Below are 57,671 nucleotides of genomic sequence, written 5' to 3' on the forward strand. Positions count from 1 at the left end.
TCGAGCCAGACGCCCCCATATCGCGGTCGATCGACGGAAGCCCCATCATCGTGCGCTTGGGTGAACCCTCGGAGAGATTCTGGCCGCAGTTGTGACACACGCTTGCCGTGGGTTCGACCTGTGCGTTGCAAGATGGACACTTCATCTAGACATCTCCGTGGGTGGGCAACTCATGGACGACCACCGTCTCCAGCGCGCGAACCTAGTCGGTACGCCTTTAAAATTACTAGGAAAGCTAGGACTCTTCCCGACAGTGTGTCAACGACCGCGAAACATAAACCCAACTATTGGCACAACAACCGAAGTCCCTGTCAGTCGACCGCTGAGGCCGCACCGACCATGTTTTCAACCCGAGCGAGCTCCGAGCGCAATGACGTCGGAGCATCCTTGCCAAGTCGGGCGACTTTGGTTTCGTATAGTTCCAAGAGTCTGGCCATGCGCCCGGCGTCTTCGTACAGCTGAGCGAGGCTGTGAAACGCCACTTCGTGTTCGGGCAGCCGATCGAGGACACGCTCGTAATACTCCATCGCCAATCCTACTTCGCCCAAATCAGCGTGGTGACGCGCGGCGCGAACCGCCATCGGCTCGAAGATTTCGTCGGGCAACTGGCCCAGCTCGCCGCCGGCAAGCTGCTCCTCGAGAAACTCGACATAGCGCTGTTCGATCGCCGGCTGGCGACCAAGACGCTGTAATCCTTCGAACGCTTTCTCTTTGCCAGCCTGTGTTCCCTCTTCGAGATACGCAGCCACGAACCTATCGAAGGCGGGCGACAACCGCTTGAGTTTGAGTTCGTAGACCATCGCCAGCGTCAAGAAGACCTGCTGGCGCTCGACCGGATCGACAAAAAGCTCGATGCCCTCCTCGTACAAATCGGCCAGGTCTTCCCAGCGCTGCTCGGCCAAGTACTGCTCGCGAAGCCTGTTGAGCTCACCGATGCGAGAGTGCAGGTCGTCAGCCGAATCATCGGACACCTCGGCCTCATCAGCGCCGACGGAATCGACCGGCTCGTCCGGCGTCTGGCCGCGCTTTCGCGCAACCTCTTTGTCGTGGCTTCGTAGCCGGTCGAGCCGACTCTGCAGATCCTTGGTGCGCGTCGTGACCTCGGAGCTCTCACGGGTAAACGGGTTTCGCCCCGCGTTTTCATCCTCGGCGCCCGGCTCGGGCTCCTCGATCGGCTCGGGTTCGAAAGCTGGCTCAGACTCCTCGATCGGCTCGGGCTCGAAAGCCTCGGACTCCTCGATAAGCTCGGGTTCGAAAGCCTCGGACTCCTCGATCGGCTCGGGTTCGAAAGCCTCGGACTCCTCCTCGAGCACCATCTGCTGGGTCACCGCAGGATCGTCTGCCAATTCGACGGCCTCCGCCACGTCGACAGCTTCCTCGGGCGCGTCGTCGGCGTCAGAGTCGTCTGACACATCGACCGACTCATCGGTATCTTCCGGAACGGAGGCGTCGCTAAGATGCTCGACAAGCTCGATGAGTTGCACATAAAGCGCCCCGTCACCTCGAAGCGAAGTGAGGGCTTCGGCCCGCAGTTGACCAACCACCGAGGCGAGCGGCCCGAACGGATCGAGGCTCTGGGCGTAGTCGCGGATTTCGTCGACGAGCGCGTCGCAATGCACAGGCTCTTCGGCCACGAGCTTGCTGACCACGTCCCGATACTGACGGGCGCGCTCGGCGATATCTTGGAGCGTCAGCTCCGGAGCCACGGTCGTCCACGGATGACGTACGGGACGCACGGCTTCGAAATAACGGACCAGTAGATAGAGGTGCAGCGGGTGGAAGAGCTTTTCGCGCGTCTCGCTCACCTCGTGCGCACGCACCAGGTTCCGGCGAGTCAGCTGTGCGAGATCGGCCTCGGACAGCGTCAGCCCGGCTCGATTCGCCAGGGCGAGAAATTTGTCGGACGACAATAGTTGGTTTTGTTGGTCAGCCACGGCCATTCACTGATGCAATTCATGCTTCGACGAGATCGGCATGCTTGGTGATCTCCCGCAATAATACAGTGGCATAGGTGCCTGATGGAAGAAAAAAGCCAACCACCAGCACTTCTTGGCCATCGCGGGTCTCGATGCGCACGCTCGGCTCCCCCACGTCGACCAGCAGCGGACGGCGCGCGCCCGGGGCGAGCTTCTTGTGTCGCGCGAAGTCGCGGTCGTCGACCTCCGCACTGCTCAGCACTTCGTCTTCGAAGACCTTGCCGTCACGCTCGGGCGCGATCATACGCGGCCCTGGAAGCGGCCCGGTGGTCACAAGCTCGCCGCGGTCGAGGCGAGCCTGCGTCTCTTCGAACTCGTCGGTGGGCACCACAAAAACACCGCCAGTGTCCGTCTTCTTGACCACGTCGCCGTCGAAGAGTGTCCACAGCAACTCACGGTCGATGCGCGCGGCCAGCACGCGATTGAACAGCTCACTTTGAACGGCACTCACGGACAGGCGGCGCAGAAAGTGGTTGCGCTTGAGGCGACGTTTGGCGTCGGCGTCGCCTTTGAGGTAGCCGACTCCGAGTTCGAGGGTCGAGCCGCCGTTGCCAAAACGCTGCAGGCCGAAATAATTGGGCATTCCCTTGGCACCGAGCACCTCGAGCACTGCCTGCGCTCGTTCGAGCGCCTCGTCTGCGGGCACGTCGAAATTGCGCACGACGACCTGAAAGCGGTTCCCCTCCAAGTGTCCCGTTCGAAGCTTGTTGCGATGCAGACGGGCCTCGAGCACCTCGACGCCGTCGACCACCGGCCCCACGAGGTCGCTCGGCTCGTCCTGTTCGAGTTCGTGAAACGGCAGCGAAACCCACTGACGCGTGACTGCATGCTTGTCTTTGATACCGGCGGTGCCAATATCTCGTTTCTTGACGCCAAAGTGTGCGGCGAGCATCGAGACGAGCTTGCCCCCGGGCACGCCTCGTTTTTCGAGCCACACATAGGCGTGCTGCCCATCGCCGCCCGGCTCATATAGCGGAACCTCCTCGACTTCGAAGTCGTCGATCTCGCATTTGATTTCGCCGCCGATGCCAGGCAGTCCGGCCGTCAGATAAGGTCTGTCAGTGACTTTCATATTTGCTATGTTGGGTCGTGGTCTGTGAGTCGCAGCACGAGGATGCTTTAATAGAAGGAGTCGCGCTCCCGCAAGCTTGCACACCAAGACCCACGACCCAAGCCCCCACGACCCACGCCCGAGCCCATGACTCAAACGCCCCCAGCCGTAAGCGAAGCCATCGAGCGCCACCGCTCCGAGCGAGCCCGCCTCGCCCAAAAGGCCCTCGTCGGCGCCGACAGCCTGCAAATTGCCGCCGAACTGACCGAGCTGACCGACCGCTTCGTGCTCGAGGTGTGGCGAGAAGCTGCCGAGCCGCGCGTCCTCGAAAAGACGGCGGTGCTCGCGCTGGGCGGATATGGGCGGCGCGAGTTGGCATTCGGCAGTGACATCGACGTGATGTTCGAGCTGGGAGACTCCGCCCTGTTCGACAGCGAAGAACTGCACCATTCGGTCGAGCGCTTCCTGACGTGGTGCAGAGACGCTCGGCTCAAGCTCGGTCACGCGGTGCGCACGCCGGCACAGACCCGCGAGGAGTTCGAATCCGACCCGCGCACGCCGATCTCGGTACTCGACACGCGTGCGTTGGCCGGTCAACCCGAAGCGAGTTGGGAGACGGTGCGCGCCCCCGAAGCGGCCGACTTTCTGCGAGGTGACGACGACGGCGTGGGCTTTGTCGAGCTGCTCATGCGCGGCTACGAGGCGCGTTTGGAGCGCAACGGCAAAACGGTCTACCTTCTCGAACCCGACATCAAATCGGGTGAAGGGGGGCTCCGCGACCTCAACTGCATCCACTGGGCCGGCCGCGTACGCTGGCGCTTTGTGCCCGCCGAGCGTGCCTATCCCGACATCGGGTGGACCGCCGAGTTTCGACAAAAATACATCTCCGGCCTGCGCTGGCTGATGGGCCTTCGCCACCTGCTGCATATCAACCACGAACGCGAGCACGATCGACTGACGTTTCCCGACCAGGAGAAGATCGCGGCCATTTTGCTCGAGATGGGCGGCGACGAGACGAGCGACCCGAACTCGATGGCCGAAGAGTTGATGCGTCGCCACTACAAGGAGGCGCGCGATATCAGCATGCTCACCCAGCGCCTGCTTCGCCGCTGGCAGATCGTCGAGGGAGGCAAAGAGGTCGAGGTGGGCTCCATTTTCAGCCTGTCGAATGGTCAGCTCGCCCTGTCGGAGGATGCGCATCGAGAGAGGCTTGCCCCCGAGCATGTCATGGAGGCACTCGAGCAAGCCTCGGCGCACGACGCGCTGCTAGACCCGGTCCTCGAGATGGCGATCGCCGACAGCGTTGAGGCGTGGGGAGAAGCTGAGCGCGAAGACAAACAGCTCAATCGCAGGTTTCGCCAGTTGTTGACCGACGCGGACGCCTCGCCCAAGACCTCGGAGCGACTGCTCGAAAACGGAATTCTGACCAAGCTGCTGCCGGAGTTCGAGCCCATCGTGTGCCACGTGCAGCACGACGTCTACCACGTCTACACCACCGACGTGCACTCGCTGAAGTGTTTGGAGCGCGCGCGTTCTTTGGTGAGCGGCTCCCCCGATCCCGAGGCTCAGCGCTGGCGCTTGTTCACTGCGGTGGCCGACGAGGTCGAGCGAACCGAGATTCTTCTGCTGGCCGCACTCTTTCACGACATCGGCAAGAACCGCGGCGGCGACCACAGCCGACGCGGCGCCGAGATGATGAATGATATTGGACGTCGGCTCGACATGGAGACCTCCGACATCGACCAGCTCGCGTTCTTGGTGCGCGAGCACCTGACGGTGTCGGACACCGCGCGCCGCCGCGACCTTTCTGACCCGCGAGTGGTGCGCGAAATCGCCTCGCGTCTTCGCACCGTCGAGACGCTCAACGAGCTGACCGCGCTGACCTTCTGCGACATGTCGACCGTCGGCCCGAACGTGATGACCGACTGGAACGCCACGCTCATCGGCGAGCTGTATCGGCGCGCGCGCCAAGCGATCGAAGGTGGCCTGGAGAGTGTATGGCGAGGCCAACAGGCGCTCGTCGAGCAGAATCGTGACGCCCTGTGGAAGTTGTCGCAGGCCAAGATCGACGCGCAGCTCTCCTCGGGTGAACTGCGCAGCCAACTCGACGCGTTTATCCGCGACGTGCCCACCGACCACTTCGCCAAGACCGAGCCTTCTAGCCTGTTGCGCCAGTTCGACACGTACCGTCAGGCGCGCCAGGCCGAGCAGACCCGAGTGCGCTTTACGCCGATGCGCGAGCGCGGCGTCACCGAGCTCATCGTGTGCGCTCAAGACGTGCCCGGAACTCTGGCCAAGATCGCCGGGGTCATCTCGGCGTCGGGCCTCAACATCATGACGGCCGAAATCGTAACCACCGCCGGCGGACGCACCCTCGACATCTTCCAGGTCAGCCAGTCGCCGCCGCGTGCCTCGCTCGTCGCCCAACGCAGCACCCGCCCGCCCGACGACCCGCGCCGACTCGAGCGTCTCGAAGAAAAGCTGGTGGCAGTGTTGGACGGCGAGGTGTCGGTCGAGTCCCTGCTCAAGCAGCGCATCTCCGAGACTCGTCTGGCCCCTCGCCCCACCCCGTCGGTCAAAACGTCGGTCGAGGCGCGCCAAGATATCAGCGACGCGTTTACCGTCCTCGAAGTGCGCGCGCCCGACCGTCTGGGCTTGCTCTACGAGATCACGCGCACCCTCTGGGAGCACGACGTGAGCACCTATATCTCGAAAATCGACTCGCTCGGCACCCAGATCATCGACACCTTCTACGTTGAAGGCGTCGGAGGTGGTAAGCTGTCCGACGACAAGACCGGCGAAGTGCTCAATGCGTTGTACGAGACGCTGGAGAGTTCGCCGTACCTCGACGAGACTTGAACCACCACAGACTCGAGCCCCAAGGAAGGGATGGATCTCGATCAAGCTATCGACGCATTCGCGTTTCATTTGAAGGTAGAGCGCAACCTGTCCGAGAACACGATCGATGCGTACACCCGCGATCTGCGCCAGTTCGCCGAGCACTGCGCGGAGGATGACAAGATCACCGACGTGCGCCAGATCGACGCCATGCAGATCAGCGGTTTTATGGGCGCACTGCTCGACGAGGGCTTGAAGACACGCACCGTGGCGCGAAAGCTCTCGTCGGTGCGCGGGCTGTTCAAATTCCTGCGCATCGACGAGGTCATCGACAAGGATCCGTCGGCCAAGGTCGACATGCCCAAGTACGGCCGGCGCGTGCCCCGGGTGCTCTCGTTCGATGAGGTCGAGACGCTCCTGGCCACGCCCGACCGCACCGTGCCCGAGGGCCACCGCGACTGGGCCATGCTGCACGTGCTTTACGCCACGGGGCTTCGCGTGACCGAGCTGTGCGAGCTATTGCAGCGCGAGGTCGACCTTCGCGCCGGCTACGTGCGCGTGATCGGCAAGGGGAATAAGCAGCGCATCGTTCCCCTTGGTGAAGTGGCGCTCGATGCGGTAAGTGACTACCTGGAGCAGACGCGCGGACGACTCTTGGCGAATTGCGGCGGTCCCGGGTCGACGCCGTATCTTTTCGTGACCCGTCGAGGCAGCTCGATGACGCGTCAGGCGTTCTGGAAGAACATCAAAAAGTACGCGCGCCGCGCCGATATCGACAAGCCGATCAGCCCACACAAACTGCGCCATAGCTTCGCAACACACTTGCTAGAACGCGGCGCAGACCTCAGAATCGTGCAGACGCTCTTGGGCCACGCCAACATCGACACGACCCAGATTTACACGCACGTGGCCCAGGCGCGTCTCAAGAAGATGTACGACGAGCATCACCCCAGGGCGTAAGCCAATCAGAGTTCGAGCCAACCAGAGTTCGAGCCAACCAGAGTTCGAGCCAGAAAGAGAAGTAGGCAGTATGGCAACCCATCCGGCAGTCAAAGAGCCTCGAAAAAATGAGGTACCCGAGAACGTCCCGCGCGAACTCGCGGTGCGCTTGGACGCTTTCGAGGGGCCGATGGACCTGCTCCTCGAGCTCATCAAGAAGCACGAAGTCGACATCTTCGACATCCCCATTGCGATGCTCACCGAGGAGTACCTGCGCTACGTCGAGCATATGGAGGCGCTCGACCTGCACGTGGGCGGCGAGTGGCTCGAGATGGCAGCCAACCTCATCTACATCAAATCGAAGATGTTGCTGCCGGTCGAAGAGGACGACGACGAAGACGACGGCCCGGACCCGCGCGCCGAGCTGGTGCGCCGGCTCATCGAGCATCAAAAGTACCAGCTTATCGCCGCCAAGCTCGACGAGCGCCCCAAGCTCGACCACGACGTGTTCACCCACCGCCCGCAGGCACGCGAGTTCCGAAAAGAGGTCGGCCCGCCCAAGCTCAAAGAGGCGGGGCTCAACGACCTGGTCAGCGCCGTCAAGCGGCTGGTGGAGCAGAACAAAGACAACGCCGACTGGGTCGTCGAGCTCAGCCGCGAGACGCTGACCCTGCGAAGTGTGATGCTCGACGTGGCCACCCTGCTCCAAGACCAGCCGCGGGTGACCTTCGAGGAGCTATTCGCCCACCACGACTTTACCCGCTACCGCGTCGTCACCACCTTCTTGGCGCTTTTGGAGATGACCAAGCGCAAGATCGTCAAATTGATGCAATCGCGTATTGGTGAAGAGCAACTCTACATCGAGCGCTCGGTGATCAATATCCTCGAGGTCAGCCAGACACTCGATCTCCCCGAGGCGATCAGCTAAGCCTGCGAGACTCTGCCGATGTCCGACAAGAACGACACCACTAAGAACTCGACGCCGCCCACCCCGGAAGCCCATGGGCACCGTGAGGAGAAAGGTTCGGGCGAGCCCTCCCCCACGGCGGCCGACAAGCAGCAGCAACTTACGCTCGACGAGCAGCCCGACGAGCAACGACCGGAGGATGGCGACCCAGCCGAGCAACGTGGCCCGGCCGAGCAAGGCGACTTGCACGAGGTGCGCGCCATCATCGAGGCGATCCTGTTCGCCTCCGACGAACCGCTGACGCGAGAGACCATCGAGGCGAGTCTGCCCGACTACCCCGAGACCGTCATCAAGAGCGCCCTCGAGAACCTGCGTTTCGAGTATAGCGGGCAACACCGCGGCATCCACCTGGCCGAGGTCGCCGGAGGCTACCAGCTCCGGACGAACCCCGACTTCAAAGACCATATTCTGAAGATGTACGAGGCCCGGCCGCGAAAGCTGTCGCGCGCGGCCATGGAGACCCTGGCGATCATCGCCTACCAGCAGCCGCTGACGCGCGCCGACGTCGAGGAGATCCGCGGCGTCGACTCCTCGGGGGTCATCCGCACCCTCGAAGAACACGATCTGGTGCAGACCATCGGCCGGCTCGACGACCTGGGCCGCCCGCATATCTACGGCACCACCGAGCGCTTTCTGGAGTTCTTCAGCCTCGACAGCCTCGCCGACCTGCCTACCCTGGACGACACCGAGCTCGAGGCAATCGAGGAGATGTACGCCGAGGAACTCGCCGAAGCCGAGGCCGCCGACAAGGCCCAGCAGGCCGACGACGACGCGGAATAGCACGCTCTATCGGGCGGTTCGTCCGACACGAGGCTTGACACAACGTCATTCAGCCACGATGAATCATCGCCACGACGGCAATCCTGCCGTCGAGCGCCGAGAGGCGCCCTGACTCTCAGACGAGGAGAACCGAGATGGCCAACGAAATGCGCGTTCAAAAATTCTTATCCAAAGCCGGCGTGTGCAGCCGACGCAAGGGCGAAAAGCTCATGCAGGCAGGCCGTGTGCAGGTCAACGGCGACGTGTGCACCGAGCTAGGCTCGAAGGTCGTGCCGGGCAAGGACGAGGTGCGCGTCGACGGCGAAGTCGTCACGCTGCCTGACCAGTACATTTACGTGCTGCTCAACAAGCCAGAGAACTACATCACCACGCTCGACGACCCCAAAGATCGTCCGATCGTGACCGACCTACTGCCCGACAATATGCCGCGCATCTGGCCGGTAGGCCGCCTCGACTGGGATTCGTCGGGCGCGCTGCTTTTGACCAACGACGGCAAGCTGACCAACCTGCTGACCCACCCGAGCCACGACGTCACCAAGCAGTACGCCGTCAAGGTGCGCGGCCTGCTCAAAAACGACTCGCCGAAGCTGCAGAAGCTTCGCGACGGCATCCGCCTCGACGGCGTGATGACCAAACCGGCCCACATCGAGGTGGTCAAGGACAACGGCAACAACACCTGGCTCGAGTTCATCATCAGCGAGGGTAAGAACCGTCAGATCCGCCGGATGTGCGAGGCGATCGGGGCGCCGGTCATGAAGCTTCGCCGCTACGCCATCGGGCCGTTGACGCTCGACGGCGTCCCCTCGGGCGCCTATCGACCGCTGCTGCACGAAGAGGTCGAAAAGCTGTACGCCGAGGTCGAGGCCAATATGCCCGATCGCGCTCAGCCGAGTCGCAGCGCCGAGAAGCGCGAGCGCCAGCGCAGAAAGCGCCACGGCAAGTACGACGTGCGCACCCACGGACCGGGCAAAAAGCACCACTGAGCCCGCAAAATTGGGCCTTCCCAAAAACTTTCGGGAAGGCCCTTGACAGGGAAGCCCGCCCCCCTTAGTTTCCCCGTCCCGGTCGGAGAGAGCCTCGAGCCAATCCGACCTTGATGCGGGGTGGAGCAGCCAGGTAGCTCGTCGGGCTCATAACCCGAAGGCCGCAGGTTCGAATCCTGCCCCCGCTACTCCCGAGACCCTCTGATTTAACGGTCTCACCTTTGAAAACTCGTCATCTCGATGACGCATTCGGTCTGGTCGTTCAGACCTTGATGCGGGGTGGAGCAGCCAGGTAGCTCGTCGGGCTCATAACCCGAAGGCCGCAGGTTCGAATCCTGCCCCCGCTACTCCCGAGACCCTCTGATTGAGCGGTCTCATCTTTGAAAATTCGTCATACTCATGACGCATACGGTCTGGACTTTCAGACCTTGATGCGGGGTGGAGCAGCCAGGTAGCTCGTCGGGCTCATAACCCGAAGGCCGCAGGTTCGAATCCTGCCCCCGCTACTTCGAAGAACAAAGAATCCCTCTCGGACCACCCTTCCGAGAGGGATTTTTTTGTGCAAGGATGTGGTCTCCGTATCTCAAGCACTGTTTCTTCGGAGGGAGACCTCGATGTCGGACCATAATCCATACGCGCCGCCATCCTCGACCATCTCGGACGCCTCTCAACACTCCGCAGATCTCGACTTCGACATCATCGAAGACCAGATCCAGTCGACGAGCCCGCTGTGGCTTCCGACTGACTTGTGCGTCGGCTGTGGCGCCACCGGCACCGCCGGCAAGACCTACGACAAAAAGCTCTACTACGTGCCCTGGCCGGCTTACCTGACGATCTTTTTGAACATACTCATCATGCTCATCGTGATCTTGGTGGTGCGCAAAAAGCTCGAGGTCACCTACCACCTGTGTGAGCATTGCGTGGCGAAACGCAAAAAGCGCATGCTGATCGGTGTGGGTGTGTGCGTGGCGTTGCTCCTCGGCGCCGTCCTGAGCGTTTTCCTGAAGAGTGGTGCGCTCGCCCTCCTCTGCGGCTTTGGCCTGTTCATTGCGCTGTTGGCGCTCGCCGTCATCGGCAGTCCGCCGCTCAAGGCACGCGAACATCAGGGAGGCTTGTTCAAGGTCAAGGGGGCGTCACCCGAGTTCTACGACCAGGTCGCTCTTCGCCGCCCCAACGGCTCGCTCGGCCAGTACTGGTAGGTCACGGCTCACTTCTTCGGCTCGGCCACGCACACGTCGTCGGCGCTGCACTGCAGCCGGAAGCTGACCATGTCCAGAATATTCTCGTCGCACGCCTGCGAGACCGCGCGCTGCTTGCACTGGTCGAACTTGGCCTTGTCGATGCGCCCGTTGCTGCACTCGTCGGCCGGCCACAGATCGTTGTAGGTGCTCTCGAGCTCGGTGACGCAGTCGTCGTAGTCGGCAAACTCGGCGTCCTTGCCGAACGCGTCGCACTCGCGCATCTGCTGGCAGACCGACTGGGCGATATCGTCGCGGTAGTCGGCGCGGGTGGTCTCGCACGCTGAAAGGCTCACGACCAGCAGCGTCGCGCCGAGGGTGATCAGAAGAGAACGTTTCATGATGACTCCGTAAGTCGAAAAAGCGTCGCGCATGCCCCAATCTACTCCCGAATCTTCTTACCTGTAGACAGAAGCCACCACGCGATCGCCCCGAAGACGACGTTGAGAGTGATGACCACTGCGTATCCTTGCCAGAGGGGCACATCCGAAACCCCAGTCATCCCGTAGCGAATTCCGTTGACCATGTAGAGGATGGGGTTGAACCGCGAGACGAGGTCCCACGGCTCCGGAAGCATCTCGATGGAGTAAAAGACCCCGCCCAAAAAGGTGAGCGGGGTGATCAGGAAATTAGGCAACAGGTTAATGTGGTCGAAGTCCTCGGCCACAATGGCGATGTCGAGCCCGATAAAAGCGAACGACAGCGAGGTCAGCACCATGAACGACAGCGTGATGGCCAGGTGCAGCAAGCCATCGGGCCCGGTGATGGTGGTGATGATCTGGTCAGCCCCCATCGCCATAGCCACCGCCCAGATAATGGAGCCGATGAGTACCGCGCGCACGATCGAAGCGGCGGTGTAGCCGAACATCAACTGCGCGTGGGTGAGCGGGGTGACCAGAATGTCGACCAGGGTGCCGTGAATCTTGTTGATGAAAAACGAAAATGCCGAGTTGATAAAAGCGTTGTTGATCAGCGAGAGCATCACCAGGCCGGGCACCAGAAAATCAACGTACGGGATGCCGCGCACCTCTTGGAGTCGATCACCCAGCGAGTAGCCGAACACCAGAAAGTAGAGCATCGTGGTGACCACCGGGCTGACCACCGTCTGGCTGGCGATGCTCCAAAAGCGCTTGATCTCCTTTCGGAAGAGCATCCACGCGCCAAACCAGCCCTGTTTCTCGGCCTCTGCGGCGAGTTTCGGAATGCGCTCACGCGCGGCCTGCTCGGCTCGCGAAGGTGGAGCTCCGAGCGGGCGATTGTCCTGTGGCGGTGCGCTCACGCTCCCTCCTTGTCTGCACCCTTCGCATTGGCGCCGTTGGCCTTGTCGGCGTTGACCAGCTCGCGAAAGATCTGCTCGAGCGAGGTGCGACCGCCTTCGACGTAATCGATGGCCAAGCCGGCATCGAGCACCGCCCGAAGCAGCTCTTCGACCGGCGAAGCCCCCTCGCGGTGGACCTCGCGCTCCTCGACGATCATCGACAGGCAATTAGCGTCGCTCTGTTCGACGTCGAGCCCGTCGAGCGAAGCGACAAAGCCGCTGGGCACGTCGTCGGTCAGATAGACCTCGACTTTACGCGTGCCGAACTCGGCCATGAGTTCGTCGCGCGGAGCCACGCGCACCAGACGACCGTGGTTGATGATGCCGACGCGGTCGGCGAGCTCCTCGGCCTCTTCGATGTAGTGGGTGGTCAGTACAATCGTGGTGCCCCGGTCGCGCAGGTCACGCACGTAATCCCACAACTCTTCGCGCAGCTCGACGTCGACCCCGGCGGTCGGCTCGTCGAGGAACAAGAGCACCGGATCGTGCATCAGCGCCTTGCAGATCATCAGCCGGCGCTTCATGCCTCCCGACAGCCAGCGGGTGTTCTGGTCGACCTTGTCGGCCAGCGAGAACTGCTCGAGCAGCTCGTCGACGCGCTCCTTGTTGGGATAGTTGCCGAAATAGCCGCCTTGGAACTCGAGCACCTCGCGCACGTTGAAGAACGCGTCGTAGTTGAGCTCTTGGGGCACCAGGCCCACCAGCCGGCGGGTCACCCGGTAGTCGTCGCGCACGTCATAGCCGGCGACCGACACCGAACCCTCGAAGCGGGTGATCATGCCGGTGATGCACCCGATGAGCGTCGTCTTGCCCGCCCCGTTCGGGCCCAACAGCGCGAAAATCTCGCCGGGCACGATGTCGAGTGAGACGTCGTCGACGGCGACCAGATCCCCGTAGCGTTTCGTGACATGGCGGATGGACAACAGACTGTCTGCTTCAAAACGCCGGCTCACGACTCTTCCTCCGAGGCCGCCGCCAAGCCAATGCGCTTGCAGAACTCGCCCATCCGTTGCTGCTCGTCGTCCGACAGCACCCCGAACATCTCGACGATGAGCTCGACGTGATGCGGGAGCACCTCCTCGATGAGCGCAGTCCCCTCTTCGGTCAACGCCACCGAGACGAAGCGGCGATCGCTCTCGCGGCGCTTGCGACTCACCAGGCCCCGGTCCTCCAAGTTGTTGACGACCATGGTGATATTGCCGCCGCTCTTGAGCAGCTTCTCGCCGATCGCCTTCTGACACATCGGCCCCAGGTGGTAGAGCACCTCGAGCGTGCCGAACTGGCTCATGGTCAGGTTGTAGTCGGCGAGTCCATGCGCCAGCTTCGAGGTCACCGACTCCGACGCCCGCATGAATTTGATGAACGAATCGAGCGCGATGCGCTCTTTCTTACTGCCTTCATAATGAGTTGGCATGCGGTTGCGTCGTCTGCAGGGTTACGTTGGGCCAGTGATGCGTTGCCGACCAAACTAGCTTGCACGTCGCTGGCGTCAAGCGGGTCAGCTGCTCGCCGCCCGAGGCGTTCTCTAAGGGCCGACTCACCTGGCAGGTGCATTTGGGCCCAAACCCGACTCACTTCTCGGTCGAGCTTGCCAAGAGCCGCGCCGACGCGGACAATGTCGACGTTATGTTACGACTCGTACGCGAAATCCTGCCTCGCCTCGCCCAAAGCCGCGCCAGCCGCGCGGGCATCGCCCGGCCGCCGGCGCCAATCAACCTGACCTACTCGGTGACCAACAAGTGCAATTCGCGCTGCCGGTCGTGTGATATCTGGAAGATCTATCCGGCCGAGCGTGAACGTCTGGCCGACGAGCTGAGCCTCGACGAGGTCGAGCGCGTCTTTCGCACCGTTGGCCCGGTCTACTTCTTCAACATCTCGGGCGGCGAACCGTTTTTGCGAAAGGATCTGGTCGAGATCATCCTGCTTGCCTGCGAGCACCTCGACCCGAACGTGGTCCACATCCCCACCAACGCCCTGATGCCCCGCCGGGTGGTGCGCACCACCGAAGAGCTCTTGCGGCGCATGCGCGACGCCGGGTTCGGCCATATCAAGGTCACCCTCAAGCCGAGCATGGACGGCGTAGGCAACGACCACGACTGGGTGCGGGGGGTCAAGGGCAACTGGGAGAAGCTCATCGAGACGGTCTCCAAGTTGCAAGAGCTGCAGCAGGAGTGGCCGGTGCTGGGCGTGGGCGTCGGGACGGTGATCTCGACGATGAATATCCACAAGTTGCCCGAGACCATTCGGGCCGCCGAGTCGCTCGACGTCGACACCTACATCTCGGAGGTCGCCGAAGAGCGCCTCGAGATGCGCAACACCTCCACGGGTATCACCCCCGACCACAAGCGCTACCGCAAGGCGATCGCCCCGTTCCAGCGCTCGACGCGCAAGCGCATGCAGGGCCTGGGCGGCCTCGAGCTTCTGACCCAGGCGATGCGCCACGTCTACTACGACCTGACCGCCGATTGGCTCGAGCGCCGCGAACAGGTCATCCCCTGCTATGCCGGCATCACCAACGTGCACATCAACCCGTACGGGGAGGTCTGGCCGTGCGCAGTGCTCGCCGATAGCAACTCGATGGGCAACCTCAAGGACCACGACTACGACTTCTGGTCAGTCTGGCACTCCCCGCAAGCCAAAGAGGTGCGCGCGAGCATCAAGCGCGGCGAGTGCGACTGCCCGCTGGCTAACCAGGCGTACGCGAATATGCTGTTGTCGCCCGAAAAGATGCTGCAAACCTTCGGGCTGATGGTGCGCGCCAAGGTGTCCGCGCTGCTCGGCATCGGTGACGACGAGGCCGACATGGAGCGCGCCGAGCCCGCCGAGGTGACTCGCAACGAGCCGCACCCTTTCGACCGCGACCACCCCGACCTGGTGCGCATGGCCCGCGGCGAGGTCATCAACCTCTTCGGCATGCCCCTGCCCGGCCCCGAGCAGCCCGAGCGCCCCGTGGGCGAGTTGTGCGCGCCCACCGGTCCGCGCGCAGGGCAACCTGCCGAGCAGCCCGCCGAATCCCCCGCCGAATAAGTTATCCGTGGAGGAGTCTTGGACGTCGCCATTTTAGGCCCGAGCCATCCCTGGCGCGGGGGCATCGCCCACCACACCGCAAGTCTGTACCGTGCGCTGCAACGCGAGGGACACCGCCCGCAGGTGTTCAACTTCGCCCAGCTCTACCCGGAGCTCTTCTTTCCCGGAAAGACCCAGCGCGACGAGAGTGAGAGCGCGTTCGCTGTGCCGGCGCCCCAGATCTACCGTCCCCTCGACCCACTGAGTTGGGCACGCGTGGGCAAGCAGCTCGTCGAGACACGCCCCGACCGACTCGTCCTGCAGTGGTGGCACCCGTTTTTCGCCCCCGGCTACACCGCGGTGAGCGCGGCGGCGAAGCTCGCCGGCGCCGAAGTCGTGATGCTGTGCCACAATGTCGAGCCCCACGAGCAGACGCCGCTCGACCGCGCGCTCCTCCAAATCGCGTACGCCCTGCCTGACCGCTTCGTCGTCCAGTCCGAAGCCGAGCGCGACAAGCTCGCCGCTCGAATTGGGGAGCGGCGGCCGATCACGGTCGCGGCGCATCCACGCTACGAGGCGTTCTCGGAGCTCGACGCCGACCAGACGCCCGCGGAAGCCAAGCGCAGTTACGGCGTGAGCGCCGAGCACCTGATCCTATTTTTCGGACTCGTGCGTCCCTACAAAGGGCTCGACCTGCTCATCGACGCGGCCGCCAAACTCGACCCCGCGCTCGACTGGGAGGTGCTCATCGCCGGGGAGATCTACGGCTCGGAAGACGACTATCGCCGACAGATCGCCGCGCGTGGACTCGAAGAGCGCGTCCATCTGCAGAATCGGTATGTGGCCAACGAGGAGGTCCCGCGGTTGTTTCGGGCCGCCGACGTGTGCGTGCTCCCTTATCGGCACGCGACCGGCAGCGGCGTGGCCAACGTCGCGCTCGCCTGTGGGACCCCGGTGGTCATGAGCCGATTGCCCACGCTCGAGCAGGCCTTCAGTGACGCGCCCGTCGAGTGGTTCGAGCCGGGGGACGTCGAGGACCTTCGCCGAGCGATCGAGCAGGCGCTCGAACAGGACCCGTCAAATGAGAGCACGGAGTCGGGCAGCGGCTGGAAAGAGTTGGTCGACGCCCTGCTCTTTTCTCCGTAAGATGGCGCCGATCGCCGTAAGATGGCGTCTGACCACCCAAAGTCGAATTTCTGCGAACAAATCATCCCATGCAAAAGGACCACGCCTCGATGTCGCGAATCTTGGTAACCGGAGCGACTGGATTTGTGGGCGGCCACGTCGCCGCCACACTGCATGACGACGGCGTGCCGCTGCGTCTGTTGGTGCGCCCGTCGAGCGATCGGAGCAGGCTGCCCCGGACCATCCGGCGCGCGCTCGACGCCAGGTCGGACGCAGTCGAGCTATTCGAGGGCGACTTGACGAAGGCTGATAGCCTGGAAGATGTCTGCGAGGGCGTCGACGCGCTGATTCACTGCGCGTGCGCCGTCAAAGGCACTTTCGACGAATCGCAGGAATCGAGCCATATTTTCATGGAGGTCAACGTCGAGGGCACGCGCAACCTCGCCGAGCGCGCGGCCGACGCGGGCATCCGCATGGTCCACCTGTCGTCGACCGCCGCCATGGGTCCGGTCACCGACACTCGGGTCGACGAGACGACCGAATGCGTTCCGCAGGCGCCCTACCAGATCTCGAAGCGCCAGGCCGAGTTGGCCCTGCTCGAGCTGCACGAGCAACGCGACCTCGACGTGGTCATCCTACGCCCCTGCTTGATCTTGGGTCCCGGCAAAGACGGCGGTGAGCCCCTCAAGCTGTTCAATCTGGCGCGATTCGGGCTGTTTCCGAAGATCGGCGGCAAGATGACACAGACCAAGCCCCTGGTGGACGTGCGCGATGTGGTCGCCGCGTGTGCCGCGGCGCTCGAGCGGGGGCGCACCGGCGAAGTTTATCTGATTCACTCCGACGGCGGGCACACCCTCGAAGAAATTCTGGAAGTGACGCGGCGGTTGGTCGGGTCGCGCCGAAGCGGCATCCCGATTCCCACACTGCCGGTACGAGTCGCCTCGCACGGCTTCGAGGCGATGGCGGCAGCCATTCCGACCTTCAACCCGCCCATCACGCCGGGAAGGCTCGACTTGCTGCTCGCCGACCGCAACATCTCGGTCGCCAAAGCGCGCCGCGAGCTCGGGTTCGACCCCAAAGAACAAGATCTGTACGAGATGCTCGGACGCACTTACGTGGGGTATGTGCGCGACGGCCAGCTCAATCCTTGAGTCGACAAAGGGCCGCCAAAGTAGACACCGTCCCGCCCCTGTTCTAGTATCGAAGCGACCTCAAGCCGTACGTGTCCTCGATGAACGATAGCTCTACAGCCACCGACAGACTGGTGTCGGTCGTGGTCCCCTGTCTCAACGAAGTGGACAACGTGCCGATCATGGCCGCCAAGCTCGATGAAGTTTTGGTGGGGCTGTGCGGCTCGCGCGAGCATTTCGAGATCATCTTTGTCGACGACGGCTCGACCGACGGCACCAGCCAGGTGCTCGACGAGTTGGAGGACAACCACCCGGCGGTCGCGGTCGTGTCGTTCCGCCGAAACTTCGGCAAGGCCGCCGCGCTGCACGCCGGATTCGAACGCGCCCAAGGCGACCTGGTGGTCACGATCGACGGCGATCTGCAAGACGATCCGAAAGAAATCCCCAGCCTGCTGGCCAAGCTCGATGAGGGCTACGACGTCGTCAGCGGCTGGAAGCGTGACCGCAAAGATCCGTGGACGAAGAAACTTCCCTCGAAGGTCTTCAACCTTACTCTGCGCTCGTTCTCGGGCATCCCGTTGCACGACTACAACTGCGGGCTCAAAGCCTACCGACGTGAGGCGGTCGACGAGCTCAACCTCTACGGCGAATTGCACCGCTATATCCCGGTGCTCCTTCACTACGAGGGCTTTCGCGTCGCCGAGGTGCCCGTCAAGCACCACCCCCGGCGGTTCGGCCAGTCAAAATACGGGCTCGAGCGGTTCACCCGCGGTTTTCTAGACATGCTCACGGTCATCCTGCTGACCCGCTACGCCACACGGCCGCTGCACGCCTTTGGAGGCGTGGGGCTGATCGTGTCGGCCGCCGGCACGGGAGTCTTGATCTATTTAACGGTGCTCAAGCTCGCATACGGCATTGCACTGGGCGACCGACCATTGCTGTTGCTGGGCATCTTGATGGTGCTCGTGGGCATCCAACTCGTGAGCACTGGCCTTCTGGGCGAGATGCTCGCCCGCTCTCAGCATGCGCGCCGCGGCGCCTATCAAGTCGTCGAGCGCCGCCAAAGCCCCTCGGAGCGCGCCCTTCAAACTCTGCGCCTCGAGACGCCCGTCGCGCTCGACGAACCGAGCGATGTCGACCGAGTCGACGACGAGAAGCTCGACCCGGCCGTCACGTCGGCCTCCTCCTAACCCCAAATCTGCCGATGACTCGAGACACCACTGCCCCTGCACGCGAGCGTGAGCCCTACGGGATCACCTACGACCGCCTGCGCCTCGACTTGGTCTTCCAAGACCTTCTGTCGCGCTATCCTATCCAGAGCGTGCTCGAATACCCCGCCGAAGGTGCCAAGGCGATGCCCTCGATCTACAGTCTGGCGCTGGGCGCGCTCGGGTGTGACGTCACCCTGGTCAATCCGTCCGAGCAAGGACTCGACGTGTGGCGCGACCTCGGCCTCGAGGATCGCTTCTCGGTCGTCGAGGTCGACGACCTGACCGCGTCGGACCTCGACGCCGACCGGTACGACCTTGTCTGGAACTTTGTCAGTGTGGGGTTTCGCACAGACTTCGACCGGATTCTGGCAGAGATGAGCCGCGTGTCGCGCCGCTACGTAATGACGGTGCACTGCAACGCGTACAACCTGGGCTATCCTTGGCACCACTTTTTGCACTGGGCGCTGGGACTCGAGTGGACGCACGGCGAGACTGACTATTTCTGGCCGCACAAGGTACGGGGGGCCTACCGCGACGCCGGCGCCGAGCCGATCGACTTCGGACTCTTCGACATGCCAGGCTGGCCCGACCCGCCCGGGTTTCGCGACGTGCGCCTGCACCTAAACGGCGGCGACGACGTCGAAGTTTTCGAGTGGAGTGCGCCGATTGCCAAATATTATGGCAAGGGCAAATTGCCGCCGCTGATGAACATGCTCAGCTCCGTCGAGAGCAGCCGCGTGCCCCGGCCCATCCGCTATCTTTTCAGCCACCTCTTCTACGTGCTCGCGCGAGTATGAGACGACGGAGGGGCGCAATGTTCGCCGCCCCGAGCCCCCCGGTAAATTGACACGGTGGGGGGCGGATGTTACGCTCGCGAGCAGTAAAGGCTTCTGCCAACAACCTGAGTGTAGTCCGCCTCGTCGATAGGATGTCACTGCCATCGTATCGAGCCAGCGAGCACGGATCTGTGGTCTCAGCTTCATTCCAGCCAGCAAACGGCAGCAGATATATGTCGAACGACTCGAAGGACCGTCTCGGCGAACTTCTCTTGCGCGAAAAGGTGATCTCGCCCGAGCAGCTGCGCAAGGCTCAGCAACGCTCCAAGCGGGAGGGGAACCGGCTCGGCTACGAGCTGACGCGATTGGGCTATGTGGACGAAGGGGATCTGACTTCCTTTCTGAGCAAGCACTATGGCGTCCCCTCGGTGAGCCTGGCCGAGATCGACATCCCGGAGAATATCATCCAGTTGATCCCGCGCGAGGTGGCCGAGCGCCACCAGTGCATGCCAGTCAACCGCTCAGGGGCCACACTCGTGGTGGCGATGGCCGACCCGTCGAATATCTACGCCATCGACGACCTGAAGTTCATGACCGGCTACAATATCGAGGTCGTCGTTGCCAGCGAATCGGCCATCGAGGAGTCGATCAACCAGTACTATGGCGCCAAGAATGACATCGAGTACGACTACGATGAGATTCTTGGAGACCTCGACATCGACGAGGTCGACTACGTCGATGACGACGACGGCGCCGTCGACGTCAACGACCTGGCCTCGGCCTCCGAGGACGCCCCGGTCATCCGACTGGTCAACTTGATCCTGGTCGACGCCATCAAGCGCGGCGCCTCCGATATTCACATCGAGCCGTACGAGAAAGACTTCCGCGTGCGCTTTCGTGTCGACGGCGTGCTCGACGAGGTGATGCGCCCGCCCATCAAGCTCAAGAACGCGATCACCTCGCGTATCAAGATCATGAGCAACCTGGACATCGCCGAGCGGCGACTGCCCCAGGACGGTCGTATCAAGCTGCGTATGGGACGCAACCGCGAGATGGATTTCCGCGTCAGCGTCTTGCCGACGCTGTTCGGCGAGAAGATCGTCTTGCGTCTGCTCGACAAGTCGAACTTGCAGCTCGACATGACCAAGCTGGGTTTCGAGCCCGAGCCGTTGCGCTGGTTCAAGACTGCCATTCACCAGCCCTACGGCATGTGTCTGGTCACCGGGCCGACCGGTTCGGGTAAAACGACCACCCTGTACTCGGCGTTGAGTGAACTCAACCAGGTCACCGAGAATATCTCCACAGCCGAAGACCCGGTCGAATTTAACCTGCAGGGTATTAACCAGTGCCAGATGCAGGAGTCCATCGGGCTGAACTTCGCCGCCGCCCTGCGCTCCTTTTTGCGCCAGGACCCCGACATCGTCATGGTCGGTGAGATTCGTGACTTCGAAACGGCCGAGATTTCCATCAAGGCCGCGCTTACCGGCCACATGGTCTTGAGCACGCTGCACACAAACGATGCCCCGAGCACGATCAACCGTCTGCTCAACATGGGTATCGAGCCGTTCCTGGTGACCTCGGCGCTCAACGTCATCGTCGCTCAGCGTCTGGCGCGTCGCATCTGCCAAGACTGCAAAGAACCGTTCGACGTACCCAAAGAGACGCTCATCGATATGCAGGTGCCCGAGGACAAGCTCGACGCGACCATCTATCATGGGCGCGGTTGCCAGACCTGCGGCGACTCGGGTTACAAGGGCCGCGTGGCGTTCTACGAGATCTTGCGCTGCAACGACGAGCTCAAAGAGTATATCCTGCAGGGGTACTCGACCGCCGAACTCAAAGCCGAAGCGATTCGCATGGGTATGGACACCCTGCGAATGGCGGGCATCAAGAAGATGCTCCAAGGCATCACCACTCCTGAGGAAGTGGTGCGAAACACGGCCCCGGACGGCTGAGCCTGCGCGCGCCGCCGCGCTTCAAGCACTCGAAACCTGCAGGGGCCAGGGGTCCCTGCGCTGACCCTCATCACGGCAGAGCCTCATGGCGAACCTTCATCAGTTGCTCAAGATTATGGTCGACAAGGGATCCAGCGATCTCCACGTGACCGTTGGCTCCCCTCCTCAGTTGCGCATCGACGGTACGCTCGTTCCGCTGAAGACCAAAAAGCTTTCACCGCAGGAGACTCGCCAGCTCTGCTACAGCGTGCTGACCGACTCCCAGAAGCAGAAATTCGAGACGGACAGCGAACTCGATCTGTCGTTCGGCGTCAAAGGCTTGAGCCGTTTTCGCGGCAACATCTTTATGCAGCGCGGCGCCGTCGCCGGAGTGTTCCGTAAGATTCCGTTCGAGATCTTGAACTTCAAAGAGCTCGGCCTGCCGCCGGTCGTCGGCTCACTGGCAGACAAGCCACGCGGCTTGGTGTTGGTGACCGGTCCGACCGGTTCGGGCAAATCGACCACGCTGGCCTCGATGATCAACAAGATCAACGAGGAGAAACGGCTGCACATCCTGACGATCGAAGATCCGATCGAGTACCTGCACCCGCACAAAAACTGCCTGGTCAACCAGCGAGAGGTCGGCGCCGACACCAACGGCTTCCAGACCGCCTTGCGCTACGTGCTGCGTCAGGATCCGGACGTCGTCCTCATTGGTGAGATGCGCGATCTCGAGACGATCGAGGCGGCGTTGACGATCAGTGAGACCGGCCACTTGGCGTTTGCCACCCTGCACACCAACGGCTGTGTCCAGACGATCAACCGTATCATCGACGTCTTCCCGTCGCACCAGCAGGCGCAGGTGCGCGCCCAGCTTTCGTTCGTCCTCGAAGGCGTCATCAGCCAGCAGCTCATCCCGCACGCCTCGGGCAACGGCCGAGCGGTCGCCGTCGAGGTGATGATTCCGACGCCGGCGATTCGCAACCTGATCCGCGAGGACAAGGTCCACCAGATCTACAGTTCCATGCAGGTCGGCCAGTCGCGAAGCGCGATGCAGACGATGAACCAGTCGCTCTACAAGTTGCTTCGCGGCAACGAGATCACCATGCAGGACGCGCTGAGCCGCAGCACCGACCCCGACGAACTTCGCACGATGATCGACGAGGGGGGCGGCGCACCGAGCCGAGGCAAGAAGAAGAGCTCGCGCGGCGGCCGCAACTCCAAGATTCGTTACACCTGAGAAAGCCCTCGCTCAGAAAAAGCACGCTTTTTTTGACAGGTTGGCCGCCGCATGGTCAACTAGATCTGAATTGTACGCGAGATTGTCACTAGGATTGAGACATGCCCGTTTTCGTCTGGAAAGGAACCACTCCCTCGGGAGAACAGAAGTCCGGTGAGATGAAAGCCACCGACGCCGCAGAGGTCCAGGACCGTCTGCGCCGCCAGGACATCAATCCTTCCAAGGTCAAAAAGAAATCCACCTCCAAAGGCATCAGCCTGGGAGGAGGTCGCGTCCCGCTCAAGAGCTTGGTCGTCTTTACGCGCCAGTTCGCCACCATGATCGACGCGGGCCTGCCCTTGGTGCAGTGTCTCGAGTTGTTGGGCAACGCCGAACCCCACAAGGGCTTCAAGAAGATCATTGGGGACATCAAAGCCGATATCGAGTCAGGCTCGACGCTGGCCGACGCCATGCGCAAGCACCCCGGCGCCTTCGACAACCTGTATACCAGCCTCATCGAGGCCGGCGAGGTCGCCGGTATTCTCGATACGATCATGAACCGGCTGGCCAACCAGATGGAAAAGGCCGCCAAGCTTCGACGAAAGATCAAGTCGGCGTTCACCTACCCGATCGCTGTTTCCGGTATCGCCGTCATCGTCGTCTTGGTCATGCTCTACAAGGTCATCCCGACCTTCCAAGCAATGTTCGCCGACATGGGCGGCGGTGAGCTTCCGGCGCCGACGCAAATCGTCATCAACCTGTCGGAGTTCGTGCAGTCGAACTTCCTCATCATCATCGGCGTCATCTTTGGCGCCATCGCGCTCATCAGCTTTATTCTGAAGTACGAGCCCACGCGGGCCGTCTTTGATCGGCTGATACTCAAGGCACCGCTGTTCGGCCCCCTCGTGCGCAAGACCGCGGTTGCGCGTTTCACGCGTACCTTGGGCACGATGGTCTCCTCGGGTGTCCCCATCGTCGACAGCCTCGAGATCGTCGCCAACACCTCCGGCAACATGACCGTTCAAAAGGCCATCTTGTATGTGCGAGAGCGCATCAGTGAAGGTCAGAACATGGTCGATCCCTTGATGGAGACAGGCATCTTTCCGTCGATGGTCGTCCAGATGATCGGTGTCGGTGAGTCAACGGGTGCGCTCGACACCATGCTCACCAAGATCGCGGACTTCTACGAAGAAGAAGTCGACGTCGCCGTCGAAAACCTCACCTCGCTGATGGAGCCGTTGATGATGGTCTTCCTCGGCGGCATCGTCGGTGGCTTGCTGATCGCGATGTACCTGCCCATCTTCACGATGGCCGGCAATATCAAAGGATAGAGGCCGCAGTGCCGTCAGGGCCTGTCTCCTCTGTCGCGGCCGCATTTGAATGAACGCGAACCCGCGAAACCACACCGAAATCAGCTTGCGCGAGCGGCTCGAAGGGCTTTTGGCCTTTCGAGCCGTTATCGTGACGGTATTGCTGGGCAGCTCGCTGGCGGTTGACGTCACCGCCCTCTCGAGCCTGTCCAACCCCAAAAATCTCACGCTCCTATCGCTGATCGTCGGCACCTACCTGCTGACGATCCTTTACGCCGTGGGGCTCCGGTACGTGTCGAACCTGCGCCTGCTGGCGTACCTGCAGATCGCGGGCGACACCCTGATCACGGCGATCTTGGTCACCGCCACCGGCGGCCTCGATAGCCTGTTCGTCTTTCTATTCTACCTCAACATCATCAACGCCGCGGTGGTCACCGGGCGCAAGGCCGCCGCAGCCACGGCCACAGCGACCGCAGGCGCGTTTATTTTTCTGGCGCTCGCCGCCTGGGAAGTCATCGAACTCCCCGGCATGGAAGCGATGCGCACGGCCCGCTCGCTGGGCGATCTGATCTACGAGGTAGGCATTAACTCGGTCGCCGCCTACCTGGTCGCTGTTCTGGCGGGCTACCTCGCTCAACGCCTCGGCGAGGTGACCGGCGAACTCGAGCGCCAGCAGTCGAACGTTCAAGAGCTTCGAGCGCTCAACGCCAATATTCTGGCGAGCCTGAACAGCGGGCTGTTGACCGTCGACTCTGGCGGCGCGGTGATCTTCTTCAACCGCGCCGCCGAGACGATCACGGGCCGAAGCGCTGCTGAGGTTTATGGCAAGCGCCTCGACGATGTGTTCCCATCGCTCGCCGGCCGTCTGGCGCAAGCTGGAGGGGCACTCGAAAGCGATGCTCAGACATTCGCCTCGGAGTCGAAGATTGGGCACGAATCCCGCCTCGAAAGCATCTATGTGCGCCCCAACGGCGAACAGGTGTATCTGGGCTTTTCGGTATCGTTGTTGCGTGACTCTCAGGATCAGGTCGCTGGACGCATCGTTATTTTCCAAGACCTGAGTGAAGTCAAAAAGCTCGAGCGCGAGAAGAAGCGCTCCGAGCGCCTCGCCGCAGTCGGACAACTCGCCGCGGCCATTGCACACGAAATCCGCAACCCGCTCGCCTCCATCAGCGGTTCGGTCGAAATGCTCGAGTCGATCAGCGATCTCGACGAAGACGATGCCATGCTCATGCGTATCATCGTCCGTGAAGTCGATCGCCTCGACAAGCTCATCACCAGTTTTCTCGACTACAGTCGACCGCGCACCCTAGAGCGCACGCGGACTGATCTGATCGAGTTGATCCGTGACGTTCTCGGGCTTTTTCGAAATCGACCGGCATCCCAGATGGTGCCCGCCCACCTCGCTGCCGATGACGATCTGGAAGAAGCGCCCGCCCAAGTCGATCGTGAAGCCCTCCGCCAAGTGATGTGGAACCTGCTGAACAACGCACGCGAGGCCATGGAGGAAAACCAGGCAGGCGGACAGATTCGGGTCTCGGTCAGCCGACACGGTAACCGCTGGGTTGTGGTCGTCGAAGACGACGGCCCCGGGATCTCGGCAGAGCTGTCCGAACGGATTTTCGAGCCATTCTTTACCACCAAAGAGACCGGCACCGGACTAGGGCTGGCCACGATTCACCGGCTTATCGAACAACACGATGGCAAGATCCACGTCGGCCGCGCCCAACACCTGAGCGGTGCCCGGTTCGAAGTCGAGTTACCGGCCGACTTTGATGCCCCACCGCCAAATCAAGACTCGCTCAATCATCCAACTCCTACTATGATCGAGCCATGAGTGACGAGCTCTCCGATCCACAAGTAGTCCGTCCTATTCTCGTCGTCGACGACGAGCAGAGCATGCGTGAATTTCTCACGATCATGCTCAAGAAGAAGGGACACGACGTCACCGTCGCCAAACGCGGCGAAGAAGCCTTGAACCTGCTCGACGAGGGGCAGCGATTCAGCCTTGTGATCACGGATCTGAAGATGCCCGGTATTGGAGGCCTCGAGGTGCTCCGAGGTGTCAAAAAGATCGACCCGGCATGTCAGGTCGTGGTCATGACCGCGTATGCCACGCCCGAGACGGCGATTTCTGCGATCAAAGATGGCGCCTACGACTACATCACCAAGCCCTTCAAAGTCGACGAAGCCCGGGTGGTCGTCGATCGCGCTCTCGAGAAATTCGACCTGCTGAGCGAAAACCTCTACCTCAAAAAGACGATTGAGGAACGAGAGAGTTTTGGCGACATGATCGGCCACTCCAAGCCGATGCAGCAGGTCTTCGAGATGATTTCGCGGGTGGCCAATAGTCAGACGACCATCCTTATTGGTGGAGAGTCCGGCACAGGAAAGGAGTTGGTGGCGCGGGCCATCCATCAGCATAGCCAGCGCGCCGACAAACCCTTTTTGCCGATCAACTGCGGTGCCATCCCCGAGAATCTCATCGAGAGCGAACTCTTCGGCCACAAAAAGGGAGCCTTTACGGGAGCGACCACCGACAAAAAGGGACTATTCGAGGCGGCCGACGGCGGCACTGTGTTTCTCGACGAAATCGGGGAGCTTCCCCAAAACACCCAGGTCAAGCTTTTGCGTGTGCTCCAAGAGCGCACCATCAAGCCTGTGGGCGGCAACGCCGAGATCTCGGTCGACTGCCGTGTGGTCGCGGCCACGAACCGCGATTTGCGCGAGGAAATCGCCGAAGGTCGCTTTCGTGAAGACCTGTACTACCGCCTCAATGTCATCCCCATCGATCTCCCTCCGCTTCGCGCCCGCGGCTCGGACGTCAAGCTGCTCATCGAACATTTCGTCGACGTGTACGCCTCGCGCATGGGAGTGGAGATCGACGGGATCGACTCCGAGGCGATGCGTATCCTGTTGAATTACAACTATCCAGGCAACGTGCGCGAGCTCCAGAATATTGTCGAGCGCGCTGTCACGCTGACCCGAGGGTCGATGATTGGGGTGGATGTGCTCCCCCCACACCTTCAGGAGGACTCCTTCTCGCGTGTCGCCCGTGACCTGGAGGTGCCTGCCGAAGGTCTCGATCTCGAAGGCATGGTCGAAGAACTCGAGCGCTCGCTCATCTCCAAGGCCCTCGAGCGCACCTCGGGGGTCAAGAAGGACGCCGCCGAACTTCTCGGCATCTCCTTTCGCAGCCTGCGCTATCGTCTCAAGAAGTACGAGATGAGCGACGAATCCTAACTAATCGAGAAAACTGGCGTAGTTATTGCTCGCAAGATAGTATGCTCCTCGTGATCTATTCACTGAAACCACTGGTTTACTGACTGACTTTTCAAGGAGAAACCCATGCGTTTGATCCATCCAGCACTCAAGAACCGCCGAGGCTTGACCTTGGTCGAGCTGATGATCGTGGTCGCCGTCATCGGAATTCTGGCGAGCATCGCCGGGGTCTCCTACATCAAGTACGTCAAGAGCGCCAAGATCGGAAAGCTCAAGCAGTACGCCATGGAGGTGGCCAACGCCCAAGAGCAGTACAAGTCACAGAATAGCAGCTATATGGGTAACGGTGACGGTACAGCGATCACCTACGATGAAACGGCCTCGAGCCCCGATAAGTGGAAAGACCTGCTCGGATTCACCAAAGAAGGCCTCGCCGCACAGAACATCACCGTGCAGACCGCCAACGGCGGCAGCACCGATGGATGTGCTGCCATTTGTGAGGAAGCGAACCGCAGCTTTGGCGGAATGTGGTATGCGGTGCGCGTAACGCAGGACCTCGATCCCGACGATAGCGCCAATACCACCGTCGTGCTGCACTCCGAACTCGAACAACCGATCATCTTGAACGAAGGAAAGTGACAATTTTTGTCACCGCTGACATTGAGCGGCACTCAACTCGAGTACCGCGACGTCTGCGCCAAGTACCTATGACCGCCCCAAACTAGCTTCAGACGTAACGAAAGGCGGATTGAAAGAAAAAATTTGTTTTTTTGTAAGCTTGGCAACAGACTTGCAGAACTTGGAGACCGACAACGGTTTTCCGTGGTAGAGACAAACTGTCCCAGCAACGCTCAAAAGGAGCCATTCCAATGTTGAAGCATTTCCGTAAGAAAGAAGCAGGTTTCACCCTCGTCGAGCTGATGATTGTTGTCGCGATCATCGGTATCCTGGCCGCCATCGCCATCCCGGCGTTCATCAAGTACATCAAGCGCTCGAAGGCTTCGGAGGCCAACGGCATCGTCAAGAAGATGCAGGACGGCGCCAAGTCGTACTTCGAGAGCGACCAGGCGGGTTCGGCGGGAATCACCGGTGGTGACGCTGCCGAGCCATGGCACGACGGTTCTGAGGCCGGCCTGCCGATCCAGTTCGTCAACAAGGTATTCCCGGGCGGCGCTTCCGTGGCCGAACTCGAAACGCACGACGTAACCCCGGTCCAAGGCGCCAAAGCACGCCCCGGTCAGGTCGCCAACTGGACTGGAAACACCCTCGCAGCCGCCAACAAGCTCAACCTCGAGATGGTCGAGCCGACCTACTTCGGCTACGGTTATCGCCACTCCGGTCAGGGTGGCACGGCTGTCATGACCGCTTGGGGTTGCCACGACTTCACCGGCACCACCGGTGTCGACGTTCTGGGTGGTTGCCTGAGCGCCACCGACGCGCACACCTACCGCGCCGTCTGCAGCGTCGACAACGCTCAACAGGGCCCCGAGTGCCTCCCGGGCGTCGTGCTCAACGAATTCGAGTAAAGTTCAACTCGGATGACCACGTGGCATAATGCCGCGTGACCAGATTGCCGCCGTGGTGATCCCGCGGCGGCAGTCGTTTCTTGGCAGATCTACCACCCCGTCCCCACCTTGCTCGCACGCGGCTCGAACATATCCCACACTGGCCATCTGGTGATTGTCACCGGACTCATGGCGCTGACGATCCTTGTCATGTCTCCGGCGCTGGGAGGTGAGTGGCTCGGCGACGACCCGTTTCTGATCACCGAAACCGCGTGTAACCGGGGGCTGGAAGCAATTCCGTCTATCGTGAAGCAGCAAGCCCAACGCTGCAATTATCGACCGCTACGACACATTTCCTACGCGATTGACTACGCGGTGTGGGGCCTGCGGCCTTTCGGCTATCACCTGAGCAATTTGTTGTTACACTTGGGCGCGGTCGCCGCGACTTATCTCATCTATTTGCGCCTGGGACTCGTCCCTCTATTCGCCGCGATTGGGGCCGCAGTCGTCGCGATTCATCCGGTCCAAGTCGACGCCGTTGGCTACATCTCGGGACGCCGAGACGTGCTCATGGGGTTCTGTTACTTAATCGCGGTCATCGGCACCATTGAGGCGAGCCGCAGACGCCATGATAGCGGCGCCCAAGCAACCCCCGGAGGCTGGGCAGCATTGGCTGCTGTCGGTGCCATCGGCTCGGTGACAAGCAAAGAGATGGGGGTAACAATCGTCGCGATCATGGCCCTGTTTCTTGCCTTCGGAGGCCATGCGGCCTTTCGGCGCGACGCTAAGCTCGCTGAACCAATCTGGCAGCGGATACGACAGTTCCGCTGGCTCTTGGCACTGCTGGCGATCCCGGCGGGAGCCATGATTGTGTGGCGAGGTCTACTCCGGCCGGTGAGCACCGTCGCCGACTCGTGGTTTGGCGGGAGCCTGGTCAGCCACGCGGCTACCGTTCTGGCGGTGCATGCGCGCTATCTGGAGCTCGTTGTCTTTCCCTGGCGCCTCGCCGGGGACTATGCGCCGCCCGTGATCGAGGTCGCCGAGAGTTTGCTCGATCCGGCCGCCCTTATGGGAGCACTTTGGATCAGCGCGCTTATCACAGCCATGGTCTTCGCTTACCGGAAGGATTGGCTGAAGATGTCGTACGGATTGGCCTGGTATTTGGTGACCATGCTACCGGTCAGCCACATCATCCCGCATCACGAGCTTGCCGCCGAACACTACCTGTACATTCCCCTCGTCGGTCTGGCGTTGAGCGTAGCCGCGCTTGGACAACGAGCGTGGAACGCACGGGATGTTGAACACCCCCGATTGCTCCGCCGCACCGTGGTTCTTGTGGTCCTCGTCGGCTTGAGCCTTCTCGGCACGCGCACTTTTCTGCGCGCCTTCGACTATCGCAGCGAAATCGCCCACGCGACTCAGACGGTACGACACTTCCCGACCAGTGTTCGCGGGCGAGCGCGCCTTGGAATTGCCTTGCTCAATGATGATCAGTTCGACGCAGCCCGCCCCCACCTCGAGTACGTGTTAGGCACTTCGTTTCAGGGAAGCGCTCGGCTCGACGTGTTGAGAGAGTTGGGTCGGGCGTTCGTGATGCGCGGCGAACACGCCAAAGCGCAACGCCTGCTCAACGAATACCTGACGGTTCGCCCCGATGATCTCGAGGCACTGGCAAACCTTTCGAAGGTCTATTTCGAGACAGGTGAACTCGCTCAGGCCCATCGACTCAACCAGCGACTCGTCGAGGTGGCACCGACATCGGCCGAACATCGCTACAAACTAGCCCTCACATCGTGGATGCTCGGCGACAAACTCACCGCGCGAGCACATGCGAGCCGAGCGCTCCAGGTCGAGCCCGACCACATCGATGCACTGCTCTTGGCGGCCAACCTGTGGGTGACAGAAGACCCTCGTAAGGCCGGTCAACTGCTGCGGCGAGCGCAGGATGCTCTCCGGCAGTCGCCCGAGCCCAATCATGTCCAACGCAATCAACTCTTGCGCAAGTTGAGAGAAAGACTAGATTATGCTCAACATGAGCGCAGTGATTGACAAATCTCGTCGGTCCAAGATTGTCCGGAAAACGGCGTCATTCGCGATGCTGGTGCTCCTAGTCATTGGACTACTCCATCTCAAAGTCTCGCTCGAAGTCGAGCGCAACTACCGCCCCTACATCTTCGATGCACGATATGATCTTCCCGGGCCGAAGATCCTGCGCGCAGCATCTCTCAATTACCGCACGGCTGCAGCAAGTCTGGTCTGGGTGCGCGGGGTTCAGCACTTCGCGCAGACCTTCGTTGCGCGTCGAGCGAGTGACGACGTCACGCAATATGCCCAAACCCTGGTCGAGCTGGACCCATATTTCTATAAGGTCTACTCCTGGCACAGCGCCGCTCGGATGCTCGCCGCCGGTTACCCGACACCGGCGGATACCGAAGCGGCCAACGACCTATTGGAAGTCGGCATGGGCTACTTTCCTCGTGATTGGAGACTGCCGCACGAAGCCGCTGCCAACTATATCGGCTTTACTCGGGGAGTGGACCGCCCCACACGTCTTCGCCAACTGGAGCGCGGCATTGGGTTTGCGGAGGCCGCCGCAGCTCGCCCCCAGAGTCCCGATTCCATGATTTTTCTGGCGATTCGCTTTCGCGAAAAGCTCGCGCGTTTGCGCAATGAGTCCAACAGCGCCGCGTCCGCCGCGGTCGATCGCATCGATCCGGAGATGCTGGTGCGCCTCTACTTTCTCGCCCAGTCCCAGATGGCACGAGAATCGCTCTTCAATCGACTGCGCCGAGCCAATGCCACCGACCAGTTGACGAGCAGTCTCAGAGCCTACGCACTGCAGCAGTCGAAATGGTACGATACTTCCAGCAAGGCGTACCTGCCGTTTGCCACATTTACCACCCTGACCCCCGGACCCAGCCCTCGATTGGCCGAGGACGTTGCGACCTCCGCCAAGGAACAGCCATGAACAGCCCCGAAGTTTTGCGAGTTGATGACGTGGCAAAGACCTTTCGCACTGGCTTCTTTCGCAAGCGAGTTCGGGCGGTCAAATCCGTGAGCTTTACGATTCATCACGGTGAAATCTTCGGGTTAATCGGCCCCAACGGTGCAGGCAAGTCGACGACCATCAAAATGCTGCTCGGCTTGGTGCGCCCCGACCGCGGCTCCATCAGCATGTTTGGCCAGACGGCCGATGACGTCTCCTTGCGAGACCGCATCGGATACCTGCCAGAAAACCCGATGCTCTACGAGCACCTCACGGCCGTCGAATTACTCGACTTTTACGGCGGGTTGTTCGGCATGCCCAAACGCAAGCGGCGCGAACGCAGCGCCGAATTGCTGGAGCTGGTAGGGCTGTCTCACGCGCTCGACCGCCCTGTCGCCAAGTTTTCGAAGGGCATGAAGCAGCGTGCTGGCATCGCCCAGGCGCTCATCAACGACCCCGACCTGGTCATCCTCGACGAACCTCAGTCGGGGCTCGATCCGGTGGGACGGCACGAGATTCGCGATCTCGTCTTGCAGCTTCGCCGCTCGGGCAAGACAATTCTCTTTTGCAGCCATATCCTTCCCGATGTTCAAGACATCTGCGACCGAGTCGCTGTTATGCACCGCGGTGAACTCAAAGACGTCGGATTCCTCCACGAGCTCATCGGCACCGAAACCCTTTACTACGAGGTCTATGTGGGCGGGTGGCGCAATGCGCATCGTGAACTCCTCGAGGATGCGCTCATGGAGGTGGTGCCGGTCGGCGATCTGACGCGGCTCCAGCTGTCCGGAGACACGGAGCCCGAGCAAATTCTGCGCACATTCGCCGAGGTGGGCGTGCGTGTGGAGAGCTTACAGCCGCACAAAGAATCGCTCGAAGACGTATTCATGCGCGACACCGCGGATCCACCGAATTCCGACGTCGCCGTCTAAGTCTCCCAAATCCTTTTTGCAGTAAACCACCATGAGCCTGCCGAGTCTTGTCCGACAGTTTGGCGTCCTCACCAAGAACACGCTGCTCGAGTCGTTTCGCAACAAGCTTTTCTACGGCGTCCTTCTCTTTGCGCTGCTCGCCCTCGCTTCAACGGGGGTGTTCGGCGCGCTCAGTCTGCACCAGGAAGAGCGGGTCTTCAACGATTTGGTCTTGTTTAGCAGCGTGCTTTTTCTGGCGGGGATCACCATCTACCAAGGTGTGCGTACCATCCACCGCGAGATCGAAACTCACACCATCTTTACGGTGCTCGCAAAGCCGGTTTCGAGAGCCCAATTCGTAGTCGGCAAGTACCTTGGATCCCTGGTGGCCGTGAGCGTTGGGCTTCTGGTCATCCTCGGCCTCAAGGTCGGAACGGCCTACGCCGTTGGCTTCGAACTCACCCCCACATTGTTTGCGGCCTACTTCGGCGTGCTCCTGCAGCTTGCGCTGCTATTGGCCTTAACGATCTTCTTCAGCACGTTCTCCAGTCCGATTTTAAGTGCGCTGTTCACCGGAGGCGTGTTCATCGCCGGAAGTCTGACGCCCCAATTGCGTGAGGCCATCACTTACTTCGCCAAACAAGGCAATCCTGCGCGCTACGTGGCTGAGGCGGCCGTTTTCGTGCTTCCAGACTTCGAGAAGCTCAACCTATCGTACGAGTTGACCCACCAGATCGCGATTCCAGCCGCATATATGGTGCAGGCAAGCTTGTACGCGTTCACCTATGTCGCGCTGCTGCTGCTGTGCGCATGCATCGTCTTCGAGCGCAGGGACTTCTCCTGACCTCCCAACCGTCGGATCCGTGGTGTCAACGACAGCAAGCTCTTCCGCACATAGTGACTTCCTACGTACTGCTGCCTCCCACGGTAGCCTCCTGCTCTTAGCCTGGGGGATCTTTGGACAAGTCGTAGGCTTCGGGCTTATCGACACGTGGGACGACTACCACTTCTTCCTTAGCCGCCATGAGGTCCAAGCCTGGTTCGACGCCACTTGGACCCAGCGTCTGCTGACCCCGTCGGTCGGCTACCCTCTCCCCATTCCGACCTTTCTGTATTTTCTGGTCGGACAAGCTCCGACCGATTGGGTGCTCCCACTCGCCCACGGGCTCAATCTTGCGTTTCATTCGCTCAACATCTTGTTGATCTACGCGCTGGCCAAGCGCTGGCTCGCTCATCAGGGCGCCGCCTGGTGCGTGGCCGCGCTCTGGACGGCGCACCCGGTAATGGCGGAGGCTGTCGCGTGGGTCACCGATCTCAAGATTGTGCTCATGGGAACCTTTGCGCTGAGCGCTTTGTATGCGTGGGACCGCTATCTTGAAGGAGCTAGCCGGTGTTGGGGGTGGGTGACGGCGATCGCCGTCTTGGGCGCACTCGGAAACCATCCCCAAGCGCTGGCCCTCGCCCCGGTGCTCATCGTCCAAGCGCTGTCGAAACAAGACGTCAACTGGAGGAGTTTGCGCATCTGGGCTCCGCTTGGAGCCGCGCTTCTCTTCACGGCCGTGTACTATCCGGTGGCCAGCCTGGGGCACTACGAGTTGGTCCGCGACCAGACCGCACAGACGACGCTCGATCTCTCCTACGCGGAGCACATCCGTCGCATCGGTGCGGCATTTGCTATTCAACTGCGCAACATAGCCAACCCCACAGACCTACACCCGGTCTACGTGCCAAACAAGCCCGCGTTCGACACATTAAGTACTGCCGGATTTGTCGCCTTGGCCGTCGTCTTGGTGCTCACGCTGGTCCTGTGGCAACGGGACCGAAAGACCGGATGGGGCTTGATGTTGGCCGGAGGGTTTTACGTGCCGGTGTCGGGGTTGTCCTTGCTGCCGCGGCTGACCGCGGATACCTACACCTATATGCCCCTCTTTGGGCTCTTACTGGCGTTCGCCGCGCTCCTCGAACATCGAGTCGCACAGACCCCCAAACACGTACGCTTGACTCAGCTTTGCGTTGGCTTGGCAATTGTGACACTGGCGCCCATGACCTTTTTGCAAACGCGACGGTGGAGGGCAGCCGCCCCGCTGTTCGAACCTGCTCTCGAGGCCTATCCCGCGAGCACGGGCGCGATGCGGGTGCTGAGCTACGCCTACTACAAAGTCGACGAGAACGAGCGCGCACTTGAGATCTTAGAGGATGGATATGAGGCGCTGCGCAACAGACGTGCCATCCCTGTGACGATGATTGATCTCTACGAACGAGTGGGTAAACCCGCAAAGGCAGCCAAGACGGCCACCGCGATGATTCTCCATCAACAGCCTGCACATGATTACCCCTACCGCCGATTGCTTCATTTGGTGGTGAAGAATAACTTGCCGCTCGTCGCAGACGCGTCCGAGGAGGCTCGCACCGACGACGCGGTAGCGCTCGCGCTCGCGCGATTGGGCAGCCAACTCGACGCATCCTTCCTGCTAAGATTGACCGAGTATCTCGCCATCCAAGGCGCGCCCGAACTCGCAGGGCAATCCTTCGGAATGGCAACGTCGCGCTCTGGGCTCGACTGTCAGTGGTGGGAGCACGCTCTTAAACTGGGCAAACGCTATCAACTCCAGACGTCTCAAGCTCCTCCCGAGACATGCCGAAGTGATCGCGCTGGCGTCGAGTAATCCAGCTCATCATCTTTGCTGCGATTCTGAACGGGCGCTTGCACACGTGACTCGACCACGTACTGTTTCCTCCTATCCAAATCCCCCAACAGGTTGAGACTAAAAAGAAATGGCCGCCTTGCGGCGGCCTAAGTTCAACGGCACCAAGTCCTACGACATCACGGCGACTGGAAGTGGTCCGCTCGCACATCATCCAGATGCTGAATGATTTCCTGCACGCGCGCCGCGTCCGCCGCCGTCGAGTCTGCGTCGACGCAGCCGGAGATGTCGGTGGTCTTTTCGACGTGGGTTTCGCCGGCGTCGTCGAGCACGCGGGCTTCGAAGATCCAGCTGTCGCCGTCGGCGTCGGTGGTGGCGTCGCCGCAGTCCCAGCCGTCGAACATCTTGTTGCGGGTTTCCTCGGTGAGGATCTGCGCCTCGAGGTCGGCGATTTCTTGGTCGGTCATGTCCTCGGTGCGCGACATGCTGTTTTCGATCTTGCCGACGCGGCCGCTGATGATGTTGACCGACACGCCCGTGCCCTGGCTGGTGTTCAGGTAGGTGAAGTCGGGAACCCACAGCGGCTCGGTGTTGCCGCCGGTGTCCTCTTCTGTGGTGTCCTCGGCCACATCGGCGCCGGTGTCCTCGTCGGCGGCGTCCGCGCCGGTATCGGCTTCGGTCTGGGTGTCTTCGATGACGTCTTGGTCGACGTTGTTTGTGTTGAGGTTATTCGAGCCGTCGTCATCGGAGCAAGCGGCCATCGACAGGCCGAGGGCCAGCAGGAGAACGGAGAGCTTCTTCGTGTAATTCGACATACCTACACCATTGCACTGAGAGAATGCGAAACGATTGAGTTGTTTGTAATCCAAGGCGTTTTTCAAGTCAAAAGGCCGCGCCCGGTTGTCCGGGGGCGGCCTTTTGTCGGTGTCCGTTGCGCCCACCGAGGTGGGCGCGAGCGGTCTTAGCGCTGGATGCGACCCGCGTCGAAGACGTAGCGGATCATGTCGAGCTTGGCCACGATTTCCTCGAAGGCCTGCTCATAGCCGCGCTCTTCCTTCCACGCGTCCTCGTAAGCGTCGGTGCCCGGGGTCTCGTTCTCCAAGACCATCTGAGCGTCCATCCACTTGGTCTTGAGCTCGTTGCCACGCTCGATCAGGTCGTAGGCGATCGACTGGTTGTCGTTCGTCTGCGGGGCCCGATACATCTGGCCGGTGATCGGGTGGACCAACTCGGCGACGTCGACGCCGTTGGGGAACGGCTGGTCTTCGTCGTTGGTCACGATGACCTTCAGATAGTTGCTGAAGTTGACCGCGCGGTCTTCCCAGCTGCTGTTGAGGAGCATACCGAACGCCACCGTGTTGAACTCCTGGTTGAAGGAGACCGGCGTGTAGATGGTGTCCGAGCTCGACTGGGTGGGCGCCAGTCCGGTGCCGAAGGTGTTGATGTCGACGACGACCGGCGGCTCGTAGCGCGACTTCTGGCTGTCCCAGCGGCCGGCAAAGCCGGTGTAGTCGCCAAGGATGACGCCGCGCATGAAGCCGAGGAGCTCTTCTTCGAACAGCGTCCAGTACGAGATGTTGGTCGCACGGGCGTCGGTGAAGAAGCTGCTGTAGGCGTAGTTCGCGCTAATGTTGAACAGCGCCTGCGTGGCCAGCGACTTGTCGATGTAGGTACCCACGCGACGGATGCGGTACTCGTATTCGTCGGTGAAGTCGAACCCGTAGAACTGGCCCGGGCCGCGCGGGATATCGACGTACTCGGGGCAGTTGGTCTCGTCGGTGTGCCAGCTGTTGGGCACGAACTGACCGTCGAGGTCGTAGTACCAGTTCTGCAGCGGAATCTCGTTGGAGACCCGGCGCGAGTCGCCGTCCCACTTGCAGTAGCGGTTGGGCTGCGGGGTGGCCAGCACTTCCGCATAGAAGTTGAGGGCGTCGATCGAAGCCTTCTGCAGGTCATCGGTGTACGAGCCCAGGTCCCACCACTGGTAGATCGAGTAGTAGCGGAACGGACGCTCGGCCATCTGGAAGGTGCTCATCACCCGACGGATGTAGTTGTTGTAGAGGTTGAACAACCGGTCGTTCTTGTGGCCCTTGTAGCGCCAGAACGGCTGGAAGAACCGGTAGGTGTTGAACGCGTGGTTGACCACCTCGGTCTGGTTGGCACCCCAGTCGAACACGTCACAGCCAAGCTGCGAGTCGCGGAAATCGTCCGAGCAGAAGTTGAAGGGGACCGTCCGGTCGATGTACGGCTTGTTGTTGCGCGACAGTTCGCCGGCAGCCCAGTTCTGGCTGTTGGTCTTGATGCCTTCGCGCTGCTCGGCGATGGCGGCCTTGATGGGTACCCATTCGCGGCCTTCGAGCATCACGTCGATGCCCTGCGACTGCACGGCCGGGTCGGTGCTGCTGGGACGGTTGGCGTAGATGGAGGGAAGCTGAGTGTAATCGCGCGTCCACTCTTCATACCACAGCAGGTTGGGAAGCTCGATGTCGTCCTTCCAACGCTGCACGTGCTCGCCGTAGGTGAACACGATGGCGGCCTCGTCGTACTTGCCCAGGCCGGCAAAACGGCCGGTCAGGTCGCCGGTGTAGTCCATGATGCTGCCCAAGCGAAGCTCGGGGGTGCTCACGTACTTGGCGTCCGGGTCGCCGGTGAAGCGCTCGACCAACTCGGGGTTGGTGATGTGGACCGCGCCGTTGGCGCCGAGAGTCACACCCTCGGTGTTGCCGTCGAATTCGCCGTCGAGCAGCGCCTTCTTAATCTCCCAGTAGGCGTCGTGGTAGTTGAGCGCGTCCATGCTGGCGCTGAAGTTGTGGCGCAGACCCACGGTGTGTCCGACCTCGTGGAGCTGGGTGCCGATGAAGGCGTTCTCCATCAGGTAGCGGCGAATGTCTTCGCGGTCTTCACCTTTGAAGCCTTCAGCCACGCCCGAGTAAGTGACCAAGCTGCTCAGCGCACGCCCCATGTTCTCGGCGGCGAAGATGTTCTGCTCGGCCAGCATCTGGCTGAAGCGGTTCGAACGGCGCAGGATATCCTGCGGCACGCTCAGCTCCAGGTACGCCTGGTGCATCTCTTGCTCGTCGGGCTCGGGACCGAAGTAGTCGCGAGCCAGGGCTTTGACGGCCATCTGGAAGTCAGCGTCCTGCATCATCAGGTTCTTGACTTCCGGCAGGTCGTAAAACTCGATGAGGCGAGTGTCGGCCTTTTTGGCTTCGACGGCGGCCTCCGACAGGCGGTTGGCCTCCTTCATGATGCGGTCTTTGCCCCACTTCTTGATGAAGTCGTCCTGCTCGGCGAGCGTCGGCGGCTCATCGAAGTTGGTCGGGCTGACCTCGCTGGGGAGCTGGCCGGTGCGGCGAGCGAGCTCGCGCTGGGCCTCGGCGGGCAGATTCGGCTCGAGCGACTGCTCGCGCTGCTGGTTGCGCAGACGCTGCAGGTACTGGCGCACGTGCTCGCCGTAGCGCACATCGTTCTCCGACAGGTCGCCGTTGATGTACTGGATGATGTCGGTGTAGCTGGTGGCATAGCGACGCAGCGGGGTACCGGCGAAGTTGGCGTTACCCGAGATGATCTCACCAGTCAGCGGGTCTGCTGCCGACGGGCCATAACCACTCCAGTAGCCGTTGAATTCGTCGACCCAGTTGAAGAAGCTGTAGCGCAGGTCACCCACGCGCTCCCAGCTGAATCGGGCCTCTTCGCCACGGCGCTCGGTGGCCCACTCGAGGTGAGCGCACAGCTGGACACGGTCTTGCTTGGGAAGCGCCCACAGCTCGTCGACGAGCGCGTCGCCGTCGGTGGCGCTGACGTAGTCGCCGAAGATGGCGCTGATGCTTTTGCGGTCGGCGTCACGCGTGCCGCCGTACTCGGCGCGCCACTGAGCCAGCGGGCCGGGCATGCAGCTGTTCTCGACGATCTTGTACATGCGGTCGTCGCCGTACTCGGCGGTCAGCTCTTCTTTGACCTTGTCGACCGAGTCGTAACCCTTGGCGATACGCACCGTCTCGAGGAAGACGTTGTTCCACTGGTTCTCAACCTCTTTGGCCGCGCCAATCATGTCGCGCGGGTACTCGGCGTTGAGGTGGTAGACGATGGGCTGGGGAGTACGCTCGTTGAGCGGAATCCAGGTGCCATCGGCGTCGTAGGCCGTCTGCCAGATGTTCCAGCGGTTGGCGTAATAGAGGCGGTCGCTGTCCATGTCGGGGTACTCTTCGCTCCAGCGCAGTCGCTCGGTGCGGAAATACCCGAAGCGGCTGAACAGGTCGAAGGTCGCCGGCTGGCAGTTCTCGTCGGTCGAACCGTACTCGTTGCGCAGGAAGTCTTTGGTGTAATCGTCACACTCGACTTCCATGTAAAACTGGCTGGCCGGATCGTAGACCGTGGTGGTGTACATCGCACCTTTTTCCGGATCGCCGTCCTTCGAGATGCGGTGGTTGTCGGTCAACATGAACGGCTCATAGTCGTTCGTGTCGTCCCAGTCGGTCTTCTCGTCGTCCTTGATACGGATGAAGGAGTGACGCACGCGAACCTTGCCGGCTTCACAGTTCCAGATCGTGTCCAGCGCGCCGATATTGTACGCGCAGGCCATGATGTCAGGCTGGAAGGTGTACTGGGTGGTCACGTCGATGACGTCTTCGCTGATGCGCACGCGGTCGGGATCGACCTCGCGCGGATCTTCGGTCTCATAATGCGCCACGGGAGAGAACATCCCGAAGTTGTTCGCGAACATGCCGCGTCCGTCGACCAAGTTGGCCGACCAGTTCACGCGCATGTAGTCGCGGTCGTACCAGGCACGGTCGCTGGCGTTCTCGACGATGACGTTGGTCTGCTCACCAGTGGACGGATTGTACTGACGCTGCACGTCGAAGTGGCTGGTGACCGGGAACGCGGCGACCGCGCCCAGGCGACGATCCTCTTCGGAGGTGTAGTCGTCCTGCAGCCCCTCGGCCAGCGGCACCGTCGAGTAAGCATACAGCACGTCCTTCTCGACCTCGAACCGCACGCGCTTGAGCGGCGACTCGAGGGCCTCGAAGATCATCGAGCCCTGCATGTCCGTGTCGATGACGGTCTGGCGGTAATACCATTCGTCATCGGTCTGAAACATTTTCTTTTCGAGCTTGTCCGGCTGCGTGCGGTCAATATCGCCGACGTCTTGGGCACACCCTGCTCCCAGGGTTCCCACACACGCGGCGGCGACCAGGCTCGCAGCCATGGACCATCCACCAATTCGTCGCATCGAGTCCTCCTTCATCGGACTTTCTGAGCACTATGCTCTTCGTTGTGTGACATATCGTCGCAGCCAGAGCCGCGATCGGATTCTAACATCCGGATATAACTTCAAGATCCGTGCCACCGGCAAACAAGCCGGAGCTAATGGTTTTTTAAAGTCGCTACGTTCAACCGCATTAGGGGTTCAGTGTCAAGGGGCGTCTGCCTCTACACCCCTCCAGAGGGCGCTGAGCCGCCTCTCGCAGGGCCTGTGTGACATCTATGTGATCGTACTCCACCGCCGGCTTCTGCAGGCTGCGTTGCGAGCGCGTTAGATTTCGATCACCGCTGTACTGAGTACAACGAGATGGCCGAAAAATCGGATTTTACGTCATTGCATCGTTCTGCTATCGGGGTTGGCCCGGCAGCCTCTTGACTTAATTCAAGGGGTGTATTGGTTGAATGTATAGAAGATCGTGTGCTTTTTGCGCGCTGTTCCCGAGAAATTTCTACGGAGCGTTTGAATCCGGATAAGACTCGGGATAAATTGCCTGTGTTTGGTTTGCTTCCGAAGGTGAAGCCATGTCTGTTGTCAAATTGATGGTCTTGACTGCCATGTTCGCGCACTACCAAGCGGAAGGCAGCGTCGACATCCCGCAGGCCGAAGTCCCCCCTGTCCAGCAGGTGGGCCTGGCCTCGTGGTACGGTGCGGGCAATTGGCACGGTGAGATCACTGCCAACGGCGAAGATTTCGATCCGTCGAAGTTCACCTGTGCACATCGGTGGCTTCCCTTCAACACCGTCGTCCTCATCGAAAACCCGTCGAACGGTCGCCGCGTTTGGTGTCGCATCAACGATCGCGGCCCTTACGGCATCCGCACCCCCGAAGGGACGTGGACGTTCAAAGTGTCGAGTTCGCGCCACGAAAACTGGCGTGGGATTCTGGACATGTCCATCGCGACGGCCGAAGAGCTGGGCACCACCCAGGTCGGGCTGCAGAAGGTGCACTTGCGCTACTGGGCGCGCGAAGAGGACACCGGATTCGATCTCGCCGTACTCAATCCTTGAGCCAAGCGAAACGAATCGGCCAACCCCATGGATTCGAAACTTTTTTCTTGAGTTAATCCATCGATCCTCTATTACAGTAATGAGCCCGCGCGACATGAACGAGCGGGATGATTGCCCCACCTTTTCGATGTAAGCGACGTGATCGACGCAGTATCCGAAACGTCTCGCCTGCTCCTGGTCGTACTGCTCGCGGTCGGTTTGTCCGGCTGTCAGACTGTGCGCGGTATGCTCAAGCCCTACGTGTGCGATTGCTCCACAGGAGTGAGCAACACCACTGCACAAAATTGCCCGGCCCCCACCGACGCTGATGCCACGGGAGCAGCGAGCGCGCTGGCGATGTCGAAGGATACGGCAGCGACCGCGGTGGAGTTGGCACGAGCCGAAGCCCGTCTCGCAGCGGAGACGGAGAAGCCTTCCATTCGAACACTCGAGCGGCGAAAAAGGCAGGAACCCCAGCTCGACCCGCTCGAAACCATCAACCCCATCGTCTCCAAAGCATCGGTCGACACGACTGACGCCTCCCAAACCGATCGTCTCCAAGAGACCTTTGGGGTGGCGTTGCCGGAAGCTGATCAGGCTGTGGTCCTGACGGGAAACTTTTCGAAGCAGGAAGGCAACGAGCTGGTCGTGGTCCGTCCGGGCAAGCACTTGAGCGTCTACAGCGCCGAAGAGCGCATTGCTCGGCTCGACCTCGCCGGAGAGGCCGCCCCCAAAGAGTTCGGCGAGATGGGTATCGACACGACGTATGCCACGGCTCAGGCCGTACGCATGGTCGAGGACGGCACCCTCCAGGTGTTGATGCACTGGCGAGAGCAGAGCGAAGACGGAGAGATTTCTTATAAGGTCGGCCTCTACAAAGTAATCGGCCCGTTTGTCGGCCGCCTCTTCGAGCGCACGCTTGCCGTGGGCAAAGACGACGAGGACGAATTGGTGCGCCGAGGCGCCTACGAAGTGCTTCGAGGCGACTCACACCGTTTTCTTCGGTGGATCCCCGCCGACGACTCTGGACAACTGCTTACCGAGCAAGCGGTGGTTCTCAAGTGGAACCGCTGGGAAGGGGTCTACCGAAAACCCACCATCCCCCCGACCGCGCCCAAGCGCGACAAGTTGCAGTCGATGGCACCTGCCGGCACTGCGGCGGCGACGGTCGTTCAGCGCTGAGCTTGCCTAATCCAGGCGCTAGCCGTAGTCTTAATGCGTCAACGCGTAAGCTTGCCTGGAGGATACGTTGGTCTTCACAGTTCGTTGTTTCAAATGCGGTGAGAAGGATGTGCGATTGATCATGGGAGGCCGATCAATCATCCACGCCCGATGCCACGACTGCGGAGCGAACTTGCTCGCCGAAGTGATGGATTTTGAAGAAGAAGTCACCGGCGTGAACGCCAACCAACCGCCTCCTGACGATCCCCCTACCGCGCCGTCGCCCACGACCGCCGACCTCGAAGAGGCGTCTTCGACACTCGAAGAAGACACTCAAGCCGTCTCGCAGTCGTAAGTCGAGCTCCCCTGCCTGTCTGACTCTCAAAATAACTTATGCTTGGGGAGCTTCGTCGCGGCTGACGATCTCGACGGTATTGTGCTCGGCGTTCCAGCGCAGCCGCGGACAACTGCCGCCCTTCCCTTTGAGCAACGCCTCGGTGACCGGCGAGTAGAGGAAATCTGAGACGAGCTGCTCGATGCTGCGCGCGTCGGACATCTCCGCGGCACGTTCGATAAGCCGGTCGCGAAGAGAGGCGTCGAGCGCGATATCGAGCCGATATTCGCTGCGCATGGCATCCATGAACGAGTCGATGCGACGCTCGAGCAGCTCGATAGCCGGAGACTCACCGGCACCGCCCAATTCTCGGAAGGTCACTGCAGCGTCGATATAATCGCGCAGACGGCCCGCCAGCGCCTTGTCTAGCGCGTCGAAGGCCTTTTCGTTGTCGAGTGTCTTTGTACCGGCGTCGTTGTCGGCAAAACCAATCTTCTTGCCACCTCGGCCAGTCTCCGCGTTTACCGTCAGGATGAAGAGAGCGTTACGCACATCGGCGCGATGGCCTCGTGTGTCGACGATGTCGCCCTCTTCAACAAGCCGCAACATCCGTTCTTGGATACGCTCGTGGGCGCAGTCGAAGTCCTCGAGCAGAACCACGCTGCTCGGTCGACGGCGAAGCGGCGTCACGAAGAGATCTTCATCATCGTAGCCTACGTAGCCAGGCGGCGAGCCGATGAGCCGGCTCATGCTATGCGGCTCCTGGAAATCGGTCATGTCGAGACGCAACACGGCGGCCGAGTCGTTGAAAATCTCCTCGGCGAGCGCGCGCGCCAGGGTCGACTTGCCGACCCCGGGAGGTCCCACGAAGAGCAAAACAGCCATCGGGCGGTTGCGGTTGGCGTTGCGAAGCCGACTGCTGACGAGAGCGTGGGCGACCTGGGTGATCGCGAGATCTTGGCCTACGACCGACTCCCCCAGCCTCTCCTCGATGCCTACCCACCAGTTGATTTCGCCCCGTAGCAAGCGGTCCAGCGGAATCCCCGTCTTCAGGAAGACTTGGCGAGCGACGTCATCACGCGTGACCAGCTGAGAGGACTCGGCATCCTCTTCACCGTCTTCGGCACCGACCAAATCGTTGGCGCGAGCGATACACGCGTCCATCAGCAGCTTCTTCGATTTATCGGGCAGTCGCTGCTCGGGCAGGTATCGCACCGACAACTCGATGGCTGACTCGATAGCCGTTTCGTCGACGTCGACATCGTAATCGGCTTCCAAATCGGGGATGAGCGCCTCGAGGATCTTGGCGACGACCTCATGGGCCGGCTCCTTGATCTCGATACGCTCGAAGCGACGCTTGAGTGCCGGATCTTGCTCGATCCATCGGTGGTATTCAGCTTCGGTGGTCGCGCCGACCACGGCAATGTCGCCCGAGGCGAGCGCGCGCTTGAAGTGATTGGGCACTTCGGCGGGGGTATTGCTACCCGAGCGCGGAGCGAAGACCGCGTGAGCCTCATCGATGAACAAAATGACGTCTTTGCTCGCCTCCTCCAGCAAACTCTTGATGCGCGATTCGAGGTCGCCGCGGTAGCTCGTCCCGCTCATCAAACTCGCGCCGTTGAGCTCCACGACGCGGTAGCCCTGCAGCTTTCGAGGCACCTGTCCGGAGGCGATGCGCTGGGCGAGGCCGACGGCCAAGGCCGTCTTACCCACGCCGGCTTCACCGGTCAGCAACGGGTTTCGCTGCTCGCGACGAAGCAGCACATTGACCACGCGCTGCAGTTCTTTTTCGCGCCCGACGATTTCGGGCAACTTCCCCTCGAGCGCTTCTTCAGTCAGGTCGCGCCCGAGCATGTCGAGGGTCGGGGTGGGCTGGCGCTTGGCGGCAAATTCGATTGCAGCTTCGACCGGAAGCGAATGCTCGAGCACCTTCGGCTCGCCGAGCGCATTGCGGATCTCAGACTCCAGGCCCAGCGCCTGGATCAGCTCGAGGCTGGAGCCGCCGTCGTCCAGGAAGCCTTCGATCAGGTGCGTCTCGGTAATCGGGCCGTTGTTGGCCTGTTTGGCCGAGAACGACAGCATGCGGATCATGCGCGGGGTGAGCGTCTTGCGGCCCACCAAAAATTCGGGGATCGAGCTGGGCTTGCTGCCGATGAGGCGCAAGAGTTCTTCTCGAAGACGCCCCGGCTCCAGTCCACGTGCCTTGGCCGAGCGCCAGATCGTCGAATTTTTGACCGAGCAGAGCATCGCGATCAGGTGCGGGGTGCCCAAAAACGGCGTGCCGTGGGCGGCGGCGAGTTTCATCGCCCCTTGCAAAATCCGCCAGGTCGACTCGTGGAACATCGCCTCGCGCAGCAGGCCCTTTTCGTCAAAGAGTTGATCGCCTTTGCCCTCGCTCAGCCGGCGGATCGCCCAGCGCACCGACGCTGACTCGACCGCCTCGGCACGCCAGGTGACGCTGCGTACCAGATCGAGTTCGCGCACGAGATCGCCATTTCTGGCCTGAGCCTGATGCCACGCTTCCATCAGTATACGCGTGAAACCACGCGAGAACGACGTGCGCTCGAGCACCGGGCTCTTGTCGGAGGGGTCCTCGTCGATTTCGCGAGAAAGAAGCTGCAGGCGAGGCAGTACATCACTGTCGTCGACGACGCCGTCGGTCCCATCGGCTACCAGACCGGCCAACTCTTCATGGCCTCGCTCCAGCAGCACAATGAGCAAATCCAGCGGCAGGAACATGCGCCGGTCGACCTCGGCCAGCCACGCGCGAATCCCCTCGAGAACTTGCTGGGCCTCGGGAGAAAAGAGTTCTTGGCGCAGGCTACCCTGGTCGTCGAACAATGGATCGGTTCCGGCTGACTCCATAAGCGTGCGGTTCACAATCTGGCTGTGGAGCGAATAGGAAAGACTCTCGGGCGATGATAGCTCATTCGGCCCGAGTTGGGAAACTCTGCAGCACCGACCGCACGCTTAGCTGTGCTCCTTCTCGGCGATGACCACCAAGAAGCCGCCGAAATACTTGAGCAAGCTGTCACGCCCGACGAACTCGAGCTTTCGAAGCGCTCGGCCAACCAACGGTACTTTGTGAGCCGCGGCCGCAGGCGTGAAGATCCGAATGCCCGAGTAATCGAGCACCTTCAAATTCTCGGGCATGCGCCGACTCAGGTCGATGGCGTGGTCCCAACGCGTGTAGATGGCGCTCTCATCGGTCTTTTTCGAGATTTTGCCCGGCCCGGCAGCGCGCTTGGCCAGATAGCGCAGGCTGTAGGGGTTGTAGAACTCGAGCAGCAAATGGCCGCCGCGACGGGTCACCCGCGCCATCTCACGCAGGGCGCGATCGATATCTTTGATGTGGGCGAGCACCTTGAAGCTGTAGACGACGTCGAAACTCTCATCGGCGAACGGCAAGTCGGTCACCGAGCCCTGGGCTACGTCGAGCCCACGAGCCACGGCCTGGTGCAGCATGCCTTTGCTGATATCGATGCCCACGGCGCGCTTGGCCCGCTGAGCGACCCGATCGAGGATCAACCCGGTGCCGCAGCCGACCTCGAGCACATCTTTGCCGCCCACGTAATCGGCGAGCAGGTCGACTTCGAGGTCGTCGATCATAGCGTGGTAGCCGCGGTCTCGCCCACGCTCGTACCATTCGGCAAATTCGTCGTAATAATCGCGGTTGGCTTTCTTCATTATGTGGAAGTCTCGAGGTCTTGGAGTCTGAGGCATCGAAACGGCTGTCGGCACGTGCCTGTCGAATCGCCGTTCGAGATGATAACGTGAGCGGTTGTACCAGATACCTGACACTGCAGGCAATTTGCGCTAATCTACGCGTTGTCAGGCCATTTTGAGAACCAGTCAACCCATCAATTTTGGAGTCGAGTGCATTGGTCGCACAGAGCGCCTCGCCCAACCCGAAGATTTTGGCAAATATCAATTGGTCGCCCGGCTGGCCCACGGCCGCATGGGGGGACTTCTACAGGCCAAGGTGCAGGAGGTAGAGGGGCCCGAGTAGGTTGCCGCTGCGTCGCACTTTTGGGCGACCAAATCACGCAACGCTTGAAGGTGATTGCCGCTCCACACCACTTCGCCGATAAACTCGCCGGGGTTGTGGCCTTGGCGCTTCAAGTAGGCGCGCGGCAGGAAGTTACCGGTGGTCGAGTTGCGGTCTGTGAAACAAAAGGTTTTTGCCCTCCAGGTCGGCCAACGAGCTTGACTTGGGAGTCCATGCGGGTTAGCAAGAGGGCGTCGCTCGACGTCGAGCCGCCGAACTGGCGAATGGCGAGCAGGCGGATCTTGGGCTCCGCTTTCTTGGTCTGCACGTACAGCAGGGGAGGCAAGATGGCGATGTCGTAGTCGCCGTTACGCACCCCCTTGGACAACTCCTCATAGCTGCTCGTGACTTCCATCGGCACCGGACGCCCGAGCTCTTTCTCCATATACGCTTGGATGGGCTGAATCTCCTTTTCGAGCACATCGGGCGTCGCGATCGGAGCCCAGCCGACGCGGATGGGATCGCCGATGAGAATGGGAGACGCCTTTTCCTCACCGAGCAGCTTTTGGCCCAGCTCACTTCCCTTGATTTGAGGCCAGAAGAAGAAAGCTGCGGCGATGACGCTTGCCACGGTCACGCCGGCGATCAACGCCAGCGTCTTGCCGTTCGAGTCATCAGCGGCGCGACCGCCGATGTTCGGCGGCGGGGCTCCCATATCGATGCTCTGCTCATCCATCGTCGCGGTCGTCCGCAGATCGGACTGGGCGCTTGGATGAGAGCCGGACTGCGAGTGGGAGTCTCCTGCGTCGAACGCCCGCACCCCGGAGGGGAGGCTGCCGCTTCCCGACGGCGAGCGGCGCAACTCGGGGAATGAACCACTGTCAGCAGGACGATCGACGACCGTGGCGATATGATCTTGGCCCTGTCGCTGGGAGCCGCTGACTGCCGAGCGCGAGTCCGAGCCCGTCACGTGAATCAGGTTGCGCTTTTCGTTCGAGGTCAGGGAGCGCTCCAGGGCGTCGTGCATCGTCGCCTGACGCTCGGCCAACTCCTCGCCGGCGATCTTTTCGAGAAACTCCGCCAGAACGTCTTCGCCGAACGCAAGCCCGCTGGCACGTGCGGCTTGGATAAGCGCACGGCGCATCTGCTCGGCGGTCTGATAGCGTTGGTCGCGATCTTTGACCAAGGCCTTGAGCACCACGCGATCGACCACATCGGGCACCGCGGGATTGTAGGTGCTCGGAGGCTCGGGTTGCTCTTGGACGACCGCCCGCATCATGTCGAGATCTTTTTCGCGCTTGAAGAGGCGACGATCGGTCAGCGCCTCCCACAGCACGATGCCGAGTGCAAAGATGTCCGCTCGCCGGTCGAGCTTCAGCCCCTTGCACTGTTCGGGAGACATGTAGGCGAATTTGCCTTTGAGGTGACCGGAGTGAGTCGCCTCGACGCCCTGGGATGCCTTGGCCACGCCAAAGTCGAGTACTTTGACGAATCCTTCGGTGGTGCACATCAGGTTGTGCGGGGAGACGTCTCGGTGAATGAGCTCGAGGGGGCTGCCCTCCAAGTCACGAAGCTCGTGGGCAGCGTGCAGGCCTCGACAAGCTTGGTCGACGACTGACAGAGCCACCTGCACCGGCAGGGAGGTGCCGTCGCGCTCGGCGAGCACCTGCATTTCACGCACCGTGCTGCCGTGGATATACTCCATGGCAATATAGTAGTCGCCATTCTCTTCGCCGAGCTCGAAGATTTGGACGACATTGGGGTGGTTGAGTCTGGCGATGATCCTTGCTTCCCGAAGGAACATGTCGATAAAGGAAGGATCGTCGGCCAGATGAGGCAGGATGCGCTTGATGACGACGAGGCGCTCCAGGCCGGCAAGGCCACGCTCGCGGGCAAGAAACAGCTCGGCCATGCCCCCGGTGGCCAGTTTGGTCACCAGTTCGTACTTGCCAAGCATCACGGGAGCTGTATTCGTGTCAGACACGCACGCCTCGGTGTCGTTCGCGGCTCCAGAGCAGTCGAGTTGCAGAGAGTCTCATGGCCATCGTAGTCGGAATTGGCTCGTTCGCAAAGTATCCTCATGTTACAACGGAATCGCTATGAAAGGATTTCATCGATCGTGGTGTTGAGTCTCGCTGTGAGCCTGAGTCTGGGCGCACTTGCGGGGTGCAAAGCCGAAGAATGTCGCCAGATGTCTCGCTGTTGCGAGGCGATCAAAGATGAGGAAGGAGTCGGCAGCGCCTGCGGCGAGATTGCTCAAGGCGTCAAAGACCCGGATACCTGCCGCACCATCCTGCGTACGGTCGAGGCGATGTACGAAGATCGCGAAGAAGATCTGCCGAAGGCGTGCCAGTAGGTTGGGCGCACCTCTTTTGTCGTCTTGTTTTTTGTCGTCTTGGAAGTGAGTCAACGATGTCTCAGGACGCCCTCAAAGCCGTCGACGTGCTCCAAGAAGTGTTGGCCGCGCAGCCTTGGCAGCCAACCGAAGATCCCGCTGTCGAGGGGCGCGGGCTGCGTGTGCGCGTGCACCTCGACGATCAGCGATCAGCATTGCTGTACGTGTGGGACGAAGCACTGCTCGCCAAGCGGGCGGCGTGGGCTCATCGCCCCGAGCGTGCGGGGATGCTCTTTGCGGTGCCGGAGCTGATCGAATCCGGTCTAAAGTGGTGTCTCGTCGACGACGTCGACGGCATGCCGCTGACGACTTATCTCGAAAGGGAAGGGGTGGGTTCGGTGACCGAACTCGACGCGGAGCGAGCTCGGGGGTTGGCGCGTGAAGCTGGCGAGCTCGCGCGGAAGCTCCACGAGATCGAGGTTCCGCGCGAGTATGGCGACATGGTCGATCCCGATCGAGACGGCCATATTGGCCGCTGGAACACTTTCAACGGCTATATCGCTCACCGCCTCGAGCATTTCGCCGAGCAAATTCGCCATCGCGACCTCGACGAAGAGGTTCGGAGCCAGCTTCTGGCAACGATAGGAGACCTACGCGCGGAGCTTGCGGCATTTCACCCGCGCCACGCGCCCAGCCTCAACCACGGTGCCTTCGGCCCGCAGCACTTTTGGGTCGACGAGACAGGCCGTACGATCACCGCACTGACCGGATTCGACGGAGCGCGACTCCTCCCCCCCGAGGCCGATCTCGCCCGCCTGTTGTGGCTCGACGGCCTGGCTTGTGATGATGGATTGGTGCGCTCGTTCTACGCCGGATACGGTGCCGCCCGCACGATGGATCTGCAGCGCCGCGAGCGCTTCTACCGGCGCGTTGCCGCGCTCGAGGCGCTCGTCGAGTCGACGGGTCGGCGTAACTTGACGGACGCCGAGTTGGTGGCTCTCTCCTCGCCCTGATGCTCAATCGGAAAACTTACAGGTTCCTGGTCCACTTGCCTTCGTGATGCCATCGGCCGCGATGTGGAGGAGTACTTGCCCTCCCTTCGGGTGGTGGAGGCGAAGATGGTTGGTCCTCGGGTCATACGTCGCCGTTGCTGGTTCGTTGTAGTTGGTGTGCAACTCGAGCGCGCAGCGCGCGCGCCGTATCCTTCGGGGCACCTCGTCGTCAGCGTTCGAATAGAGCGTGGACGATGGTCGCTGGCCCGGGGGTGCTCGACCGAGTCACGGTAAACCAAGTGTTGGGTGTGTTCGCACGCGCGAAGACTACTGGATCGTTCTCATTGACGGGGCGCAGGCGCTGCAGCTTTCCGGGATCCGATGCATCCGCGACTGCCACTTGCTCATCGTGGAACGGGAGAGCGAAGACGAGTCCTTTTTCAAGGCCCACCACGGCGGTGCGTGCGTGGTAGGATCGAGGTGCCGGGCGAATCTCCTCCCTGTCGATGCACGCCAAGACCTCAACCTTGACGGGCCACGGTCTGCACCACGGTCTTTCCGGGCGCTCTCCCACGGATCTCCTCGAGGTGGGCCGAGTTGTCGCAGCCCTAAAAGATACGCATCTCGGTTGAGGGCGTGCATTGACTCGTTTCCGAGCAGCAAACCGTCCTACGGTGCCTCGGGCTCGGTAGTCGACGCCGCCGGATGGCGTGCTCGTATCGAAGAGGTGCAGATAGGTCTCGTCGGCGTCTGACGTGTAGGGATCGCTCGCCCAGGCCGCCAGCAGGGAGCTTCCCCACGACACTAGCTTCCAATTTCCTCCCAGAAATCCCTGCCTGGAGGTACTTCGCCCCGTGCGCAGGTCGATTGCATTCAGGATCAGCAGACTGGCATGTTTGACGCGGAGGGGCGCAGTGGATGGGCCGGGAAGGGCGATATCCTTGCAGCCGAGACGTTCGTGCTGCAGCTTGCCGCTACGTCGCGATTGGAGCACAGGAAGGGTCAACTGGCGATACTCATCGGCATTCTCACCCCAGTACGTGTCGAGCCACGCCTTGCGACGCTCGGCGCGCTGCTCGTAAGTCAGTCTCTTCTCTTTCTCGGTCGACAGCTTTCGTTTCTCATTGGCCGAGAGCTTTCGAAGTCGACCCTCAATCGGGGTGCTCGATGCGAACAGGAGGTGCCCGTCGCGCACATCGGCCCACGTTATGCGGCCCGGAGTCTCGACATGCGCGACCTGCCGAGCGTGGGTAGGAGACTCGAGTCGCAACAGATCGATACGGGAGCGAAAGGTCTGCCACCAGGGCCGCCCTGGCTTGTAGGACGTACGCTCGACATTCACGAGCACCAGGTAATGGTGATCGCGGGTGAACGAACCCAACCAAGAGCCGACGAGCGAGTACGGCGCCGTCCAGATGCTGACTTTGTCGGTTTGCTGCGCTCCCGTCTCTTCTGACTCGAGAACAATGCTCGAACCGTCAATGCCGTAGGGTCGGTCGGCGACGACAGTTTGGGATACACCTGCGAACGGCCACAGTGCGATGCTCGAGCTCTTCTCTGCGGATGTCGGCGGTTGCCAGGCGTCGTCCCGGCGGGGAGCGAGAAATGGGGCCGCCATCTGGGTGTCGGTGTGCCGGAGAATGAGGAGTTGCCCCCGACTCGGACGGTAGGGCCCGCTCAGCATTGTTAACGACCGAGCCGAGTGCACCGTCGACGACGATTGCCCCTCGGGGCCGTACGTGTGCGTCGATCAGGTGTGCAAGCGTGAAGGCTTCGACGCAGGCGACATCGGCAACGACTCCGGCGACCAAGATACTGGCGTGCCTGAGGACACCTTTGACGACGCCTCCGACGACGAGGGGCCCCCGAGCGTCGAGAGTGTCACGCCTGCAGCCGGCGCCACCGACGTCGCGACGGATACCACCATCGAGATCGTCTTCAGCGAGCCGATGGATCCCTTCACCATCAACTTCTACTCGATCGTGCTGCGCGACACGAATAACCGCGAAGTGGACATCACGGTCACCTACGACGCGGACGCACAAACCGCGACCGTGACGCCCCAGATCAATCTGCAGCCGGCTGCTTCCTATCGACTGCGGGTCGAGTCCCTCGCCCGAGACATGGCGGGCAACGGCCTGGACCCCGACTTCGAGGCGACCTTCTATACCGCCTACGACGAGCCGGCCGAGCATACGACCCTGGCGGAGACGTTCGCGCCGGTCATCTACCAGGGCATCGCCGATTCCCAGGACAGCGGACCCAACGGCGATATCCCGACGCTGCTCGACTTCGACGACAACCTGTCGGCGGCCGACAACGGCGCCAACTCGCGCCGAAGCGGCACCACGACCGAGGCCCACGTCTATTATCACGTGACCGAGTCGGCTCAGTACTACTTCCTGCACTACATCCTGTACTACCCGTCTCGACTCGACGTCGACGATCAGTCGCGCGCCGAGCACGATTTCGCCGGTGCGGTCTTCGTGGTCGACAAGTCCGACAACAGCCTGCTGTTGGTCGAAGGAGTCAGCTTGCTCGACTCCGGCGAGGTCACCTCGGCCTACAAGCCCGACGGCAGCCCCGTGTCGCTCCCCGGCGGCAATATCGGCAACATGACGCTGGCCAGCTTCGGCGCCGACAAGCTCGAAGACGGCACCCACTACCCGATGTACGTGCCCGGTGGCGTCCACGAGACGTGCAATTGGCATAAATCGGGCAGCAACTCGCGTTGTCTGCACAACCCGGGGCAGTTCCGCGGCACCGACGGCGGTGGCGTGGTGATGCGTCACGGCGACACCGCCCAGAGCTACGACGAGGCCACCGAAAACCAGGATTCGGGTCACCTGGAAATGACCTACAAGCTGGTTCCGCTGGCTTCGACCGTCTGGGCTTATCGCGGCAGCTACGGCAGCGGAGGGCTCTTCGAGATTCCGTTCATCTACGAGCCCACGGGCACCGATCGCCCCATCGGCTTCAATCCGCAGGACGCCCACGTGTTGCCGCGGCGACTGCAGAGCGGCGCCACCGAAAACTTCGGCCGCACGCCCTTTTTCTGGCTGCCGAGCCCCGGCGAAGACAATCACGGTCAGTGGCTCATGGACCCGGTGTACATCTTGCCCAACCGGTATAACTTCGGAGAGTCGGTCACGACCGAGTACTGCTACAACTTCTTTTTCGACATCGATAACCGCTCCAGCTCCATCGAGGGCTGCGGTGGCAACTAAGCTGAGCCAATTCATGTTCGATCGACGCCCCACAACGTTCGTCAGCGCGCTGTTCGCCGCGGCGCTCTTCGTGTTCGCCGGCTGCGCTTCGGAGCCGAAGCCCAAGCCCCAGAAGGTCGAAAAGGCACCGGCGCAAAAGAAGAAGGCCGTCCAAGTCAAAGAGCCCACGCCCGAGGAGTTGGCAAATAGCCCGTGCGGCAATCCTGACTGGGCCCAACTTCCTCCCGGCGCCGAGGACAAGGCGCCCTCGAAGGAAGCCCAACCGGCCGAAGAAGGCGCCGAGCCGGCAGATACGCCCCCGTCCGACGCGCAGCCTGCCGAAGAGGCTACCGGGGAAGGCGAACAGTCGAGCAAGGTCGAGCTGTACCCCAAAGATCAGCCCTGCACCTGACAACATGAAACGATTTATCACCGTCGAAGAGGCGCGCCAGCAGATCCTGGAGCGCCTTCCTCGTTTGTCCACCGAGCGCATTTTCCTCTCGCAGGCGCTCGGGCGCATCCTCGCCGAGTCCGTCGAGGCGCCGACCGACTCTCCACGCTTCGATAACTCGGCGCGCGATGGCTACGCGCTGCGCTTCGACGATCTCGAAGGAGACCGCCCTACTCTGTCGGTCATCGGCACCGCCGCAGCCGGCACGATCAGCGATCTGCACGTCGAGCCGGGTACGGCCGCGCGCATCATGACTGGCGCTGTGGTCCCCGAAGGCGCCGACACCATCGTGATGCAGGAGTATTGCGAGGTCGACGAGGACGCCGGCACCGTCACTGTGCTCGAGGTTCCCGAAAAGGGTCGGGGCGCATGGGTGCGCAAGGCCGGCGAGAATATGGCCGCAGGCGAAGCCGTGCTCGAGCCGGGCGCTCGCCTCGGCGCCCCCGAGGTGGGTCTGCTGGCGAGCTTCGGTCGCTCGGTCATCGAGGTCTCGCGCCGCCCCCGCGTCGCTATCGTGAGCACCGGCGATGAATTGGTCGAACTCGACCAAGAGCCTCAACCGGGCCAGATCATTAACAGCAACGCCTATATGCTCGAAGCCCTCGTTCACCAAGCAGGTGGTGAGGCGGTGGTCCTGCCACCGGCTGCCGACACTGAGGAGGCCGTGCGTGACACCTTCGAGCAAGCGTTGCAGTCGGCCGACATCGTGGTGAGCAGCGGCGGCGTGTCGGTCGGCGACTTCGACATCACCCGCGAAGTGGTCGACGAGCTGACCGGCGGCATGAACTTCTGGAAGATTCGCATGAAGCCGGGCAAGCCGCTCGCCTTCGGCACCGCCGACACCGACGGGCGAGATGTCCCGCTCATCGGCCTTCCGGGCAACCCGAACTCCTGCTTTGTCTGCTTCCACCAATTCGTGCGGCCGGCGCTGGCGGTCATGCAGGGCGTCGCCCGCGACGGCGTCGTCCCGAGGCGCCTCGACGCGATTCTAGCTGGCCCCGTGCAGACCACGCCCAAACGCCGTGTCTACCTGAGCGGCACATTGCGCGGCCGTGTGGGCGACAAACCGGAGTTTGTGCCCTTCGACAACCAAAACTCGGGCAACTTACGCCTCTTCTGTGGGGCGGAGGCGTTCGGCGTTTGCGAAGAAGGTGTGGCGAGGATGGAGGCCGGGGATGAGATCGCCGTCGAGTTGATTGAACTCTAGTCAGACGGAATTGGGATGATCGCTGGACGTCGAATGCCGAATCCGCTGCGTGACGTCGCTCTTTTCGTCGTGCTCGCGGCGCTTTCGACCGCTTGCGGCAATTCGCAGTCGTATCGTTCGTCCCCGCCCCTACCACCGATTGAAGTCTCGACACCATCGCTTTCGGCAGAGCAACGCGCAGCGTCGCAAGCCATGGCGCTGCGGCGAGCTCGGGGCTGCGACGATGTGGCCCGGGCACTCGCCAATATCGACGCCGAACAAATGCTGAGCGGGCCCTACCGTCCGAGTCGGGGGCAACTCCTCATTCTCCGGCACACCGACACCCAGATGGCGGCCCCATTTCTCGCTCCCCGCCGGGACGACGCCTGGCAACCGCCGACATCCGCAGAGAAGAGCTCGAGCATCGCACTGTGGCCGTTCGCAGGTGTATCCCAAACTGTCGTCGCCGACCGACCCTACGGCATTGACGGTTCGAGCATTGTTCTCGAGTCAGAAGAGACGGGAGCGCAGCAAACCGACAAAGTCAGCATCTGGACGGCGCCGTACTCGCTCGTCGGCTCTTGGTTGGGTTCGTTCACCCGCGATCACCATTACCTGGTGCTCGTGAATGTCGAGCGTACGTCCTACAAGCCAGGGCGGCCCTGGTGGCAGACCTTTCGCTCCCGTATCGATCTGTTGCGACTCGAGTCTCCTACCCACGCTCGGCAGGTCGCGCATGTCGAGACTCCGGGCCGCATAACGTGGGCCGATGTGCGCGACGGGCACCTCCTGTTCGCATCGAGCACCCCGATTGAGGGTCGACTTCGAAAGCTCTCGGCCAATGAGAAACGAAAGCTGTCGACCGAGAAAGAGAAGAGACTGACTTACGAGCAGCGCGCCGAGCGTCGCAAGGCGTGGCTCGACACGTACTGGGGTGAGAATGCCGATGAGTATCGCCAGTTGACCCTTCCTGTGCTCCAATCGCGACGTAGCGGCAAGCTGCAGCACGAACGTCTCGGCTGCAAGGATATCGCCCTTCCCGGCCCATCCACTGCGCCCCTCCGCGTCAAACATGCCAGTCTGCTGATCCTGAATGCAATCGACCTGCGCACGGGGCGAAGTACCTCCAGGCAGGGATTTCTGGGAGGAAATTGGAAGCTAGTGTCGTGGGGAAGCTCCCTGCTGGCGGCCTGGGCGAGCGATCCCTACACGTCAGACGCCGACGAGACCTATCTGCACCTCTTCGATACGAGCACGCCATCCGGCGGCGTCGACTACCGAGCCCGAGGCACCGTAGACGGTTTGCTGCTCGGAAACGAGTCAATGCACGCCCTCAACCGAGATGCGTATCTTTTAGGGCTGCGACAACTCGGCCCACCTCGAGGAGATCCGTGGAGAGCGCCCGGAAAGACCGTGGTGCAGACCGTGGCCCGTCAAGGTGAGGTCTTGGCGTGCATCGACAGGGAGGAGATTCGCCCGGCACCTCGATCCTACCACGCACGCACCGCCGTGGTGGGCCTTGAAAAAGGACTCGTCTTCGCTCTCCCGTTCCACGATGAGCAAGTGGCAGTCGCGGATGCATCGGATCCCGGAAAGCTGCAGCGCCTGCGCCCCGTCAATGAGAACGATCCAGTAGTCTTCGCGCGTGCGAACACACCCAACACTTGGTTTACCGTGACTCGGTCGAGCACCCCCGGGCCAGCGACCATCGTCACGCTCTATTCGAACGCTGACGACGAGGTGCCCCGAAGGATACGGCGCGCGCGCTGCGCGCTCGAGTTGCACACCAACTACAACGAACCAGCAACGGCGACGTATGACCCGAGGACCAACCATCTTCGCCTCCACCACCCGAAGGGAGGGCAAGTACTCCTCCACATCGCGGCCGATGGCATCACGAAGGCAAGTGGACCAGGAACCTGTAAGTTTTCCGATTGAGCATCAGGGCGAGGAGAGAGCCACCAACTCGGCGTCCGTCAAGTTACGCCGACCCGTCGACTCGACGAGCGCCTCGAGCGCGGCAACGCGCCGGTAGAAGCGCTCGCGGCGCTGCAGATCCATCGTGCGGGCGGCACCGTATCCGGCGTAGAACGAGCGCACCAATCCATCATCACAAGCCAGGCCGTCGAGCCACAACAGGCGGGCGAGATCGGCCTCGGGGGGGAGGAGTCGCGCTCCGTCGAATCCGGTCAGTGCGGTGATCGTACGGCCTGTCTCGTCGACCCAAAAGTGCTGCGGGCCGAAGGCACCGTGGTTGAGGCTGGGCGCGTGGCGCGGGTGAAATGCCGCAAGCTCCGCGCGTAGGTCTCCTATCGTTGCCAGAAGCTGGCTCCGAACCTCTTCGTCGAGGTCGCGATGGCGAATTTGCTCGGCGAAATGCTCGAGGCGGTGAGCGATATAGCCGTTGAAAGTGTTCCAGCGGCCAATATGGCCGTCTCGATCGGGATCGACCATGTCGCCATACTCGCGCGGAACCTCGATCTCGTGGAGCTTCCGCGCGAGCTCGCCAGCTTCACGCGCCAACCCCCGAGCTCGCTCCGCGTCGAGTTCGGTCACCGAACCCACCCCTTCCCTTTCGAGATAAGTCGTCAGCGGCATGCCGTCGACGTCGTCGACGAGACACCACTTTAGACCGGATTCGATCAGCTCCGGCACCGCAAAGAGCATCCCCGCACGCTCGGGGCGATGAGCCCACGCCG

47 protein-coding genes and 3 tRNA genes (2 of these 50 running past the window's edge) are annotated in these 57,671 nt (G+C 61.6%); 35 read left to right on the forward strand and 15 right to left on the reverse strand.

Features of this window, described 5'->3' with window-relative positions; all coding sequences use genetic code 11:
• From FIV42_RS03905 to truD, 3 genes are all read right to left on the reverse strand, one after another.
• Window positions 1–145, reverse strand: the 5' end (the start) of a protein-coding gene (locus tag FIV42_RS03905; RefSeq protein WP_168210387.1) for a zinc ribbon domain-containing protein. It extends 1,901 nt beyond the left edge of the window; only the first 145 of its 2,046 coding nucleotides appear in the window; its start codon is at window positions 143–145; its stop codon lies beyond the left edge, outside the window.
• 166 nt (window positions 146–311) lie between these two features.
• Complete coding sequence (locus FIV42_RS03910; RefSeq protein WP_141196414.1) at window positions 312–1,934, reverse strand: tetratricopeptide repeat protein; 1,623 nt, start codon at window positions 1,932–1,934, stop codon at window positions 312–314.
• 19 nt (window positions 1,935–1,953) lie between these two features.
• Window positions 1,954–3,048, reverse strand: a complete 1,095-nt coding sequence (gene truD, locus FIV42_RS03915) for a tRNA pseudouridine(13) synthase TruD (protein ID WP_141196415.1) — start codon at window positions 3,046–3,048, stop codon at window positions 1,954–1,956.
• A 126-nt stretch (window positions 3,049–3,174) separates the two neighbouring features.
• On the opposite strand from truD, the gene glnD reads away from it, so the two are divergent.
• From glnD to FIV42_RS03960, 9 genes are all read left to right on the forward strand, one after another.
• Window positions 3,175–5,886 carry a [protein-PII] uridylyltransferase gene (glnD, locus tag FIV42_RS03920; RefSeq protein ID WP_141196416.1) on the forward strand — a complete coding sequence of 904 codons (2,712 nt, stop codon included), beginning with the start codon at window positions 3,175–3,177 and terminating at the stop codon, window positions 5,884–5,886.
• A 30-nt stretch (window positions 5,887–5,916) separates the two neighbouring features.
• Entirely contained in the window at window positions 5,917–6,825 is a 909-nt protein-coding gene (xerD, locus tag FIV42_RS03925; protein ID WP_141196417.1) for a site-specific tyrosine recombinase XerD, read from the forward strand.
• 70 nt (window positions 6,826–6,895) lie between these two features.
• A complete protein-coding gene (locus tag FIV42_RS03930) occupies window positions 6,896–7,732 on the forward strand; it encodes a segregation and condensation protein A (RefSeq protein ID WP_141196418.1) in 837 nt (278 codons plus the stop codon).
• An 18-nt stretch (window positions 7,733–7,750) separates the two neighbouring features.
• Window positions 7,751–8,551, forward strand: a complete 801-nt coding sequence (gene scpB / locus FIV42_RS03935; protein ID WP_141196419.1) for an SMC-Scp complex subunit ScpB — start codon at window positions 7,751–7,753, stop codon at window positions 8,549–8,551.
• Between the two features lie 134 nt (window positions 8,552–8,685).
• A complete protein-coding gene (locus tag FIV42_RS03940) occupies window positions 8,686–9,534 on the forward strand; it encodes a pseudouridine synthase (protein WP_141196420.1) in 849 nt (282 codons plus the stop codon).
• A 114-nt stretch (window positions 9,535–9,648) separates the two neighbouring features.
• Window positions 9,649–9,722 (forward strand) — tRNA-Met (locus tag FIV42_RS03945).
• An 85-nt stretch (window positions 9,723–9,807) separates the two neighbouring features.
• Window positions 9,808–9,881, forward strand: a tRNA-Met gene (locus FIV42_RS03950).
• Between the two features lie 85 nt (window positions 9,882–9,966).
• Window positions 9,967–10,040 (forward strand) — tRNA-Met (locus FIV42_RS03955).
• A gap of 108 nt (window positions 10,041–10,148) precedes the next feature.
• Window positions 10,149–10,733: a hypothetical protein gene (locus FIV42_RS03960; RefSeq protein WP_141196421.1), complete on the forward strand. Its 585-nt coding sequence runs from the start codon at window positions 10,149–10,151 to the stop codon at window positions 10,731–10,733.
• Window positions 10,734–10,741: 8 nt separating this feature from the next.
• Here the strand turns inward: FIV42_RS03960 and FIV42_RS03965 are convergent, their stop codons facing one another.
• From FIV42_RS03965 to FIV42_RS03980, 4 genes are read right to left on the reverse strand one after another with little or no spacing between them, the layout of a single operon-like run.
• Entirely contained in the window at window positions 10,742–11,113 is a 372-nt protein-coding gene (locus FIV42_RS03965) for a DUF6184 family natural product biosynthesis lipoprotein (protein ID WP_141196422.1), read from the reverse strand.
• 41 nt (window positions 11,114–11,154) lie between these two features.
• Window positions 11,155–12,051, reverse strand: coding sequence for an ABC transporter permease (locus FIV42_RS03970; RefSeq protein ID WP_222615370.1), 897 nt, complete (start codon window positions 12,049–12,051; stop codon window positions 11,155–11,157).
• Window positions 12,048–13,043, reverse strand: coding sequence for an ABC transporter ATP-binding protein (locus FIV42_RS03975; protein ID WP_141196423.1), 996 nt, complete (start codon window positions 13,041–13,043; stop codon window positions 12,048–12,050). Before FIV42_RS03975 ends, FIV42_RS03970 begins: the two co-directional genes overlap by 4 nt.
• Entirely contained in the window at window positions 13,040–13,504 is a 465-nt protein-coding gene (locus tag FIV42_RS03980) for a MarR family winged helix-turn-helix transcriptional regulator (protein WP_141196424.1), read from the reverse strand. Before FIV42_RS03980 ends, FIV42_RS03975 begins: the two co-directional genes overlap by 4 nt.
• Before the next feature lie 212 nt (window positions 13,505–13,716).
• Here FIV42_RS03980 and FIV42_RS03985 point away from each other — a divergent pair, with 212 nt between their 5' ends.
• The 17 genes from FIV42_RS03985 to FIV42_RS04065 all read left to right on the forward strand — a co-directional run bounded on the left by FIV42_RS03985 (window position 13,717) and on the right by FIV42_RS04065 (window position 35,091).
• Window positions 13,717–15,117, forward strand: a complete 1,401-nt coding sequence (locus tag FIV42_RS03985) for a radical SAM protein (protein WP_141196425.1) — start codon at window positions 13,717–13,719, stop codon at window positions 15,115–15,117.
• An 18-nt stretch (window positions 15,118–15,135) separates the two neighbouring features.
• Window positions 15,136–16,242, forward strand: coding sequence for a glycosyltransferase (locus tag FIV42_RS03990; RefSeq protein WP_141196426.1), 1,107 nt, complete (start codon window positions 15,136–15,138; stop codon window positions 16,240–16,242).
• Between the two features lie 89 nt (window positions 16,243–16,331).
• Window positions 16,332–17,372, forward strand: a complete 1,041-nt coding sequence (locus FIV42_RS03995) for an NAD-dependent epimerase/dehydratase family protein (RefSeq protein ID WP_168210388.1) — start codon at window positions 16,332–16,334, stop codon at window positions 17,370–17,372.
• A gap of 80 nt (window positions 17,373–17,452) precedes the next feature.
• Window positions 17,453–18,541, forward strand: coding sequence for a glycosyltransferase family 2 protein (locus FIV42_RS04000; RefSeq protein ID WP_141196428.1), 1,089 nt, complete (start codon window positions 17,453–17,455; stop codon window positions 18,539–18,541).
• 14 nt (window positions 18,542–18,555) lie between these two features.
• Entirely contained in the window at window positions 18,556–19,359 is an 804-nt protein-coding gene (locus FIV42_RS29975; protein WP_168210389.1) for a class I SAM-dependent methyltransferase, read from the forward strand.
• Between the two features lie 212 nt (window positions 19,360–19,571).
• Window positions 19,572–21,293 (forward strand): type IV-A pilus assembly ATPase PilB, encoded by a 1,722-nt coding sequence (gene pilB / locus FIV42_RS04010; protein WP_141196429.1) that lies wholly within the window; start codon window positions 19,572–19,574, stop codon window positions 21,291–21,293.
• Window positions 21,294–21,378: 85 nt separating this feature from the next.
• Window positions 21,379–22,512, forward strand: coding sequence for a type IV pilus twitching motility protein PilT (locus tag FIV42_RS04015; protein ID WP_141196430.1), 1,134 nt, complete (start codon window positions 21,379–21,381; stop codon window positions 22,510–22,512).
• A gap of 101 nt (window positions 22,513–22,613) precedes the next feature.
• Window positions 22,614–23,822, forward strand: a complete 1,209-nt coding sequence (locus FIV42_RS04020) for a type II secretion system F family protein (protein WP_141196431.1) — start codon at window positions 22,614–22,616, stop codon at window positions 23,820–23,822.
• Window positions 23,823–23,871: 49 nt separating this feature from the next.
• On the forward strand, window positions 23,872–25,638 hold the full coding sequence (locus FIV42_RS04025) for a two-component system sensor histidine kinase NtrB (protein ID WP_141196432.1): 1,767 nt from the start codon (window positions 23,872–23,874) through the stop codon (window positions 25,636–25,638).
• On the forward strand, window positions 25,635–27,044 hold the full coding sequence (locus FIV42_RS04030) for a sigma-54-dependent transcriptional regulator (RefSeq protein ID WP_141196433.1): 1,410 nt from the start codon (window positions 25,635–25,637) through the stop codon (window positions 27,042–27,044). The genes FIV42_RS04025 and FIV42_RS04030 overlap by 4 nt, the downstream gene beginning before the upstream one ends.
• A 105-nt stretch (window positions 27,045–27,149) precedes the next feature.
• Window positions 27,150–27,662, forward strand: coding sequence for a type IV pilin protein (locus tag FIV42_RS04035; RefSeq protein ID WP_141196434.1), 513 nt, complete (start codon window positions 27,150–27,152; stop codon window positions 27,660–27,662).
• A 230-nt stretch (window positions 27,663–27,892) separates the two neighbouring features.
• The gene (locus FIV42_RS31050; RefSeq protein ID WP_222615372.1) at window positions 27,893–28,549 is read left to right on the forward strand and encodes a prepilin-type N-terminal cleavage/methylation domain-containing protein; all 657 of its coding nucleotides are present in this window, start codon (window positions 27,893–27,895) and stop codon (window positions 28,547–28,549) included.
• Between the two features lie 168 nt (window positions 28,550–28,717).
• Window positions 28,718–30,577, forward strand: a complete 1,860-nt coding sequence (locus FIV42_RS04045; RefSeq protein ID WP_141196435.1) for a tetratricopeptide repeat protein — start codon at window positions 28,718–28,720, stop codon at window positions 30,575–30,577.
• Window positions 30,552–31,496: a hypothetical protein gene (locus FIV42_RS04050; protein WP_141196436.1), complete on the forward strand. Its 945-nt coding sequence runs from the start codon at window positions 30,552–30,554 to the stop codon at window positions 31,494–31,496. Before FIV42_RS04045 ends, FIV42_RS04050 begins: the two co-directional genes overlap by 26 nt.
• 29 nt (window positions 31,497–31,525) lie before the next feature.
• A complete protein-coding gene (locus FIV42_RS04055; RefSeq protein WP_168210391.1) occupies window positions 31,526–32,446 on the forward strand; it encodes an ABC transporter ATP-binding protein in 921 nt (306 codons plus the stop codon).
• A 31-nt stretch (window positions 32,447–32,477) separates the two neighbouring features.
• Window positions 32,478–33,269 (forward strand): ABC transporter permease, encoded by a 792-nt coding sequence (locus tag FIV42_RS04060; protein WP_141196438.1) that lies wholly within the window; start codon window positions 32,478–32,480, stop codon window positions 33,267–33,269.
• 22 nt (window positions 33,270–33,291) lie between these two features.
• On the forward strand, window positions 33,292–35,091 hold the full coding sequence (locus FIV42_RS04065) for a hypothetical protein (protein WP_141196439.1): 1,800 nt from the start codon (window positions 33,292–33,294) through the stop codon (window positions 35,089–35,091).
• 158 nt (window positions 35,092–35,249) lie between these two features.
• On the opposite strand, the gene FIV42_RS04070 is transcribed toward FIV42_RS04065, so the two are convergent.
• Both FIV42_RS04070 and FIV42_RS04075 read right to left on the reverse strand, forming a co-directional pair.
• Window positions 35,250–35,885 carry a hypothetical protein gene (locus FIV42_RS04070; RefSeq protein ID WP_141196440.1) on the reverse strand — a complete coding sequence of 212 codons (636 nt, stop codon included), beginning with the start codon at window positions 35,883–35,885 and terminating at the stop codon, window positions 35,250–35,252.
• Window positions 35,886–36,031: 146 nt separating this feature from the next.
• A complete protein-coding gene (locus FIV42_RS04075) occupies window positions 36,032–40,300 on the reverse strand; it encodes a zinc-dependent metalloprotease (protein WP_141196441.1) in 4,269 nt (1,422 codons plus the stop codon).
• A gap of 554 nt (window positions 40,301–40,854) precedes the next feature.
• Here FIV42_RS04075 and FIV42_RS04080 point away from each other — a divergent pair.
• From FIV42_RS04080 to FIV42_RS04090, 3 genes are all read left to right on the forward strand, one after another.
• Window positions 40,855–41,340 (forward strand): septal ring lytic transglycosylase RlpA family protein, encoded by a 486-nt coding sequence (locus FIV42_RS04080; protein WP_141196442.1) that lies wholly within the window; start codon window positions 40,855–40,857, stop codon window positions 41,338–41,340.
• 138 nt (window positions 41,341–41,478) lie between these two features.
• Window positions 41,479–42,501, forward strand: a complete 1,023-nt coding sequence (locus FIV42_RS04085) for a hypothetical protein (RefSeq protein WP_141196443.1) — start codon at window positions 41,479–41,481, stop codon at window positions 42,499–42,501.
• 121 nt (window positions 42,502–42,622) lie between these two features.
• Window positions 42,623–42,835, forward strand: a complete 213-nt coding sequence (locus tag FIV42_RS04090) for a hypothetical protein (RefSeq protein ID WP_141196444.1) — start codon at window positions 42,623–42,625, stop codon at window positions 42,833–42,835.
• Between the two features lie 36 nt (window positions 42,836–42,871).
• Here FIV42_RS04090 and FIV42_RS04095 read toward each other — a convergent pair whose 3' ends face one another.
• The 4 genes from FIV42_RS04095 to FIV42_RS04110 form a co-directional block, all read right to left on the reverse strand.
• Window positions 42,872–45,679, reverse strand: coding sequence for an AAA family ATPase (locus FIV42_RS04095; protein ID WP_141196445.1), 2,808 nt, complete (start codon window positions 45,677–45,679; stop codon window positions 42,872–42,874).
• Between the two features lie 105 nt (window positions 45,680–45,784).
• Window positions 45,785–46,501, reverse strand: coding sequence for a class I SAM-dependent methyltransferase (locus tag FIV42_RS04100; RefSeq protein WP_141196446.1), 717 nt, complete (start codon window positions 46,499–46,501; stop codon window positions 45,785–45,787).
• A 240-nt stretch (window positions 46,502–46,741) separates the two neighbouring features.
• Window positions 46,742–46,951 (reverse strand): hypothetical protein, encoded by a 210-nt coding sequence (locus tag FIV42_RS31375; RefSeq protein WP_390619647.1) that lies wholly within the window; start codon window positions 46,949–46,951, stop codon window positions 46,742–46,744.
• Window positions 46,933–48,786 carry a serine/threonine-protein kinase gene (locus FIV42_RS04110; RefSeq protein ID WP_141196447.1) on the reverse strand — a complete coding sequence of 618 codons (1,854 nt, stop codon included), beginning with the start codon at window positions 48,784–48,786 and terminating at the stop codon, window positions 46,933–46,935. Before FIV42_RS04110 ends, FIV42_RS31375 begins: the two co-directional genes overlap by 19 nt.
• 207 nt (window positions 48,787–48,993) lie before the next feature.
• Between FIV42_RS04110 and FIV42_RS29980 the strand changes: the two genes are divergently transcribed.
• Window positions 48,994–49,158: a hypothetical protein gene (locus FIV42_RS29980; RefSeq protein ID WP_168210392.1), complete on the forward strand. Its 165-nt coding sequence runs from the start codon at window positions 48,994–48,996 to the stop codon at window positions 49,156–49,158.
• Window positions 49,159–49,214: 56 nt separating this feature from the next.
• Entirely contained in the window at window positions 49,215–50,150 is a 936-nt protein-coding gene (locus tag FIV42_RS04115) for a phosphotransferase family protein (RefSeq protein ID WP_141196448.1), read from the forward strand.
• 208 nt (window positions 50,151–50,358) lie between these two features.
• Here FIV42_RS04115 and FIV42_RS04120 read toward each other — a convergent pair whose 3' ends face one another.
• Window positions 50,359–51,747 (reverse strand): hypothetical protein, encoded by a 1,389-nt coding sequence (locus tag FIV42_RS04120; RefSeq protein WP_141196449.1) that lies wholly within the window; start codon window positions 51,745–51,747, stop codon window positions 50,359–50,361.
• Window positions 51,748–51,868: 121 nt separating this feature from the next.
• Between FIV42_RS04120 and FIV42_RS04125 the strand changes: the two genes are divergently transcribed.
• From FIV42_RS04125 to FIV42_RS04140, 4 genes are read left to right on the forward strand one after another with little or no spacing between them, the layout of a single operon-like run.
• Complete coding sequence (locus FIV42_RS04125; protein WP_168210393.1) at window positions 51,869–53,356, forward strand: Ig-like domain-containing protein; 1,488 nt, start codon at window positions 51,869–51,871, stop codon at window positions 53,354–53,356.
• A gap of 13 nt (window positions 53,357–53,369) precedes the next feature.
• Window positions 53,370–53,747 carry a hypothetical protein gene (locus FIV42_RS04130; RefSeq protein ID WP_141196451.1) on the forward strand — a complete coding sequence of 126 codons (378 nt, stop codon included), beginning with the start codon at window positions 53,370–53,372 and terminating at the stop codon, window positions 53,745–53,747.
• Window positions 53,748–53,751: 4 nt separating this feature from the next.
• Window positions 53,752–54,993 (forward strand): molybdopterin molybdotransferase MoeA, encoded by a 1,242-nt coding sequence (locus tag FIV42_RS04135; RefSeq protein WP_141196452.1) that lies wholly within the window; start codon window positions 53,752–53,754, stop codon window positions 54,991–54,993.
• 33 nt (window positions 54,994–55,026) lie between these two features.
• Window positions 55,027–56,910: a hypothetical protein gene (locus FIV42_RS04140; RefSeq protein WP_141196453.1), complete on the forward strand. Its 1,884-nt coding sequence runs from the start codon at window positions 55,027–55,029 to the stop codon at window positions 56,908–56,910.
• A 3-nt stretch (window positions 56,911–56,913) separates the two neighbouring features.
• Here FIV42_RS04140 and FIV42_RS04145 read toward each other — a convergent pair whose 3' ends face one another.
• Window positions 56,914–57,671, reverse strand: the 3' portion of a protein-coding gene (locus FIV42_RS04145; protein WP_141196448.1) for a phosphotransferase family protein. Its footprint extends 178 nt past the window's final position; the window shows 758 of its 936 coding nt (coding positions 179–936); the start codon falls outside the window, past its right edge; the stop codon is at window positions 56,914–56,916.

Origin of the sequence: Persicimonas caeni (assembly GCF_006517175.1) — a bacterium.
In the GTDB taxonomy this organism is placed as follows: Bacteria; Myxococcota_A; Bradymonadia; order Bradymonadales; family Bradymonadaceae; genus Persicimonas; species Persicimonas caeni.

Excerpts from the sequence above, each read along its gene's own strand:
- truD (WP_141196415.1), bottom strand. The coding sequence starts at position 3,048 with ATGAAAGTCACTGACAGACCTTATCTGACGGCCGGACTGCCTGGCATC.
- glnD (WP_141196416.1), top strand. The coding sequence starts at position 3,175 with ATGACTCAAACGCCCCCAGCCGTAAGCGAAGCCATCGAGCGCCACCGC.
- xerD (WP_141196417.1), top strand. The coding sequence starts at position 5,917 with ATGGATCTCGATCAAGCTATCGACGCATTCGCGTTTCATTTGAAGGTA.
- FIV42_RS03930 (WP_141196418.1), top strand. The coding sequence starts at position 6,896 with ATGGCAACCCATCCGGCAGTCAAAGAGCCTCGAAAAAATGAGGTACCC.
- scpB (WP_141196419.1), top strand. The coding sequence starts at position 7,751 with ATGTCCGACAAGAACGACACCACTAAGAACTCGACGCCGCCCACCCCG.
- FIV42_RS03940 (WP_141196420.1), top strand. The coding sequence starts at position 8,686 with ATGGCCAACGAAATGCGCGTTCAAAAATTCTTATCCAAAGCCGGCGTG.
- FIV42_RS03960 (WP_141196421.1), top strand. The coding sequence starts at position 10,149 with ATGTCGGACCATAATCCATACGCGCCGCCATCCTCGACCATCTCGGAC.
- FIV42_RS03965 (WP_141196422.1), bottom strand. The coding sequence starts at position 11,113 with ATGAAACGTTCTCTTCTGATCACCCTCGGCGCGACGCTGCTGGTCGTG.
- FIV42_RS03980 (WP_141196424.1), bottom strand. The coding sequence starts at position 13,504 with ATGCCAACTCATTATGAAGGCAGTAAGAAAGAGCGCATCGCGCTCGAT.
- FIV42_RS03985 (WP_141196425.1), top strand. The coding sequence starts at position 13,717 with ATGTTACGACTCGTACGCGAAATCCTGCCTCGCCTCGCCCAAAGCCGC.
- FIV42_RS03995 (WP_168210388.1), top strand. The coding sequence starts at position 16,332 with ATGTCGCGAATCTTGGTAACCGGAGCGACTGGATTTGTGGGCGGCCAC.
- FIV42_RS04000 (WP_141196428.1), top strand. The coding sequence starts at position 17,453 with ATGAACGATAGCTCTACAGCCACCGACAGACTGGTGTCGGTCGTGGTC.
- FIV42_RS29975 (WP_168210389.1), top strand. The coding sequence starts at position 18,556 with ATGACTCGAGACACCACTGCCCCTGCACGCGAGCGTGAGCCCTACGGG.
- pilB (WP_141196429.1), top strand. The coding sequence starts at position 19,572 with ATGTCGAACGACTCGAAGGACCGTCTCGGCGAACTTCTCTTGCGCGAA.
- FIV42_RS04015 (WP_141196430.1), top strand. The coding sequence starts at position 21,379 with ATGGCGAACCTTCATCAGTTGCTCAAGATTATGGTCGACAAGGGATCC.
- FIV42_RS04020 (WP_141196431.1), top strand. The coding sequence starts at position 22,614 with ATGCCCGTTTTCGTCTGGAAAGGAACCACTCCCTCGGGAGAACAGAAG.
- FIV42_RS04025 (WP_141196432.1), top strand. The coding sequence starts at position 23,872 with ATGAACGCGAACCCGCGAAACCACACCGAAATCAGCTTGCGCGAGCGG.
- FIV42_RS04030 (WP_141196433.1), top strand. The coding sequence starts at position 25,635 with ATGAGTGACGAGCTCTCCGATCCACAAGTAGTCCGTCCTATTCTCGTC.
- FIV42_RS04035 (WP_141196434.1), top strand. The coding sequence starts at position 27,150 with ATGCGTTTGATCCATCCAGCACTCAAGAACCGCCGAGGCTTGACCTTG.
- FIV42_RS31050 (WP_222615372.1), top strand. The coding sequence starts at position 27,893 with ATGTTGAAGCATTTCCGTAAGAAAGAAGCAGGTTTCACCCTCGTCGAG.
- FIV42_RS04045 (WP_141196435.1), top strand. The coding sequence starts at position 28,718 with ATGGCGCTGACGATCCTTGTCATGTCTCCGGCGCTGGGAGGTGAGTGG.
- FIV42_RS04050 (WP_141196436.1), top strand. The coding sequence starts at position 30,552 with ATGCTCAACATGAGCGCAGTGATTGACAAATCTCGTCGGTCCAAGATT.
- FIV42_RS04060 (WP_141196438.1), top strand. The coding sequence starts at position 32,478 with ATGAGCCTGCCGAGTCTTGTCCGACAGTTTGGCGTCCTCACCAAGAAC.
- FIV42_RS04070 (WP_141196440.1), bottom strand. The coding sequence starts at position 35,885 with ATGTCGAATTACACGAAGAAGCTCTCCGTTCTCCTGCTGGCCCTCGGC.
- FIV42_RS04075 (WP_141196441.1), bottom strand. The coding sequence starts at position 40,300 with ATGCGACGAATTGGTGGATGGTCCATGGCTGCGAGCCTGGTCGCCGCC.
- FIV42_RS04080 (WP_141196442.1), top strand. The coding sequence starts at position 40,855 with ATGTCTGTTGTCAAATTGATGGTCTTGACTGCCATGTTCGCGCACTAC.
- FIV42_RS04090 (WP_141196444.1), top strand. The coding sequence starts at position 42,623 with ATGGGAGGCCGATCAATCATCCACGCCCGATGCCACGACTGCGGAGCG.
- FIV42_RS04095 (WP_141196445.1), bottom strand. The coding sequence starts at position 45,679 with ATGGAGTCAGCCGGAACCGATCCATTGTTCGACGACCAGGGTAGCCTG.
- FIV42_RS04100 (WP_141196446.1), bottom strand. The coding sequence starts at position 46,501 with ATGAAGAAAGCCAACCGCGATTATTACGACGAATTTGCCGAATGGTAC.
- FIV42_RS29980 (WP_168210392.1), top strand. The coding sequence starts at position 48,994 with ATGTCTCGCTGTTGCGAGGCGATCAAAGATGAGGAAGGAGTCGGCAGC.
- FIV42_RS04115 (WP_141196448.1), top strand. The coding sequence starts at position 49,215 with ATGTCTCAGGACGCCCTCAAAGCCGTCGACGTGCTCCAAGAAGTGTTG.
- FIV42_RS04120 (WP_141196449.1), bottom strand. The coding sequence starts at position 51,747 with ATGGCGGCCCCATTTCTCGCTCCCCGCCGGGACGACGCCTGGCAACCG.
- FIV42_RS04130 (WP_141196451.1), top strand. The coding sequence starts at position 53,370 with ATGTTCGATCGACGCCCCACAACGTTCGTCAGCGCGCTGTTCGCCGCG.
- FIV42_RS04135 (WP_141196452.1), top strand. The coding sequence starts at position 53,752 with ATGAAACGATTTATCACCGTCGAAGAGGCGCGCCAGCAGATCCTGGAG.
- FIV42_RS04140 (WP_141196453.1), top strand. The coding sequence starts at position 55,027 with ATGCCGAATCCGCTGCGTGACGTCGCTCTTTTCGTCGTGCTCGCGGCG.